42 protein-coding genes, 1 tRNA gene and 1 pseudogene are annotated in these 47,091 nt (G+C 65.2%); 23 read left to right on the forward strand and 21 right to left on the reverse strand.

Translation table 11 applies throughout. From position 1 onward, the window contains the following. The 11 genes from PMI42_RS29285 to PMI42_RS29335 form a co-directional block, all read left to right on the forward strand. Positions 1 to 1,291, forward strand: a 1,291-nt coding sequence (locus tag PMI42_RS29285; protein ID WP_008141177.1) for an AarF/UbiB family protein, incomplete at its 5' end; no start/stop codon positions are given. A 57-nt stretch (positions 1,292 to 1,348) separates the two neighbouring features. Then, positions 1,349 to 2,797, forward strand: coding sequence for a bifunctional phosphopantothenoylcysteine decarboxylase/phosphopantothenate--cysteine ligase CoaBC (coaBC, locus tag PMI42_RS29290; RefSeq protein WP_008141179.1), 1,449 nt, complete (start codon positions 1,349 to 1,351; stop codon positions 2,795 to 2,797). Continuing rightward, the gene (gene dut, locus PMI42_RS29295) at positions 2,794 to 3,252 is read left to right on the forward strand and encodes a dUTP diphosphatase (protein ID WP_008141180.1); all 459 of its coding nucleotides are present in this window, start codon (positions 2,794 to 2,796) and stop codon (positions 3,250 to 3,252) included. Before coaBC ends, dut begins: the two co-directional genes overlap by 4 nt. Before the next feature lie 371 nt (positions 3,253 to 3,623). Then, positions 3,624 to 6,128 (forward strand): sensor histidine kinase, encoded by a 2,505-nt coding sequence (locus tag PMI42_RS29300; protein ID WP_008141183.1) that lies wholly within the window; start codon positions 3,624 to 3,626, stop codon positions 6,126 to 6,128. Continuing rightward, on the forward strand, positions 6,125 to 7,651 hold the full coding sequence (locus PMI42_RS29305) for a bifunctional tRNA (adenosine(37)-N6)-threonylcarbamoyltransferase complex ATPase subunit type 1 TsaE/phosphotransferase (RefSeq protein ID WP_008141184.1): 1,527 nt from the start codon (positions 6,125 to 6,127) through the stop codon (positions 7,649 to 7,651). The genes PMI42_RS29300 and PMI42_RS29305 overlap by 4 nt, the downstream gene beginning before the upstream one ends. Before the next feature lie 77 nt (positions 7,652 to 7,728). Further along, positions 7,729 to 8,046, forward strand: a complete 318-nt coding sequence (locus tag PMI42_RS29310) for a PilZ domain-containing protein (RefSeq protein ID WP_008141186.1) — start codon at positions 7,729 to 7,731, stop codon at positions 8,044 to 8,046. A gap of 154 nt (positions 8,047 to 8,200) precedes the next feature. Further along, positions 8,201 to 8,923: a nucleotidyltransferase family protein gene (locus PMI42_RS29315; RefSeq protein ID WP_008141190.1), complete on the forward strand. Its 723-nt coding sequence runs from the start codon at positions 8,201 to 8,203 to the stop codon at positions 8,921 to 8,923. A 218-nt stretch (positions 8,924 to 9,141) separates the two neighbouring features. Continuing rightward, on the forward strand, positions 9,142 to 12,288 hold the full coding sequence (addB, locus tag PMI42_RS29320) for a double-strand break repair protein AddB (protein WP_008141192.1): 3,147 nt from the start codon (positions 9,142 to 9,144) through the stop codon (positions 12,286 to 12,288). Continuing rightward, positions 12,282 to 15,791 carry a double-strand break repair helicase AddA gene (addA, locus tag PMI42_RS29325; protein WP_008141195.1) on the forward strand — a complete coding sequence of 1,170 codons (3,510 nt, stop codon included), beginning with the start codon at positions 12,282 to 12,284 and terminating at the stop codon, positions 15,789 to 15,791. The genes addB and addA overlap by 7 nt, the downstream gene beginning before the upstream one ends. 67 nt (positions 15,792 to 15,858) lie before the next feature. Continuing rightward, positions 15,859 to 16,179, forward strand: coding sequence for a thioredoxin (gene trxA / locus PMI42_RS29330; RefSeq protein ID WP_007598398.1), 321 nt, complete (start codon positions 15,859 to 15,861; stop codon positions 16,177 to 16,179). Positions 16,180 to 16,323: 144 nt separating this feature from the next. Continuing rightward, positions 16,324 to 17,331 carry an ATP-dependent DNA ligase gene (locus PMI42_RS29335; RefSeq protein ID WP_008141203.1) on the forward strand — a complete coding sequence of 336 codons (1,008 nt, stop codon included), beginning with the start codon at positions 16,324 to 16,326 and terminating at the stop codon, positions 17,329 to 17,331. Positions 17,332 to 17,333: 2 nt separating this feature from the next. Here the strand turns inward: PMI42_RS29335 and PMI42_RS29340 are convergent, their stop codons facing one another. The 12 genes from PMI42_RS29340 to aroA all read right to left on the reverse strand — a co-directional run bounded on the left by PMI42_RS29340 (position 17,334) and on the right by aroA (position 29,557). Beyond that, a complete protein-coding gene (locus PMI42_RS29340) occupies positions 17,334 to 18,074 on the reverse strand; it encodes a metallophosphoesterase family protein (protein WP_008141204.1) in 741 nt (246 codons plus the stop codon). Between the two features lie 104 nt (positions 18,075 to 18,178). Beyond that, positions 18,179 to 19,522, reverse strand: a complete 1,344-nt coding sequence (locus PMI42_RS29345; RefSeq protein ID WP_008141205.1) for a bifunctional folylpolyglutamate synthase/dihydrofolate synthase — start codon at positions 19,520 to 19,522, stop codon at positions 18,179 to 18,181. Beyond that, positions 19,519 to 20,460: an acetyl-CoA carboxylase, carboxyltransferase subunit beta gene (gene accD, locus PMI42_RS29350; RefSeq protein ID WP_008141206.1), complete on the reverse strand. Its 942-nt coding sequence runs from the start codon at positions 20,458 to 20,460 to the stop codon at positions 19,519 to 19,521. Before accD ends, PMI42_RS29345 begins: the two co-directional genes overlap by 4 nt. A gap of 120 nt (positions 20,461 to 20,580) precedes the next feature. After that, entirely contained in the window at positions 20,581 to 21,417 is an 837-nt protein-coding gene (trpA, locus tag PMI42_RS29355) for a tryptophan synthase subunit alpha (RefSeq protein ID WP_008141207.1), read from the reverse strand. Further along, positions 21,414 to 22,631 (reverse strand): tryptophan synthase subunit beta, encoded by a 1,218-nt coding sequence (trpB, locus tag PMI42_RS29360; RefSeq protein ID WP_008141208.1) that lies wholly within the window; start codon positions 22,629 to 22,631, stop codon positions 21,414 to 21,416. Before trpB ends, trpA begins: the two co-directional genes overlap by 4 nt. Continuing rightward, positions 22,628 to 23,287 carry a phosphoribosylanthranilate isomerase gene (locus tag PMI42_RS29365; protein WP_008141209.1) on the reverse strand — a complete coding sequence of 220 codons (660 nt, stop codon included), beginning with the start codon at positions 23,285 to 23,287 and terminating at the stop codon, positions 22,628 to 22,630. The genes trpB and PMI42_RS29365 overlap by 4 nt, the downstream gene beginning before the upstream one ends. 66 nt (positions 23,288 to 23,353) lie before the next feature. Continuing rightward, positions 23,354 to 23,746 carry a lipopolysaccharide assembly protein LapA domain-containing protein gene (locus PMI42_RS29370; protein WP_008141210.1) on the reverse strand — a complete coding sequence of 131 codons (393 nt, stop codon included), beginning with the start codon at positions 23,744 to 23,746 and terminating at the stop codon, positions 23,354 to 23,356. A 71-nt stretch (positions 23,747 to 23,817) separates the two neighbouring features. Beyond that, a complete protein-coding gene (locus PMI42_RS29375) occupies positions 23,818 to 24,123 on the reverse strand; it encodes an integration host factor subunit beta (protein ID WP_007598410.1) in 306 nt (101 codons plus the stop codon). A 171-nt stretch (positions 24,124 to 24,294) separates the two neighbouring features. Then, entirely contained in the window at positions 24,295 to 25,275 is a 981-nt protein-coding gene (gene sppA, locus PMI42_RS29380; protein WP_008141211.1) for a signal peptide peptidase SppA, read from the reverse strand. Between the two features lie 277 nt (positions 25,276 to 25,552). Beyond that, positions 25,553 to 27,259, reverse strand: a complete 1,707-nt coding sequence (gene rpsA / locus PMI42_RS29385) for a 30S ribosomal protein S1 (RefSeq protein WP_008141213.1) — start codon at positions 27,257 to 27,259, stop codon at positions 25,553 to 25,555. Positions 27,260 to 27,524: 265 nt separating this feature from the next. Further along, positions 27,525 to 28,163, reverse strand: coding sequence for a (d)CMP kinase (gene cmk, locus PMI42_RS29390; RefSeq protein WP_008141215.1), 639 nt, complete (start codon positions 28,161 to 28,163; stop codon positions 27,525 to 27,527). Then, a complete protein-coding gene (gene aroA, locus PMI42_RS29395) occupies positions 28,160 to 29,557 on the reverse strand; it encodes a 3-phosphoshikimate 1-carboxyvinyltransferase (protein WP_008141218.1) in 1,398 nt (465 codons plus the stop codon). The genes cmk and aroA overlap by 4 nt, the downstream gene beginning before the upstream one ends. Positions 29,558 to 29,669: 112 nt before the next feature. On the opposite strand from aroA, the gene PMI42_RS29400 reads away from it, so the two are divergent. From PMI42_RS29400 to PMI42_RS29410, 3 genes are all read left to right on the forward strand, one after another. After that, entirely contained in the window at positions 29,670 to 30,077 is a 408-nt protein-coding gene (locus PMI42_RS29400; protein WP_008141220.1) for a TIGR02300 family protein, read from the forward strand. Between the two features lie 98 nt (positions 30,078 to 30,175). Next, positions 30,176 to 30,251: transfer RNA gene (locus PMI42_RS29405), tRNA-Ala, on the forward strand. Between the two features lie 138 nt (positions 30,252 to 30,389). Next, on the forward strand, positions 30,390 to 30,632 hold the full coding sequence (locus PMI42_RS29410) for a GIY-YIG nuclease family protein (RefSeq protein WP_008141222.1): 243 nt from the start codon (positions 30,390 to 30,392) through the stop codon (positions 30,630 to 30,632). Positions 30,633 to 30,637: 5 nt separating this feature from the next. Here PMI42_RS29410 and PMI42_RS29415 read toward each other — a convergent pair whose 3' ends face one another. After that, positions 30,638 to 31,096 carry a MarR family winged helix-turn-helix transcriptional regulator gene (locus PMI42_RS29415; RefSeq protein ID WP_008141223.1) on the reverse strand — a complete coding sequence of 153 codons (459 nt, stop codon included), beginning with the start codon at positions 31,094 to 31,096 and terminating at the stop codon, positions 30,638 to 30,640. Positions 31,097 to 31,252: 156 nt separating this feature from the next. Here PMI42_RS29415 and PMI42_RS29420 point away from each other — a divergent pair, with 156 nt between their 5' ends. The 9 genes from PMI42_RS29420 to PMI42_RS29460 all read left to right on the forward strand — a co-directional run bounded on the left by PMI42_RS29420 (position 31,253) and on the right by PMI42_RS29460 (position 39,280). After that, a complete protein-coding gene (locus PMI42_RS29420) occupies positions 31,253 to 31,678 on the forward strand; it encodes an organic hydroperoxide resistance protein (protein ID WP_008141224.1) in 426 nt (141 codons plus the stop codon). A 177-nt stretch (positions 31,679 to 31,855) separates the two neighbouring features. Continuing rightward, a complete protein-coding gene (locus PMI42_RS29425) occupies positions 31,856 to 33,058 on the forward strand; it encodes a CaiB/BaiF CoA transferase family protein (protein WP_008141226.1) in 1,203 nt (400 codons plus the stop codon). A gap of 274 nt (positions 33,059 to 33,332) precedes the next feature. After that, positions 33,333 to 34,649 (forward strand): sn-glycerol-3-phosphate ABC transporter substrate-binding protein UgpB, encoded by a 1,317-nt coding sequence (ugpB, locus tag PMI42_RS29430; RefSeq protein WP_008141229.1) that lies wholly within the window; start codon positions 33,333 to 33,335, stop codon positions 34,647 to 34,649. A gap of 45 nt (positions 34,650 to 34,694) precedes the next feature. Then, positions 34,695 to 35,576 (forward strand): sn-glycerol-3-phosphate ABC transporter permease UgpA, encoded by an 882-nt coding sequence (ugpA, locus tag PMI42_RS29435; RefSeq protein WP_008141231.1) that lies wholly within the window; start codon positions 34,695 to 34,697, stop codon positions 35,574 to 35,576. Then, the gene (ugpE, locus tag PMI42_RS29440; protein WP_008141232.1) at positions 35,576 to 36,424 is read left to right on the forward strand and encodes a sn-glycerol-3-phosphate ABC transporter permease UgpE; all 849 of its coding nucleotides are present in this window, start codon (positions 35,576 to 35,578) and stop codon (positions 36,422 to 36,424) included. Before ugpA ends, ugpE begins: the two co-directional genes overlap by 1 nt. Positions 36,425 to 36,436: 12 nt before the next feature. Then, a complete protein-coding gene (locus PMI42_RS29445; protein ID WP_008141235.1) occupies positions 36,437 to 37,522 on the forward strand; it encodes a sn-glycerol-3-phosphate import ATP-binding protein UgpC in 1,086 nt (361 codons plus the stop codon). Positions 37,523 to 37,758: 236 nt separating this feature from the next. Next, entirely contained in the window at positions 37,759 to 38,184 is a 426-nt protein-coding gene (locus tag PMI42_RS29450; protein WP_008141238.1) for an Hsp20 family protein, read from the forward strand. A gap of 51 nt (positions 38,185 to 38,235) precedes the next feature. Continuing rightward, positions 38,236 to 38,508, forward strand: coding sequence for a BQ00720 family protein (locus tag PMI42_RS29455; protein WP_008141241.1), 273 nt, complete (start codon positions 38,236 to 38,238; stop codon positions 38,506 to 38,508). Between the two features lie 145 nt (positions 38,509 to 38,653). Continuing rightward, complete coding sequence (locus PMI42_RS29460) at positions 38,654 to 39,280, forward strand: GNAT family N-acetyltransferase (protein ID WP_008141243.1); 627 nt, start codon at positions 38,654 to 38,656, stop codon at positions 39,278 to 39,280. Between the two features lie 33 nt (positions 39,281 to 39,313). Here the strand turns inward: PMI42_RS29460 and PMI42_RS29465 are convergent, their stop codons facing one another. From PMI42_RS29465 to PMI42_RS29500, 8 genes and pseudogenes are all read right to left on the reverse strand, one after another. Next, positions 39,314 to 40,144, reverse strand: a complete 831-nt coding sequence (locus tag PMI42_RS29465; RefSeq protein WP_008141245.1) for an outer membrane protein — start codon at positions 40,142 to 40,144, stop codon at positions 39,314 to 39,316. A 345-nt stretch (positions 40,145 to 40,489) separates the two neighbouring features. Then, a complete protein-coding gene (locus tag PMI42_RS29470; protein ID WP_008141247.1) occupies positions 40,490 to 41,596 on the reverse strand; it encodes a tetratricopeptide repeat protein in 1,107 nt (368 codons plus the stop codon). A 118-nt stretch (positions 41,597 to 41,714) separates the two neighbouring features. Then, positions 41,715 to 42,176: a PTS IIA-like nitrogen regulatory protein PtsN gene (gene ptsN, locus PMI42_RS29475; RefSeq protein ID WP_008141251.1), complete on the reverse strand. Its 462-nt coding sequence runs from the start codon at positions 42,174 to 42,176 to the stop codon at positions 41,715 to 41,717. A gap of 230 nt (positions 42,177 to 42,406) precedes the next feature. Then, positions 42,407 to 43,018 (reverse strand): ribosome hibernation-promoting factor, HPF/YfiA family, encoded by a 612-nt coding sequence (hpf, locus tag PMI42_RS29480; protein WP_008141253.1) that lies wholly within the window; start codon positions 43,016 to 43,018, stop codon positions 42,407 to 42,409. Between the two features lie 171 nt (positions 43,019 to 43,189). Then, positions 43,190 to 44,803 carry an RNA polymerase factor sigma-54 gene (rpoN, locus tag PMI42_RS29485; RefSeq protein ID WP_008141255.1) on the reverse strand — a complete coding sequence of 538 codons (1,614 nt, stop codon included), beginning with the start codon at positions 44,801 to 44,803 and terminating at the stop codon, positions 43,190 to 43,192. Positions 44,804 to 44,894: 91 nt separating this feature from the next. Continuing rightward, positions 44,895 to 45,905, reverse strand: a complete 1,011-nt coding sequence (gene lptB, locus PMI42_RS29490) for an LPS export ABC transporter ATP-binding protein (RefSeq protein ID WP_008141257.1) — start codon at positions 45,903 to 45,905, stop codon at positions 44,895 to 44,897. A gap of 260 nt (positions 45,906 to 46,165) precedes the next feature. Then, entirely contained in the window at positions 46,166 to 46,903 is a 738-nt protein-coding gene (locus PMI42_RS29495; RefSeq protein WP_008141260.1) for an LptA/OstA family protein, read from the reverse strand. Positions 46,904 to 46,908: 5 nt separating this feature from the next. Beyond that, positions 46,909 to 47,091 (reverse strand): annotated as a pseudogene (locus tag PMI42_RS29500) (LPS export ABC transporter periplasmic protein LptC); the annotation flags it as partial.

Raw genomic sequence — 47,091 nt, forward strand, 5'->3', positions numbered from 1 at the left:
CCGGCTGCCGCCGTTTTCGCAGGCCGAAGCCGAAGCCGCCATCGCGACGTCGCTGGAACGGCCGCTGAAGGACGTTTTCGCAGCTTTCGGCCCGGCGGTCGCCGCCGCCTCGATCGCACAGGTCCATCGCGCCGAGGTGATGCGCGACGGCGTCCGCAAGGCGGTCGCGGTCAAGGTGCTCAGGCCGAACGTGGCCTCGCGTTTCCGCCGCGACCTCTCGGATTTCTTCTTCGTCGCGCACAAGGCCGAGGCCTACTCGTCCGAAGCGCGGCGGCTGCGCCTGATCGAGGTCATCAACACCATGTCGCGCTCCGTCGCGATGGAGATGGACCTGCGGCTCGAAGCAGCAGCGCTGTCGGAGATGGCGGAGAACACGAGCGGCGATCCCGATTTCCGCGTGCCTGAAGTCGACTGGGACCGCACCACCCACAACGTGCTGACGATGGAGTGGATCGACGGCATCGCGCTGAACGACCACAAGCGTCTCGAGGAATCACAGGTCGATTTGCCCGATCTCGGGCGCAAGGTGATCCAGAGCTTTCTGCGCCACGCGCTGCGCGACGGTTTTTTCCACGCCGACATGCATCCCGGGAACCTGTTCCTGGATGACGCCGGCCGTCTCGTCGCGGTCGATTTCGGCATCATGGGCCGGCTCGGCATGAAGGAGCGGCGCTTCCTCGCCGAGATCCTGCTCGGCTTCATCACCCGCGACTATCGCCGCGTCGCGGAAGTGCATTTCGAGGCGGGCTACGTGCCCGCGCATCACTCGGTCGAGAATTTCGCGCAGGCCATCCGTGCCATCGGCGAGCCCATTCACAATCGCACCGCCGAGGAAATCTCGATGGCGCGGCTGCTGACATTGCTGCTCGAGGTCACCGGCCTGTTCGACATGACGACGCGGCCCGAGCTGATCCTGCTGCAGAAGACCATGGTGGTGGTCGAGGGCGTCGCGCGCGGCTTCGATCCCAAGCTCGACATCTGGAAGGTCGCCGACCCCGTGGTGCGCGAATGGATCGAGCGCAATCTCGGACCGATCGGCCGGGTGCAGGGCGCGCTTGCCGGCGGCGGCGACCTCGCCCGTGTGCTGATGCGCCTGCCCGATATCGCCCAGCGCTCCGTCGCGGTGCTTGAGCAGCTCGAAGCCATGACGCGGGACGGCATCCGGCTGTCGCCGGAGAGCATCGCGGCCATGGGCCGCAGCGAAGGCCGCAAGAACCGCTGGCGCACCGTGGCGCTCTGGATCATCGCCGCCACCTTCATCGGGATCCTGATCGCCGTCCGGAATTTGTGATTGCATTGCAATCATCGGATTGATAGCATCGCTATCATTCCGTGCTGGAGGGGCGTCATGGCGAGCCTGACCATCCGTAAGCTCGACGAACACGTCAAAACGTATTTGCGGCTGCGTTCAGCCAGGAACCACAGGTCGGTCGAAGAAGAGGTCCGGGTCATCCTGCGGGAGCTGATCGAGGGCCGCGAGGAGCCGCTGACGCCGTTTTCGGCGCCCCCGGCCCAGTCCACCGCCCCCACGCCGCAGCGTACCGGCGCGCTTCCTGAGGCCAGCGTCACCCTGATCATCGGCGGCGGGATCGCAGCCTTCAAGTCGCTCGACCTGATCCGAAGGCTGAAGGAGCGCCGCATCGAGGTCCGCTGCGTGCTGACCAAGGCGGCGGAGCAATTCGTCACACCGCTCTCGGTCAGCGCCCTCTCCCATGAGCGCGTCTATACCGACCTGTTCGATCCCCAGAGCGAATTCGACGCCGGCCATATCCGCCTGGCGCGCGATTGCGATCTGATCGTGGTGGCGCCTGCCACCGCCGATCTGATGGCGAAGATGGCGAATGGCCACGCTGACGATCTCGCCAGCGCCATCCTGCTCGCGACCAACCGGAAAATCCTGCTGGCGCCGGCGATGAACCCGCTGATGTGGAACAACGCGGCGACCCGGCGCAACGTGGCGCAGCTCCAGCGCGACGGCGTCTTGTTGATCGGACCGAATTCCGGCGAGATGGCCGAAGCGGGCGAAGCCGGTGTCGGCCGCATGTCCGAAGCGATCGAGATCGCCACCGCTGCCGAGCGCCTGCTGCGACCGCCGGTGCCGCGACCCCTCGCCGGCAAGCGCGTGCTGATCACCGCAGGTCCCACGCACGAGCCGATCGATCCGGTGCGCTATATTGCCAACCGTTCCTCCGGCAAGCAGGGTTTTGCCATTGCCGCCGCGGCGCAGGCCGCCGGTGCAGAGGTGATTCTGGTGAGCGGTCCGGTCGATCTCGACGATCCCGCCGGCGTCACCGTCAAGCACGTCGAATCCGCGCGGCAGATGCTGGAGCAGGTCCAGGCCGCGCTCCCCGCCGACATCGCGATCTTCGCCGCCGCGGTCGCCGACTGGCGCGTCGCCAGCGAGGGCGAGCAGAAGCTGAAGAAGACATCGGCCGGCATGCCGCCGCTTCAGCTGGTCGAAAACCCCGACATCCTCGCCACGATCTCGAAGCTGACCGACAAGCGCCCGCCGCTGGTGATCGGCTTCGCCGCCGAGACCGAGCACCTCATCGACAATGCCAAGTCCAAGCTGGCCCGCAAGGGCTGCGACTGGATCGTCGCCAACGACGTGTCACCCGCCACCGGCGTGATGGGCGGTGACCGCAACACCGTCCACCTCATCAGCAAGAATGCTGAGAAGAACGGCGAGATCATTGTTGATTCCTGGCCGGTGATGACCAAGGAACAGGTCGCCATCGAACTGGTCGCGCATGTCGCAAAGAGCGTGACCGACAAATCCCTGGAGTCCGCATCTTGAGCACGACAATCACGGTCGAATTGCAGCAACTGGGCCACGCCGAGGGCCTGCCGCTGCCGGCCTACCAGACCGCGGAGGCCGCCGGCCTCGATTTGATGGCTGCGGTGCCCGATGCCGAGCCGCTGACGCTCGCCGCCGGCCAATATGCGCTGGTGCCGACGGGCCTTGCGATCGCGCTGCCGCCCGGGCACGAGGCCCAGGTGCGGCCGCGCTCCGGGCTGGCCGCCAAGCACGGCGTCACCGTGCTGAATTCGCCGGGAACCATCGACGCGGATTACCGCGGCGAGATCAAGGTGATCCTGATCAACCACGGCGCGGCGCCGTTCGTGATCAAGCGCGGCGAGCGCATCGCGCAGATGGTGATCGCGCCCGTGCTGCAGGCCGCGCTGGTTCCCGTGACGACATTGTCCGCGACCGATCGCGGCGCCGGCGGTTTCGGCTCGACCGGGCGGTAGTTTTCTTGCCTCTCCCGCTTGCGGGAGAGGCCGTCGCGCTCGCAGAGCGCGGCGGGTGAGGGTTTCCTCCGGGGAGTGTCCCGTCGCGGAGATAGCCTCTCCTCAGCCCTCCCCCACAAGCGGGGGAGGGAGTGCACCTGCTGCGCGGGAACGACTCGCCCGATGTTCATCGCGCGCTAAAGCACGGCAACTCCAACCGAATCGCCCGCAGAACTACGTGAGGCGGGAACATCGCGCCCGGCATTTTTTTCGGGCGGCCTTTGCGTTCACGATCTGGACTCTTACCGGTGGAGTCGCGGTGAGGGTATTGTCCTTTGATTCGCGCGCGACGGGGGTCGCCGCGCGCAGATTCGTGCGGTCTTGGGGCAACTATGTCAGGCGTGATCGTGTCGATGCGTCGGACGCTGCTATCGTGCTCATCGCTCGTGCGCAACGGCCTGATCGGGAGCGCTCTCGCAGCGCTGCTGCCGGCTGCGCCGGCTGAGGCCGCCGACTTCGTCGACACACTCTCGATAATGCTGGACTTCAACCGGCAGGAACTCGCGGTGCTCGCCACCGCGCTGGCCCTGCTCGGCTTCTCGGTGGTGGCCGCGATCCTGTTGATGCGCACGCGCGTCGGCAGGGCGAAGACCGAGGCGCGGCTGCGCGCACGGATCGGGGAGCTGCAACTCCAGGCCGACCGCTTCGGCGCACTGCTGTTCGCCGAGCCGCAGATCCTGATCTCCTGGCCGGCCGGCGACAACCGCGCGCAAATCTCCGGCGACGTCTCGATGGTGCTGCCGCGCGACTCCTCGCCGCAGCGCGTGCTCGCCTTCGGGGCCTGGCTGCCGCCGGAGCCCGCGCTCCAGATGGACCATGCGGTCGACGCGCTGCGCGACCGCGGTGACGGGTTCCAGCTGACGCTGACCACCGCGCATGGCCACACGCTGGAGGCCATCGGCCGCGCCATCGGCGGCCAGGCCATTGTCAGGATTCGCGAACTCTCCGGTCTCAGGCGCGAGCTCGCCGAGACCAGCCTGCGCCACAAGGCGCTGCTCGACGAGACCGAGATGCTGCGCGGCTTTGCGGCCGCCGCACCGTGGCCGATCTGGGCCAAGGCCGAGAACGGCGCGCTGACTTTCGCCAATCCGGCCTATGTGCGCGCGACCGAAGCCAACAGCGTCAGCGACGCCCAGGAGCGCAAGCTCGAGCTGCTCGACAGCGCCGACCGCACCGCGATGGATCGGGGCCTGAAGGACGCCGCCCATTTCAACGCGCGGCTGCCGATCGTGGTCGGCGGCGAGCGGCGCATCTATGACGTGCGCGCCGTCAATGTCGGCAGCGGCAGTGTCGGCGTCGCCATCGATGCGAGCGAAGCGGATGGGCTGAGCTCGGCGCTGGTGCGGATGGCGGAAGCGCATCGCCGCACGCTCGACCAGCTTTCGTCCGGCGTTGCCGTGTTCGACGGCCAGCGCCGGCTTGCCTTCTACAATGATTCCTACCGCCGACTGTGGGACCTCGACCGCAGCTTCCTCGACGCCCATCCCGATGATTCCAGCGTGCTCGACCAGCTGCGCGCCGGGCGCAAATTGCAGGAGCAGCCGGATTTCCGCGCCTGGAAGGCCAAGCTGCACGAGGCCTATCGCGCGGTCGAGGCCGCCAAGGACACCTGGTACCTGCCCGACGGCCGCGCGCTGTCGGTCGTCACCACGCCGAACCCCGAGGGCGGCGTCACCTATCTGTTCGACGACGTCACCGAGAGCCTCGACCTCGCCCGCCGCTTCGACGGCATGATCCGCGTTCAACGCGAGACGCTGGACAGCCTTGCCGAGGGCGTCGCGGTGTTCGGCAGCAACGGCAAGGCGCAGCTGTTCAACCCGGCCTTCGTCCGGATGTGGAAGCTGTCGGCCGACGCCATGCGCGACGAGCCGCACATCCAGACCGTCGAAGGCTGGTGCCATCAGCTGTTCGACGACCCCGTGGTCTGGCGCCAGATCCGGGAGGCCGTCACCTCGATCGAGAGCCGCGCCGACGTTCCGCTCAAGCTGGAGCGCAAGGACGGCAGCGTGCTCGACGGCATGATCCGGCCGCTGCATGACGGCGCCACCATGCTGACATTCCAGGACATCACCGACACCGAGAATGTCGAGCGCGCACTGCGCGAGCGCAACGAGGCGCTGGAGACCGCCGACCAGATGAAGGTGGATTTCGTCCACCACGTCTCCTACGAGCTGCGCTCGCCGCTCACCACCATCATCGGCTTCGCGCATTTCCTCAGCGATCCCTCGACCGGGCCGCTGACGCCGAAACAGGCCGAATATCTCGACTACGTCACCAAATCGACCAACGCGCTGCTGGCGCTGACCAACAACATCCTCGATCTCGCCACCATCGACGCCGGCGCGATGAAGCTGGAACTCGGTCCCGTCGACGTCAGCAAGACCATCGAGCTCGCCGCTGAAGGCATCCAGGACCGGCTCGCCACCGACCGCATCCGCCTCAAGGTCGAGATCGCGCCCGATATCGGCAGCTTCACCGGCGACGAGAAGCGCGTGGTGCAGGTGCTCTATAACCTCCTCGCCAACGCCGTCGGGTTTTCTCCACAGGATTCCACCGTCGGCATCAGCGCGCGCCGCACCGAGCACAGTGTGGTCTTCACCGTGACAGATTCCGGGCCTGGAATACCCGCCGACATGAAGGACAAGGTGTTCAACTGGTTCGAAAGCCGTTCGCAGGGGTCGCGTCACCGCGGCGCCGGGCTCGGCCTGTCGCTGGTGCGCTCCTTTGTCGAGCTGCATGGCGGCAAGGTGCGGGTGGATTCGATCGTCGGCCGGGGCACGGTCGTGATCTGCGACTTCCCGACCGACCAGGCGGCGCGTCGCGACGCCGCCGAATGAGCGCGCCCGCCACATTCTCCGTCGCGCTTCACAGCGAGACGGCGACTGCGCAATTGATGGCCGACCTCGCCCTGCTGGTCGGGCCCGGCGATGTCATCACCCTCACCGGCGATCTCGGCGCCGGCAAGACCGCGGCGGCGCGCAGCCTGATCCGTTACCTCGCCGGCGACGACGAGCTGGAGGTTCCGAGCCCGACTTTCACCCTGGTGCAGGGCTACGAGCTGCCGCCCTTCCCGGTGATGCATGCCGATCTCTACCGCGTGGAAGACGAGAGCGAGCTCGAGGAGATCGGGCTGTCGCCGCTGCCGGACGCCACGCTCGTCCTGATCGAATGGCCGGAGCGCGCGCCGTCGGCGATGCCTGGGGATCGCATCGACATCGCGCTGACGCACCGGCCGGCGCTGGGCCCGAACGCCCGCGCCGCCGACATCACCGGCTACGGCAAGGCCGCCGCCACCGTCGCGCGGCTGAAGGCGCTGCGCGACTTCCTCGACCTGTCCGGCTACATGGATGCAACGCGCAAGCGCATGGCGGGCGATGCGTCGACCCGCTCCTATGCGCGGCTGCTGCGCGAGGACGGCGTCGTCATCCTCATGAACTCTCCGCAGCAGCCCGATGGCGCGGCGCTCTACGACGGAAAGTCCTACAGCGCCGCAGTGCATCTCGCCGAGAACGTCAGGCCGTTCGTCGCCATCGACGAGGGCCTGCGCGCGCAAGGCATCTCGGCGCCCGCCATCCACCATTTCGATCTCGACCACGGCTTCCTGATCAGCGAAGACTTTGGCAGCGAGGGCGTGATCGAAGGCGATCCGCCGCGACCGATTCCCGCCCGCTATGAGGCCGCGACCGATGTGCTGGCCCTGCTGCACGGCAAGACGCTGCCGGAGACGCTGCCGCTGGACGGGCAGACCTACGGCATCCCCGTCTTCGACATCGAGGCGATGCTGATCGAGATCGGGTTGATGCCGGAATGGTATCTGCCCGATCGCAACGCGCCGCTGAGCGACGAGAAGCGCGCCGAATTTTTCGCAATGTGGCGCGAGCTGCTGAAGAAGCCGCTGGCCGCGCCGAAGACGTGGATCATCCGCGACTATCACTCGCCGAACCTGATCTGGCTTGCGGACCGCGCCGGCATCGAACGGGTCGGCGTGATCGACTTCCAGGACACCGTGCTCGGGCCGAAATCCTACGACGTGGTGTCGTTGCTCCAGGACGCCCGCATCGACGTCCCCGAAAACATCGAGCTGACGCTGCTGTCGCGCTACATCAAGGCACGGCGCGCCGACGATGCGAGCTTCGACCCGGCCGGCTTCGCCGAGCTCTACGCCATCATGTCGGCGCAGCGGAACACCCGCCTGCTCGGCACCTTCGCCCGGCTCAACCGCCGCGACGGTAAGCCGCATTACCTGCGCCACCAGCCGCGGATCTGGACCTATCTCCAGCGCTCGCTGGCGCATCCGGCGCTGGCGCACTTACGCGACTGGTACCTTGCCAACGTCCCGCCGCCGCAAACCGGAAACTGATTTACCGGCTGTTAGCCATCACATCGGTATCATCGCCCGCAGGCAGCCGGACAAATACGGGGCTGGAGCAAGGGCAGATGGCGGTCAAGACGGACCAGCGCGGCAACAGCCGGGTTGTTTTCGAGCGCGGGATACCGGCCCAGATGATGGGCATCGACGGCACCTGGCGTCGCGAATGCACCATGGAGGACGTCTCCGAGAGCGGCGCCAAGCTGACCATCGACGGTTCGGTCGAAGGGCTGCATCTGAAGGAATTTTTTCTCCTGCTGTCGTCCACCGGCCTCGCGTACCGGCGCTGTGAGCTGGCCTGGGTCAATGGCGACCAGATCGGCGTCAATTTCCTGAAGGTCGGCGACAAGAAGAAAAAGGCGCGTTCCACCTCCGTTGGGGCGTGACGGCAACACCCGTCGTACAACCGTCACGGCGGGTGGTTAAGGCGGTTAAGTCGCGGTGTGGCCGACTCCGGTTCGTGCTAGGATTGCTGCGAACACGAAATCCAGAAGTTCTGAGTCCACCAGGCTGAGAAAGACGAATCCGAGAAGGCAAACGATGTCCGTCAAACCGACCAAAGCCATGGTGCTCGCCGCGGGATTCGGCCTGCGCATGCGTCCGCTGACGGACAAGATGCCGAAGCCGATGGTGCCGGTGGCCGGCCAGCCGCTGCTCGACCACGTGCTCGACAAGCTCGGTCAGGCCGGCGTCACGGATGCGGTCGTCAACGTGCACTATCTGCCGGACCAGATCATCGACCACACCGCATCGCGCCAGCATCCGCGCGTGACCATCTCGGACGAGCGCGACCAGGTGCTTGGCACCGGCGGCGGCGTGGTCAAGGCGCTGCCGCTGCTCGGCGACGCACCGTTCTTTCATGTCAATTCCGACACGCTGTGGATCGACGGCGTCCGCTCCAACCTGGCGCGGCTTGCCGAAAACTTCGACCCCGAGCGTATGGACATCCTGCTGCTGATGGCGCCGACCGCGACCAGCATCGGCTATAGCGGCCGCGGCGATTACGGCATGCTGCCCGACGGCGCCCTGCGCAAGCGCAAGGAAAAAGAGGTCGTCCCGTTCGTCTATGCCGGCGCCGCGATCCTGTCGCCCGCGATCTTCGCCGATGCCCCGGCCGGCGAGTTCTCGCTGACAAAGATGTTCGACCGCGCCAATGAGCAGGAGCGCCTGTTCGGCCTCCGCCTCGACGGCGTCTGGATGCATGTCGGCACGCCCGACGCGGTGCACGCCGCGGAAGAGGCGTTTCTGGAGAGCGTGGCGTAAGGCTAGCCTCGACGACGGTGCCGTAGGGTGGGCAAAGGCGCAACGCGCCGTGCCCACCATCTCTCTCGATTCGCCACAATGCGTGGGCACGCTTCGCTTTGCCCACCCTACGGCACCTCGCCTAGCCTCGCGAACAGCGGGGACTATCTCGCCTCCACCCATATCCATTTGAGTCCGCCTCCCTATATTGGCGCCTGATCCTTCGAATCAGGCAGCCCATGCGCGTCTTCAGCGTTCCCATCTCAGTTCCGTTCCTGCGCACGGTCGTCACGGCCCTGCTCGACGGACAGCTGGTCGATGGATTCGAGGCGCGCAGGGAGCCGGCGCGGCTGGCCGACGCCACGCTGTACCTGCCGACAAGGCGGGCCATGCGCGTCGTCCGAGAGATCTTTCTCGACGAGATGAAGGCGGACGCGGTGGTGCTGCCGCGCATCGTCGCGCTCGGCGACATCGACGAGGACGAGCTCGCCTTCGCCGACGAGGGGGAGCAGTTTTCCGGCGCAACGCCGCTCGACATTCCGCCGCGGCTCGGCGAGCTCGAACGGCGGCTGACGCTGGCGCAGCTCGTCGCGGCCTGGGCCAAGGGGCCGGTGCTGTCGCCGCTGGTGGTCGGCGGCCCCGCCTCGACGCTGGCGCTGGCCGGCGATCTGGCACGGCTGATCGACGACATGGTCACGCGCGGCGTCGACTGGAGCGCGCTCGACGGCCTCGTGCCCGACATGCTCGATCGCTACTGGCAGCACTCGCTCGAATTCCTGCGCATCGCCCGTATCGCCTGGCCCGGCCATCTCGCCGAGATCAACCGAATCGAGCCGGCGGCGCGCCGCGATCTGCTGATCGCGGCGGAAGCCAGACGCCTCACCGCGCATCCGCATGGCCCTGTGATCGCGGCCGGCTCGACCGGCTCGATGCCGGCCACCGCAAAATTCCTCCATGCGGTCGCCTCGCTGCCGCATGGCGCCGTGGTGCTGCCCGGGCTCGACACCGATCTCGACGACGATGCCTGGCGCAGCATCGGCGGCGTGCGCGATTCGCTCGGCAAGTTCGCGGAGCATCCGGCCTCGAACCATCCGCAATATGCCCTGCACGCGCTGCTGGCCCGCTTTGGCATCAAGCGCAGCGATGTCGAGCTGCTGCAGCCGGCCGCGAATGGCGGCCGCGACCTGCTCGCCTCCGAATCGATGCGGCCGTCGGCCAAGACGGAAGTCTGGCACGACCGTCTGAAGCAGCCGGATGTCGCCGCGAAGATATCAGGCGGCATGAACAACCTCGCGGTCGTCGAAGCCGCCAACCCCGAGATGGAAGCACTCGCCATCGCCATCGCCATGCGTGAGGCGCGGCATCTCGACAAGTCCGCGGCACTGGTGACGCCGGACCGCGCGCTGGCGCGCCGGGTGATGGCTGCGCTGACCCGATGGGACCTCGCCTTCGACGATTCCGGCGGCGACGTGCTGATGGAAACATCCGCCGGCGTTTTCGCACGCCTGGTGGCGGAAGCGGCGACCAGGGGATTGGAGCCGCCGACGCTGCTGGCGATGCTGAAGCATCCGCTGTGCCGGCTCGGCCGCGCGCCCAGCGCCTGGAAGACGGCAATCGAAGACCTCGAACTCGCGCTCTTGCGCGGCACGCGCCCGCCGGCGGGCACGGGCGGCCTGTTGCGCGAATTCAACCGTTTTCGCGAGGAGCTGGCCAAGCTGTGGCGCAGCGAGACCTCAGCGCTGCACAAGGCCGAGCCGCGCGCGCGTCTCAAGGCCGAGGATATCGACCGCATCCAGGCGCTGATCGATGCCTTGCAAAGAGCATTGGCGCCGATCGAGAGCCTGCCGCCCTTGAAGCCGTACGACTTCGCCGAACTCGCGCACCGGCATCGCGAGATCATGATCGAGCTGTCGCGCGACGAGCAGGGCATTCCGCTCGCCTTCGAGGAGCGCGAAGGCCTCGCACTCGCCGGCGCCTTCGACGATCTCCTGCGCGGCGGCACAACCAGCGGGTTGATGGTGACGCTGCCCGACTATGCCGATGTGTTCCAGACCGCGTTCAGCGACCGCGCCGTGCGGCGGCCGGACAAGCCGGGTGCACGACTGCAAATCTACGGCCCGCTGGAATCGCGCCTGATGCAGGCCGACCGGATCATCATCGGCGGACTGATCGAGGGTGTCTGGCCGCCGGCGCCGCGGATCGATCCCTGGCTCAGCCGGCCGATGCGGCACGAGCTCGGCCTCGATCTGCCGGAGCGACGCATCGGCCTCTCCGCGCACGATTTCGCGCAACTGCTCGGCGGTGACGAGGTGATCCTCACCCATTCCGCCAAGGCCGGCGGCGCGCCGGCGGTGGCCTCGCGCTTCCTGCACCGGCTCGAGGCGGTCGCGGGCGACGAGCTCTGGAAGGCGGCCGTTCGCGCCGGCGAGAAGTATGTGCAGTTCGCCGATACGCTGGACCAGCCCGCCGAAGTGGTGCCGATCAAGCAGCCCGAGCCGCGGCCGCCGCGCGCGACGCGGCCGCTGAAGATGTCGGTCACCGCAATCGAGGACTGGCTGCGCGATCCCTACACGATCTACGCAAAGCGCATTTTGCGGCTCGACGCGCTCGATCCCGTCGACATGCCACTGTCGGCCGCCGACCGCGGCTCGGCGATCCACGATGCGCTCGGCGAATTCACGGAGACCTATGCCGCGCGCCTGCCCGACGATCCCGCCCGCGTGCTGCGCGCGATCGGCGAGAAGTATTTTGCCCCGCTGATGGAGCGCCCCGAAGCGCGCGCGCTGTGGTGGCCGCGCTTCCAGCGCATCGCGCGCTGGTTCGGCGAATGGGAGACGGCGCGGCGCGACGTGATCGAGGCGATCGCAGCGGAAACGCATGGCGAGATTTCGATCAGGCTCGACCATGAGCGCAGCTTCATTCTTTCCGCGCGCGCCGACCGCATCGAGCGGCGCCGGGGCGGCGGCTACGCCATCCTCGACTACAAGACCGGCCAGCCGCCGACCGGCAAGCAGGTCCGCATGGGCCTGTCGCCCCAGCTCACGCTGGAAGCCGCGATTCTGCGCGAGGGTGGTTTTCCTGGCATCGACGCCGGCGCATCCGTCAGCCAGCTGGTCTATGTCCGCCTGAGCGGCAACAATCCGCCGGGCGAGGAGCGCATCCTCGAACTGAAGTACAAGCAGGGCGACGAGCCGCAGCCGCCGGATACAGCCGCCGCGGAAGCCCGGACAAAACTGGAGGCGCTGATCTGCGCCTTCGACGACGAGAACCAGCCCTACACCTCGCTGAACCTGCCGATGTGGACCAACCGCTACGGCACCTATGACGATCTCGCACGGATCAAGGAATGGTCTGCGGCCGGCGGTTTGGGGATCGAGGAATGGTGAAGCTGCCTCGCCCCATTCCCGAAGAGGTCCGCGCGCGGCAGGCGCGCGCGTCCGATCCGACTGCGTCGGCGTTCGTGTCGGCCAACGCCGGTTCGGGCAAGACGCACGTGCTGGTGCAGCGCGTGATCCGGCTGCTGCTGTCGGGCGTGCCGCCGGAAAAGATCCTCTGCATCACCTTCACCAAGGCCGCCGCCGCCAACATGGCCGAACGCGTGTTCACCACGCTCGGCCATTGGGTGACGCTGGATGATACCGGGCTCGATGCCGCGATCCGCGCCGTCGGCATTCCTCATCCGGACCGAAACCTGCGACGCGACGCGCGAAAACTGTTCGCCTGCGCGCTGGAGACGCCGGGCGGGCTGAAGGTGCAGACCATCCACGCGCTGTGCACGCGCCTGCTCCAGCAATTTCCGTTCGAGGCCAACGTGCCCGCGCGCTTTTCCGTCATCGACGAGCGCGACCAGACCGACATGATGGAGCGCGCCAACCTGAAGGTGTTGCTGGAGGCCGCGCGCGATCCGGACAGCGTCACCGGCCGTGCGCTGCTGACCGCGATGGCGAGCGCCGCCGACGTCACCTTCAAGGAGGTCGTGCGCGAAGCCTGTCTCAGCCGCGATCATTTCATGGCCTGGACCGACGAGGCCGGCAACGCCGGGGCGGCAGCCGAGCAGATGGGGGCCGTGCTGGGCGTCGAGGCGGGCGACCGCATCGAGGATGTCGAGACGGAAATTCTCGACGGCCCGTTCCTGCCGCGATCGCGCTGGGACGACATCGCCTTCGCGCTGGAGGACGGCAGCTCTTCCGACAAGAGCCAGGCAGGCCGCCTTCGCGAAGCAAAGGTGTTTTCCGGCGGCGCGCAGGTCGATGCCTATCTGTCCGTCTTCCTCACCGACGAGAAGCTGCCGCGCAAGGCGGTGCTGACCAAGAAGTTTGGCGAGCACAACCCGTCCCTCGCCCGCCTGTTCGAGAACGAGGCGGAGCGCCTCAGCGGATTGGTCGAGAAGCGCCGGGCGGTGACCATGCGTGACCGTACCGCCGCCCTGCTTCATATCGCGACTGCCGCTGCGGCAAACTACCGCCGCGAGAAGCAGGAGCGCGGCCTGCTCGACTACGACGACCTGATCGACAAGACGCTGGCGATGCTCGACCGCGTCTCGTCCGGCTGGGTGCATTACAAGCTCGACCGCGGCGTCGATCACGTCCTGATCGACGAAGCCCAGGACACCAGCCCGCGGCAATGGGACATCGTCGCGCATATCATTTCCGAGTTCACCGCCGGCGAAGGCGCGCGCGAGGGGCTGAACCGCACCATCTTCGCCGTCGGCGACGAGAAGCAATCGATCTTCTCGTTCCAGGGCGCGGCCCCGCACGAGTTCGACGCGCGCCGGCGCGAACTGCATCGCAGGTTCACCGCCGCCGGGCTGAAATTCGATCCGGTCGCCTTCACCTATTCGTTCCGCTCGGGTGCGACGATCCTGCACTCGGTGGACCACGTCTTCCGCGAACCCGCGATCTACAAGAGCATCCATTCGGTCGAGATCGGCCATCCCCTGCATAACGCGCTCGCCGATGCCGGCCCCAGCGTGATCGAGCTGTGGGATCTCGCGGAGGCTGACGACCGGCAGGAGATCGAGGGCTGGCGCGCACCGTTCGACGGCGTTGCCGCCACCAGCCCCGAGGTCAAGCTCGCCCGCCGCATCCAGACCGAGATCAAGCGGCTGGTCGAGAGCGGCACGCTGACCGGGCATGAAGGCGAGCGCCGGCCGCTGCGCTATGGCGACATGCTGATTCTGGTGCGCCGGCGCGGCAATGCGTTCGACGCCGTGATCCAGGCGCTGAAGCACGCCGGCGTGCCCGTCGCCGGCGCCGACCGGCTGAAGCTCACCGAGCATATCGGCATCATCGACCTGATGAACCTTGCGGATGCGCTGCTGCTGCCGCAGGACGATCTCGCGCTCGCGGTGGCGCTGAAGAGCCCGCTGTTCGGGCTCGACGACGACGATCTGTTTCAGCTGGCCCATGACCGCAAGGGATCGCTGCGCCGCGCGCTCGGCGAGCATGCGGGGACAAGCGAGAAGTTCGCCATGGCGCTCCGGCGCCTGGAAGCCTGCGAATCGCGCGCGCGTGAGGAGACGCCGTTCGCTTTCTACGCCTGGCTGCTCGGCGGCGACGGCGGACGCGCGCGCATCCTGCGCCGGCTCGGCTTTGAAGCCAACGACGCGCTCGACGAATTCCTGGAGCTGGCGCTGAACTACGAGCGCAAGGCACCGGCCTCGCTGCAGGGTTTCATGGCCTGGCTGCGCTCGGCGGACACCGAGGTGAAGCGCGACATGGAGATCTCGCGCGACGAGGTGCGGGTGATGACCGTGCACGGCGCCAAGGGGCTGGAAGCTTCGGTCGTGTTCATGGTCGACACCACGTCATCGCCCGCGGACTCGCAGCGGGTCCGGCTGATCCCCGTGCCGCGCGGCAATGGCGGCGAGGTCGTGGTCTGGGCCGGGCGCAAGGCGGATGATCCCAAGCCCGTCGCCGACGCGCGCAAGGCGATGATTGAGGAGACCGAGGACGAATATCGCCGCCTGCTCTATGTCGCGATGACGCGCGCGGCCGACCGTCTGATCGTCGGCGGCTGCCTACCCGGCAACATGAGGACGGTGCGCAAGCTGAGCTGGTACGATTTGATCGACACCGGCCTCACCGGCTCGGGTCTGGACAAGGAGACGATCGAGACGCCGCTCGGCAAGGTGACCCGATTCGCCCGGCCGGAAGATGTTACGGCGCTGGGCACGCCCGCGACGTCGGTGGACCGGAAGGTCGCGCTGCCGGACTGGCTGCGGACGCCGGCGCCACGCGAGACCGTCGACGATGATCCGGTGCGTCCCTCAGGCCAGTCGGCCGAGGACGGCCGCAGCGTACGGTCCGGCGAATCGGTGCAATCTCGCGCGCTGGCGCTGCAACGCGGCACGCTGGTGCACCGGCTGCTCCAGTCGCTCCCCGACATTGCCACCGAGCGCCGGCGCGAGGCCGCGCTCGGCTTCATGGCCCGCAATGCCGCGGACTGGATCGAGGCCGACCGCATCGCGCTGGCCGACAAGGTGCTCGCGCTGATCGCCGAGCCGCGCTTTGCGCCGGTGTTTGCCGCCGGCAGCCGGGCGGAGGTCGCCATCGCCGGCCGGCTGGAGCGGCCGGGCGGGCCGCCGGCGCTGGTGTCGGGGCAGATCGACCGGCTGGTCGTTCGTCCGGATGAGGTTTTGATCGTCGATTTCAAGACCAACCAGGCAGCGCCCAAGAGCGCGGCGGAGGCGCCCGCCGCCTATATCCGGCAGCTTGCGCTGTACCGGGCGGTGCTGGCGCGGCTTTATCCCCAAAAGCCGATCCGTGCGGTCCTGCTTTGGACCGAGGCCCTTGAATATATGGAGATTTCAGCCCCCGCGCTGGACGCGGCGCTGGCATCCCTTCATCTCGGTGTGAGCGTCCTTGACCCGGCAAGGGGCCGTTCATAGGTTGACGGCATGATCCCGGGCGCGATTCCCATGCGCGCCGATTCTTTCAACCGAACGAGGTACTCCCATGGCCGTTGGCAAGGTTTCTGACACCGATTTCGAAGCCGAAGTGCTCAAGGCAAACGGCCCCGTCGTCGTCGATTTCTGGGCCGAATGGTGCGGCCCCTGCCGCATGATCGCTCCCGCCCTCGACGAGATCGCCGGCGCGATGGGCGACAAGGTCAAGATCGTCAAGCTCAACGTCGACGAGAGCCCGAAGACCGCGTCGAAATATGGTGTGATGTCGATCCCGACCCTGATGATCTTCAAGGGCGGCGAGATGGCCTCCCGCCAGGTCGGCGCGGCGCCGAAGGCGAAGCTGCAGCAGTGGATCACGTCCGCGGTCTGATCGCGGCGTGAACGGTTATTTTTCGACAACGGCCGGCGAAATGCCGGCCGTTTGCGTTGATGGGACATGTCCAGCGTACGACGAGTCCCGCCCTTGCCTCCCCGGCCGGCAAAACGTGCACGAAAATCCAGCTCGCTCTCCGCCATGGAGGCGCGGTCGGTCGATGCGATCCCGCGCGGCAAGGTCTGGCAGTACGAGCCGAAATGGGACGGCTTTCGTTGCCTGCTCTCGCGCAACGGCAAAACCGTCGATCTGCGCTCGAAGTCGGGCGAGGACCTGACACGCTATTTCCCTGAGATCGTCGTTGCCGCGCTGGGGCTGAAGGCATCCTGCTTTACCCTCGACGGCGAGATCGTCGTCCCGCAGGGCAAGGGCTTCTCCTTCGACGCGCTCTTGCAACGCATTCATCCCGCCGCAAGCCGGGTGAAGACGCTCTCGCTGGACACTCCCGCGCTCTATCTCGTGTTCGACCTGCTCGCGTCCGCCCGGGACAAGCATTTAGCCGGGAAGCCGCTGAGTGAACGACGGCCGGCGCTGGAAGCCTTCGCACAAGCGAGTTTGAAGGGCAGCAGCTTTCGCCTCTCGCCAGCGACGATGAGCTACGTCACCGCGAAAAAGTGGCTGGCGCAATCCGGCGGCGGATCGGACGGCGTGATCGCCAAGCGCGTCGACCTGCCCTATCAGGCAGGCAATCGCGACGGCATGCAGAAGATCAAGAAATTCCGCAGCGCCGATTGCGTGATCGGCGGCTTCCGCTATGCGACGAACAAGCTGGCGGGCCGAAAAGTAGTCGGCTCGATGCTGCTCGGGCTCTACGACCGTGAAGGCCTGCTGCACCACGTCGGCTTCACATCCGCGATCAAGGCGGGAGAAAAGCCGGCGTTGACCGAAAAGCTGGAAGCTCTCATCGGCGAGCCCGGCTTCACCGGCAATGCGCCGGGCGGCCCCAGCCGCTGGTCGACCGAGCGCTCGGCCAAATGGTGCCCGCTCAAGCCCAAGCTGGTGATCGAGGTCTGCTACGACCATTTCAGCGGCGACCGCTTCCGCCACGGCACCTCGATCCTCCGCTGGCGCTCCGACAAGGCGCCGCAGCAATGCACCTTCGAGCAGTTGAAGCAGAAGGTCGCCGATCCCATGAAGCTTCTTGGATAACGCTATGCGATCCAGCCCGTCGCCAGTGCGTTGGCCAGCTCCGGCTGATTGTTGCGACGCGCCAGCGCGGCCATCGCCTCGTGATCGTAGACGATTTGACGGAACGCCACCTGCCACGCGCCATCGACGAGTTCAAGGATGGCGTAGCGCGCGTGCGGCGTGCCGGCTTCGACGACATGCGGGAACGGATGCTTGTCGCGATAGCCGGGGCTGCCGACGCTGCCGGGATTGACGATCATCCGGCCGTCGCGAAGCCGCACCGCGCGGGCCAGATGGGTGTGGGCGCAGAGGATCAGCGATTGCGTGATGCCTTGCGCGAACTGCTCGATGCGGTCGAGCGGCGACAGCGCGACGGTGCCGTCGGGATGCACGGTGTCGAGCCAATAGACTTCGTCGTTCTCGGGCGTGGCGTGGCAGAGGAAGACCTGATCGCGAAACATCCGCGTCATCGGCTGCGCGCGCAGCCAGTCGAGTTGCGCGGCATTCAGCGATTCGTAGGCGGGACGGTCCCACGAGCCCATCTTCTCCGGCGGACGATCGAGCAGATAGCGGTCGTGATTGCCGAGCACGTGCACGACGTCGAGATTCATCAGGATCTCGATGGTCCTGACAGCATCGAGCGGCCCGCTCAGCATGTCCCCGAGATTGACGATGTCGGTGATGCCTTGCGCGCGGATGTCGGCGAGCACCGCTTCAAGTGCGAGATGGTTTCCGTGGACGTCGGCAATCGCGGCAAAACGCATTGTTGGTCACCGTAGCCCGGATGGAGCGAAGCGTAATCCGGGGCCTTCAGCGCTTGTGGCACGATCCCGGATTGCGCTTCGCTCCATCCGGGCTACGAGACCTTCTATGCAGGAGGCGTGCCGTTGAGGCCGAGCACGTGCCCGGCGAGATACAGCGAGCCGGTGATCAGGATGCGCGGCGGCACCTCGTAGGCGAGCTTCGCCAATGCGCGCAACGCGGGCTCGATGCCGGGCGCGATCTCGATGCGCATGCCGAGGCTGCGCGCGGCGTCCGCGAGGCGATCGACCGGCATCGCGGCCTCGGTGTCGGGGATCGGCACCGCGATGATGTGACGGGTGAGGCCGGCGAAATTGGCGAGAAAGGCTTTCGCGTCCTTGTTGGCCATCATGCCCGCGATCACGACCAGCGGCCGCGACACCCGCTCTTCGAGATCGCCGAGCGCGGCCGCCGCGACGCGGCCGCCTTCGGCATTGTGGCCGCCATCGAGCCAGATCTCCGAGCCTTGCGGTCCCCACGCGAGCAGTTCGCCCGACGTGATGCGCTGCATCCGCGCCGGCCATTCCGCGCCGAGGATGCCCGCCTCGAAGGCGGCCTGATTGATCTTGAACGTCGAGATCGCGCGCAACGTCGCGATGGCGAGACCTGCATTGTCGAACTGATGTCGGCCGAACAGGCGCGGCGCTGTGAGATCCATCAGGCCCCGCTCGTCGGAATAGACCAGGCGCCCGTGCTCGACATTGACGTGCCAGCTTTCATTGGCGGCAAACAGCGGCGCGCGCATGCGCCTGGCCTGCGCCTCGATCACGGCCATCGCTTCGCCGGACTGCTCGGCGCAGATCACGGGCACGCCGCGCTTGATGATCGCGGCCTTCTCGCCGGCGATCGATGTCAGCGTGTCGCCGAGGAAGTCCGTGTGGTCCATGCTGACAGGCGTGATCACGCAGGCCGCCGGCGTATCCACGACATTGGTCGAATCGAGCCGGCCGCCGAGGCCGACTTCGAGCAGCACCGCATCGGCCGGGTTCTGCGCGAACAGAAGAAAGGCCGCGGCCGTCTTCAACTCGAACACGGTCGCGGGCTCGCCGGCATTGACGCGCTCGACCTCTTCGAGCGCCGCGCGCAGTTCGTCGTCACCGACCAGCACGCCGCCGCCGACACGGCCGAGCCGAAAGCATTCGTTGATGCGGACCAGATAAGGCGAGGTGTAGGCATGGACGCGCAAGCCTGCGGCTTCCAGCGTCGCGCGCAGATAGGCAACCGTCGAGCCCTTGCCATTGGTGCCGGCGACGTGGATCACCGGCGGCAGCTTGCGCTCGGGATGGCCGAGCCGCTCGAGCAGACGGTGCATCCGCTCCAGCCCAAGATCGATGCGCTTCTGATGCAGGGCCGACAGCCGCCCGATCACTTCATCGAGCGACGGCTTTGCACTGTCAGGGGACGCATTCACGCGTGGGGCGCGGCCGGCGCGGTCTCGGCGGCCGAGACGATCTGCGCCGGGCTGACGACCGGCTGCACCGATTTCGATGCGCCCTCCTGGGCCGGCGCCTTGGTCAGCAGGCGGCAGAGCCGGGCGAGCGTCGGACGCAGCTCGTGGCGATGCACGACCATGTCGACCATGCCGTGCTCTTTCAAATACTCGGCACGCTGGAAACCTTCCGGCAGTTTTTCGCGAATGGTCTGCTCGATCACGCGCGCGCCGGCAAAGCCGATCAGCGCACCGGGCTCGGCGATCTGCACGTCGCCCAGCATCGCATAGGACGCTGTGACGCCGCCGGTGGTCGGGTTGGTCAGCACGACGATGTAGGGCTGCTTGGCTTCACGCAGCATCTGCACGCCGACCGTGGTGCGCGGCATCTGCATCAGCGAGAGGATGCCTTCCTGCATGCGCGCGCCGCCTGATGCGGCGAACACGATGAACGGCGACTTCTTCTCGACCGCGAGCTCCAGACCGCGCACGATCGCCTCGCCCGCGGCCATGCCGAGCGAGCCGCCCATGAAATCGAAATCCTGCACGGCAACGACGACGGCCGCGCCTTCGAGCTTGCCGTAACCGACCTTGATCGCGTCGTTGAGGTTGGTGCGCGCTCGCGCATCCTTGATGCGGTCGACGTATTTCTTCTCGTCGCGGAACTTGAGCGGGTCGGGCGTGACATCGGGCAGCGCGACGTCGTACCAGGTCTCGTTGTCGAAGATCGACTTCAACCGCGCCACCGCGTTCATGCGCATGTGGTAGTTCGAGCCGGGGATGACGAACTGGTTGGCCTCGACGTCCTTGTAGAACACGAGCTGTCCGGAATCCGGGCACTTGATCCAGAGATTCTCCGGCGTCTCCCGCCGCAGCATGTTGCGGATCTTCGGCCGGACCACATTGGTAAGCCAGTTCATGGTTTGCTCCGATGTGCGAGCCCGCATAGGGCCGCCTGAAAGGATATATGGCGGCCGGGCTCCTGCCCGGCAAGCCGCCGTGTCGTCCGCTGTCATCCGCCTTGGCAGCGGAATTATGGCCTATTTGGCCGCTTGTTTCGCAGCCCTGACGCCCTGGGCCAGCGCCGCGGTCAGCTCGGCCACGGCGTTAACGGTTTTGGCGGTCGCGCGGCCCTCGGCATCGAGGCTGCCCTTGAGCGCATCGACCAAAGCGGTGCCGACCACCGAACCATCGGCCTTCTCTGCAATGGCGCGCGCCGCCTCCGGCGTGCGGATGCCGAAACCAACGCAGATCGGCAGCCCGGTATGCCGCTTGATGCGCGCGACGGCGTCACCGACGACATTCGCGTCCGCCGCCGCTGCACCGGTGATGCCGGCGATGGAGACGTAATAAACAAAGCCCGACGTGTTCGCGAGCACCGCGGGCAGGCGCTTGTCGTCGGTGGTCGGGGTCGCCAGGCGAATGAAGTTCAGGCCTGCCTTCAGCGCGGGAATGCAGAGTTCGTCGTCTTCCTCCGGCGGCAAATCGACGATGATCAGGCCGTCAACGCCTGATGTCTTTGCATCGGCCAGGAACTTGTCGACGCCGTAAATGTAGATCGGATTGTAATAGCCCATCAGCACCAGCGGCGTGACGTTGTCGTCCTTGCGGAAGTCGCGCACGAGATCGAGCGTCTTCTTCAGCGTCATGCCGACCTTGAGCGCGCGGAGCCCGGCGGCCTGGATCGAGGGACCATCGGCCATCGGATCGGTGAAGGGAATGCCGAGCTCGATGACGTCGGAGCCTGATTTCGAGAGCGCCTTGACGATCTCGAGCGACGTCGCCGGATCGGGATCGCCGGCCATCACATAGGTGACGAAGGCCGCGCGGCCCTGCTTCTTCAGCTCGGCGAAACGGGTGTCGATACGCGTGGTCACTTGGTCTTGCCCCTCAGGATGTCGCCGACCTGCGGGACGTCCTTGTCGCCGCGGCCGGAGAGATTGACGACCATCAGGTGGTCCTTCGGCCGCTTCGGCGCGAGCTCCATCACCTTGGCGATGGCATGCGCGGGTTCGAGCGCGGGGATGATGCCTTCGAGCTTCGACAGCAGCTGGAATGCCGCGAGCGCCTCGTCGTCGGTCGCGGAGAGATAATTGACGCGGCCGATCTCGTGCAGCCAGGAATGCTCGGGGCCGATGCCGGGATAATCGAGACCGGCCGAGATCGAATGCGCGTCCTGGATCTGGCCGTCGGCATCCATCAGCAGATAAGTGCGGTTGCCGTGCAGAACGCCGGGCCGGCCGCCGGCGATCGACGCGGCATGCAGCTGCGTCAACCCGTGGCCCGCGGCTTCGACGCCGAAAATCTCGACGGTGGAATCGTCGAGGAAGGGATGAAACAGGCCCATCGCGTTGGAGCCGCCGCCGATGCAGGCGACCAGCGAATCCGGCAGGCGGCCTTCGATCTCCTGCATCTGCGCCTTGGTCTCGTTGCCGATGATCGACTGGAAGTCGCGCACCAGCGTCGGATAGGGATGCGGACCCGCCACCGTGCCGATGCAGTAGAACGTGTTGTGCACGTTGGTGACCCAGTCGCGCAGCGCCTCGTTCATGGCGTCCTTCAGCGTCCGCGTGCCCGACTGCACCGGCACCACCGTTGCACCCAGCATCTCCATGCGGATGACGTTGGGCTGCTGCCGCTCGACGTCGACCGCGCCCATATAGACGATGCATTCGAGGCCGAAGCGCGCGCACAGCGTCGCGGTGGCGACGCCATGCTGGCCGGCGCCGGTCTCGGCGATGATGCGCTTCTTGCCCATGCGCCGCGCCAGCATGATCTGGCCGAGCACGTTGTTCACCTTGTGCGAGCCGGTGTGGTTGAGCTCTTCGCGCTTCAGGTAGATCTTGGCGCCGCCCAGATGCTCGGTGAGACGCTCGGCGAAATAGAGCGGCGAGGGCCGGCCGACATAGTTCTTGAGATAGCCGTCCATCTCGGCCTGGAAGGCCGGATCGGCCTTGGCTTCTGTGTAAGCCTTCTCGAGGTCGAGGATCAGCGGCATCAGCGTCTCGGCGACGAAGCGGCCGCCGAAGATGCCGAAATGGCCGCGCTCGTCGGGGCCGCTGCGGTAGGAATTTGGTTTGGCGATGTTCATCGGACGCTCAACTCTTGAGTGGCGCGCGCGGCGCGAATGAAGGCCTTGATCATCTCGGGATCTTTCACGCCGGGGGCGCTTTCGATGCCGGAGGACACGTCGACGCCACCGGCGCGGGTGACGCGAACGGCTTCCCCAACATTGTCGGCGTGAAGCCCGCCCGAGACCATGTAGGGCAGTGTCAGATCGAGATTTTCCAGCAGGTGCCAGTCGAACGGCGCGCCGAGGCCGCCGGGGCGGGTCGCGTCCTTCGGAGCGCGCGCATCGAACAGGATGCGGTCGGCGACCGCGGCGTAACCAGGGAGCACGGCGAGATCGGCTGCATTTGCCACCGGCACCGCCTTCATCACCGGGCGACCATATTTCTGCTTGATGTCGCGCAGCCGTGCCACGCTCTCCTTGCCGTGGAGCTGGAAGATGTCCGGCGACAGGGCGTCCATGATGTTGTCGAGCGTGGCGTCGTCGGCGTCGACCGTGAGCGCGACCTTGAGCGCGCGCCGCTTCACCAGCCGGCCGAGATCGCGCCCGATCTCCAGCGAGACGTGCCGGGGCGACGGCGGAAAGAACACGAACCCGACCATGTCGGCGCCCGCGTCGAGCGCCGTTTCGAGCGTCTCGCGCGTGGACAGGCCGCAGATCTTGACGAGCAGGGACATGGGCTCAAAGCGAATGGAGGCCGCGGGTCCGCGGCCGGAAAACAGGGTTTTCGGTCGGGGCCGCTTCTACAACGTCGCGCGCTGCTTGTCTCGCCCGATGGGCCCGTAAAGGCCGGCCCCGGAGGGGACGGGGAGGCGCTGGGGCTCGGGCCTGGCGGCAGCCGCCTGGACCCGCAGATCGGCCAGTTCCCCTCTCGCGGCGCGGGCATCCGCCTCGTGCCGGCGCGCGGCGCGGCGCCAATGCCGCTGGCCGAACCAGACGGCGCAGCCGCCCGCCACCACGCCCATCGCAGCCACCAGAAGCAGGAGCACGAACAGAGGCAGTGTGACCGACAATGCCGGATCGTTGGCCATGAAGGGATCGAGGGAGACCGTGACGAAATGCCGGTTGGCGACGGCAAAGGTCACCAGGACCAGGCCCAGCGGAATCACGATCAGTGCGGTCAGGAACTTTCGCATCGCGATCGCTCGTCTTGAATCAGGCTTGCCGCCGCATCATGCGGCCATCAGGTTAAACCCGGACGACGGCGTTAGTCCGGCGCACCGGGATCCGGATGGTCGCGGTTGAGCCGCTCGCGCATTTCCTTGCCGGTCTTGAAGAACGGAACGCTCTTCTGGTCGACGGGCACATGGGCGCCAGTGCGTGGATTGCGCCCGGCGCGTGCAGGGCGATGCTTGACCGAGAAGGCACCGAAGCCGCGCAACTCGACGCGATCACCGCGTGCGAGTGCCGCTACGATCTCTTCGAGAATCGCATTCACAATGTTCTCGACATCCCGCTGGTACAGATGCGGGTTGTGCTCGGCGATACGCTGAACAAGTTCGGATTTGATCATCGAGAGATAGGACCCGGAAGCGTGCGGATGACCATTTCCGTGAAAATACCGTGATCTGTCAAGACGCTAAATGAAGGTTGAGCGTCGCGAAAATACGTGACAAATGCCGAAAAAGCGGGCTGCCCCTCTACCCGTCAGACGGGAAAATCCTCTGGGCCTCGCTTGGTTCCGTCAATTTGACGCGGCGGGCTGCCACAAGGCGAGCATTCCATCCATTCCGAGCCGATCGACGGCCTGCGCGACACCGGTTTGCCCGATCTGATGCGCAATCGAGCCTAAACCAAGCGCTTCCAGCGTGACGACAGCAGCTGTCTTGAGGAACGGCAGATCGCCAAAGCGCGGCTCAAGCTTGTAATCGCGCACGGTGAGACCCTTCTTGACGCCCTTCTGCTCCTCGAGCCACGTCACGGCCGTCTTCTCGTCGCCGAGCTGATCGATCAGCTTGAGATCGATCGCCTGACGGCCGGTGAAGACACGGCCATCGGCGACTTTTTCGAGCTGCGTGTCATCCATGCCACGGCGCTGCTTCACCAGATCCTTGAACCAGGCGTAGGAATCCTTCACGAGCGCATCGAGCGCGGCGCGCGCTTCCGGGCTGGTCGGTTCAAAGCCGTTGGGCGCGGCCTTCAACGGCGACGACTTCACTTCCTCGACCTTGACGCCGACGGTCTTCAGCAGCTCCGAGACGTTGGGAAACTGGAACAGCACGCCGATCGAGCCGACCAGCGAGCTCTGCTGGGCGATGATGTGGTCGCTCGCGATCGCCGTGATGTAGCCGCCGGAGGCGGCAAGGCCCTCGACCACGACGACGAGCGGCTTCTTGGCCTTGAGCCGGACAAGCGAGTCGTAGAGCTGCTCGGAGCCGGCGGTGGTGCCGCCCGGCGAGTTGATGTGAACGATCACGGCGGCCGCCTGCGAATTCTCCAGCCGCTCCAGCGCCTGCGTGCGATCGGAATCGCTGCGGATCAAGCCCTCGATCTGGACCCGCGCGATCGAGCCGGCGGCGGCGAACGTGCCGCGCGCACCTGGCGTCGCCACCAGCGCGAAGCCCGCGATCGCCGCGATCGCGATCAGCGCGGCCATCACGCGCCAGAAGGTCAGCTTGCGGCGGATCCTGCGGCGATCGACGATGATGTCCGAATCGAGCGACATCGGAATGTCTCCAAATGAAAGGCCGCGGGCGTTGTGCCGTCACAACGTGACCAATGGCTTGTCTGAATACATCAATTGCGGCGCAATTTGAAGAAAACAAGGCCGGCGTCTTGCGTGAGCGCGTAGCCCGGATGGAGCGCAGCGTAATCCGGGATTCGGGCCACATTGGCAGCGGCCCCGGATTACGCTGCGCTCCATCCGGGCTACGGGCGCAACAAGCAACAAAAAAGCCCCGGCTCGCGCCGGGGCTCTGATGTCAGCAAAACGAATGTTTCGCTTACTTGCTGTCGCGGTTCTTGAGCGCGGTGCCGAGGATGTCGCCCAGCGTCGCTCCCGAATCGGAGGAGCCGTACTGCGCGATGGCTTCCTTCTCTTCGGCGACTTCGAGCGCCTTGATCGACACCTGGACCTTGCGGGCCTTCTTGTCGAACTGGATCACGCGGGCATCGACCTTCTCGCCGACGGCGAAGCGTTCGGCACGCTGGTCGTTGCGGTCACGCGCGAGCTCCGAGCGCTTGACGAAGGTGGTGAAGTCGGTCCCGGCGATCTTCACCTCGATACCGCTTTCCTTCACTTCGAGCACTTCGCAGGTCACGACCGCGCCCTTCTTGACATCGCCCGGCTCGGCGAAGGGGTCGCCTTCGAGCTGCTTGATGCCGAGCGAGATACGCTCCTTCTCGACGTCCACATCGAGCACCACGGCCTTCACCATGTCGCCCTTCTTGTAGTTGTCGATCACCTGCTCGCCCGGAAGCTTCCAGTCGAGGTCGGAGAGATGGACCATGCCGTCGACGTCGCCTTCGAGGCCCAGGAACAGACCGAACTCGGTCTTGTTCTTGACTTCGCCCTCGACCACCGAACCGGTCGGGTGACCTTCGACGAAGACCTCCCAGGGGTTGCGCATGGTCTGCTTGAGGCCGAGCGAGATGCGCCGCTTGACGGAATCGACTTCGAGCACCTGCACTTCGACTTCCTGCGAGGTCGAAACGATCTTGCCGGGGTGCATGTTCTTCTTGGTCCACGACATCTCGGAGACGTGGATCAGGCCTTCGATGCCCGGCTCGAGCTCGACGAACGCACCGTAGTCGGTGATGTTAGTGACGCGGCCGGAGAAGCGGGCACCCAGCGGGTACTTGGCTTCGATGCCCTGCCACGGATCGTCCAGCAGCTGCTTCATGCCCAGCGAGATGCGGTGCGTCTCGTGGTTGATCTTGATGATCTTGACCTTCACGGTCTGGCCGATCGAGAGCACCTCGGTCGGGTGGTTGACGCGGCGCCACGCGATGTCGGTGACGTGCAGCAGGCCGTCGATGCCGCCGAGGTCAACGAACGCACCGTAATCGGTGATGTTCTTGACCACGCCGTCGATGACCTGACCCTCTTCGAGGTTCTGCACCAGCTCCTGGCGCTGCTCGGCGCGGGTCTCTTCGAGAACCGTGCGGCGGGACACCACGATGTTGCCGCGGCGGCGGTCCATCTTGAGGATCTGGAACGGCTGCGAGTTGTTCATCAGCGGCGCAACGTCGCGGATCGGACGGATGTCGACCTGCGAGCGCGGCAGGAAGGCCACGGCACCGTCGAGGTCGACGGTGAAGCCGCCCTTGACCTGGTTGAAGATGACGCCGTTGACCTTCTCGTTGTTCTGGAAGGCCTTCTCGAGCTTGCCCCAGCTCTCCTCGCGGCGCGCCTTGTCGCGCGACAGCACGGCTTCGCCGAGCGCGTTCTCGATCCGGTCGAGGAACACTTCCACCTCGTCGCCGACCTTGATCTCGCTCTCACGGCCGGGGCCGGAAAATTCGCGCAGGGCAACGCGGCCCTCGGTCTTCAGGCCGACGTCGATGACGGCCATGTCCTTTTCAATTGCAACAACCTTGCCCTTGACGACGGAGCTTTCCTGCAGGTTGCCACCTGCGAAGGACTCGTCGAGCATCGCGGCGAAATCGTCACGCGACGGGCTATAGGTATCAGCAGAAGTCGAAGCCATTTGTTCTCCAGTTGCGGATGTCTTGCCGGCCGTTGGGTTTTTGGGCGTATCGGGCGTGCAGTGTCGGAAGGTCCACAAAACCTTCGAGCGACCGCTCGTTGCCCCGGTTTGCAACCAGAACAGCGGAAGCGGGCCGGCTGGGCCCGCACGTTCGATACGTGGAAATCTCTTGTCCGGAGCCTGGATCGCGTCGGCCCCAAGCAGGGACCGAGAGTATCGACCTCAAAGAGCGGGAGCGGGCGCTTCCTCCAATGACGGCAGCGGCTTAACCCCGCGACCGGCCCGCTCGGACGGCCTCGATAATGTCGATGGCGGCCCGGACGCCGCCTTCTATATCCAGTTGGGAGTTATCTAGCAAGTAAGCATCCGCGGCCGGCTTCAAGGGCGCAATCGGCCGGTTCTTGTCGCGCTCGTCGCGCCGGATGATGTCGGCGAGCACCGCCGCCTCATTCGCCTCCTCGCCCCTTGCCCTCGCCTCCATGGTGCGGCGGTGGGCGCGAACCCTGGGGTCGGCCACGACGAAGATCTTCACGTCGGCATGGGGGCAGATCACGGTTCCAATATCCCGGCCGTCCAGCACCGCCCCCGGCGGATCGGCGGCGAACTGGCGCTGGAAATTGAGCAGGACCTCGCGAACCCTGGGGATCGCCGAGACGATCGAGGCGCCCTCGCCGGCCTCCTGGGTCTTCAGGGCCGGATTGCCGAACTTGTCGGGATCGAGTTCCAGCGCAGCCTGCACCGCAGCCGCCTCATCCCGAAGATCATGGCCCGACTGCATCAGGGCATAGGCGACCGCACGATAGATCACGCCGGTATCGAGATGACGGTAGCCGTAATGATGCGCAAGGCGCTTGCCCAGCGTCCCTTTGCCCGAGGCCGCGGGCCCGTCGATAGCGATGATCATGAAAACTCGGCCCCAAGCGAACGCATCATCGGAATGAAGTCCGGAAAACTGGTGGCGATGAAGGCGGTGTCGTCGACGGTCACCGGTTGGTCCGACGCACAGCCCATCACCAGCGCGGACATCGCGATGCGATGGTCCATATGGGTGGCGACGGTGCCGCCGCCGGGGACGTGGCCGCGGCCTTCGACGATCAGATCGTCGCCGGAGACCTCGACCTTCACGCCGTTGACGCGGAGCATGGCAGCGGTGGCCTCCAGACGGTCGGATTCCTTGACGCGCAGCTCCTGCAGGCCGCGCATGATGGTCGTGCCTTCGGCGAAGGAGGCCGCCACGGCCAGCACCAGATATTCGTCGATCATAGAGGGCGCGCGCTCCGGCGGCACCTCGACGCCGCGCAGCTTCGAGGCGCGCACGCGCAATTGCGCCATCGGCTCGCCGGCGTCGCCGCGGACTTCGCTTTCCTCGATGGACCCGCCCATTTCACGCAGCGTGGTAAACAGGCCGGTCCGCAGCGGATTGGTCATGACATCGGACAGAACGACATCGGAACCTTCGACGATCAGCGCGGCGACGATGGGGAACGCTGCCGAGGAGGGATCGGCGGGCACCACGACATTGGCGCCATGCAGCTCGGGCTCGCCCACCAGCGTGATACGGCGGCCGTGCTGACCTTCCTGCGTGGAGGTGATGTCGGCACCAAAATGCTTGAGCATCAGCTCGGTATGGTCGCGGCTGGCCTCGCTCTCGATCACGGTCGTCGTGCCCGGCGCGGCCAGGCCCGCCAGCAGCACCGCCGACTTGATCTGGGCCGAGGCGACCGGGGTCTTGTAGGTGATCGGCAGCGGGTCGCGCGCGCCCTGGACGGTCAGCGGCAGCCGGCCACCCTCGGCGGCGGAAACGACCCTGGCACCCATCTTTTCGAGCGGGTCCAGGATCCGGCGCATCGGGCGGGTGCGCAGCGAGGCGTCGCCATCGAAAACCGCCGAGATCGGGCAGCCGGCGACGGCGCCCATGACCAGCCGGCAGCCGGTGCCGGAATTGCCGAAATCCAGCGCCGCCTTCGGCTCGGCGAACCCGCCGACGCCGACGCCGTTCACCTTCCAGGCAAAATCCCCGGTGCGCTCGACCCTGGCGCCGAGCGCCTGCATGGATTTGGCCGTGTTGAGGACGTCTTCGCCCTCCAGGAGGCCCGAAATCCTGGTCTCGCCGACCGCGAGCGCGCCCAGGATCAGGGCGCGGTGAGAAATCGACTTGTCCCCGGGCACCCGTACTTTCCCGGTCAGGGGACCGCTGGCGCGCGACTGGAGCGGCCTCGGCTTGTCGGAATCGGTCACGATTATGTCCTTGGATAGGCCCGAAATATCCCTGCGGGACTCGCGGGGCAGGTACCACATGGTCCGCGCCGCGTCACGGGCATGTCGTTCTCCCGTAATGCGCTATTGACAGCGGGCCGCCAACTAGCCAAGTGAAACACCGCTTTTCAGACATTCCCAGGATTCCTCTGCCGTGGCCAAGTCCGAACTCGGAACCAAACGTATTTGCCCGACCACGGGCAAGAAGTTCTATGACCTCAACAAGAATCCGGTGATCTCGCCCTATACCGGCGAAGTCGTGCCGATCGCGCCTGTGGCGCCGGCCCGCGTGCCCCGTGGCGCCGAAGCCCGCCACGCAGCCGCCGCCGACACCACGCCGGAACCGGCCGAGGTCGAGGAGGTCTCGCTTGAGGAGGCCGATGCCGAGGAGAACACCGGCAAGGTCAAGGCCGTCGTGCCCGAATCCGAGGACGATATCGAGGTCGATGAGACCCTCGATGACGACGATGACGATGATTCGACCTTCATTGCCGACGAAGAAGAGGGCGATGAGGACGTGACCGACATCATTGGTGACGTCGGCGGTGATGAAGAGACTTGAGATCAGCCCTGATCTGTGAAAAAGGGTGCACCGCGCGAGTCGCTTAGGTAGCTCGCCGGCCGGGACGGATCCCCCAGGATCCTCCCATCTGGACTTAAGGGGCCATAGCTCAGCTGGGAGAGCGCTTGCATGGCATGCAAGAGGTCGGCGGTTCGATCCCGCCTGGCTCCACCACGCTTCGCCCTTCGGGCTATGCGTGGCGCAGCCACGACGGAGCCTGAAGGGCAAAGCGTGGTGTCCGGCGTAGCCCGAAGGGCGAAGACGGACTGGTGATGAGAGCCCTTCTCGGGACGACCCAGGCGATAAACGTCAATGTGGTACGTCTACATCATCCGCAGCATCGAATTCCCCGACCAAGAATACATCGGCGCCACGGAAGATCTGAAGCGGCGGCTGCCGGAGCACAACGCCGGCAAGTCCGCTCACACGGCAAAGTTCAAGCCATGGAAGCTGGTTTGGTACTGCGCTTTCCCTGACAAGATGAAAGCCTTGGCGTTCGAGGCGTACCTGAAGTCGCACTCGGGTCGCGCATTCTCGAAAAAGCGGCTCTGCTAGCCCCCCTACTCCCCGATCACCGCATTCAGCCGATCGCGCAGCGCGACGATCTCGTCCTTCATCGCGACCAGCTCCGAGACCGAGCAATCGGATGCTGCCAGGATCGACTGCGGCACGGCACGCGCCTTCTCCTTGAGCGCGTGGCCCTGCGGGGTCAGCGAGATCAGCACCTGCCGCTCGTCCTCGCTCGAGCGGGTGCGCCTGACCAGATGGGCGGCCTCGAGCCGCTTCAGCAGCGGCGTCAGCGTGCCCGAATCCAAAAACAGCTTTTCGCCGATGTCCTTGACCGGGACGTCGTCCCGCTCCCACAGAACCAGCATCACCAGATATTGCGGATAGGTCAGGCCGAGCCGGTCCAGCAGCGGCTTGTAGACGCGGTTGAAGGCATGCGCGGCGGAATAGACCGCGAAGCAGATCTGGTTGTCGAGGCGCTGTGGGTCCAGCGCCGATAGTTTCCGGGGCATCGAGAATCTCACGCGGTTTCCTTCATTCTGGGGCCGGCGGGCGCCGCATTCAATTGCGAACAATTAAATGTGAGGCATGCAAATTTCAATTGCGCACAATCTAATTGCCTGCGATATGCGTGCCACCCCAACCCGAAGACCCCAAGGGAGACGACGATGTCAGTGAACGTCCTCTACAAGACCAGTGCAAAAGCCACCGGCGGCCGCGACGGCCATGCCGCGACCCTCGACGGCGCGCTCGACGTCAAGCTCACCACGCCGAAGGAGCTCGGCGGTGGCGGCGGTGCCGGCAACAATCCCGAGCAGCTGTTTGCGGCCGGCTATGCGGCCTGCTTCATCGGCGCGATGAAGTTCGTGGCCTCGCAGGGCGGCCCCAAGGTTCCCGCGGACGCCTCCGTCACCTCGACCGTCGGCATCGGCCCGCGCTCAGCCGGCGGCTTCGGTCTCGACATCGACCTCGCCGTCTCGCTGCCGGGCCTCGCCCGCACTGAGGCCGAAGCGCTGGTCGAGAAGGCCCACCAGGTGTGCCCCTATTCCAATGCCACGCGCGGCAATGTCGACGTTCGCCTGACGGTCGTCTGATCTGACGTGCGGATTGGCTGGCCCGGGATCCCCCTCGGGCCGACCGCTCCCGCTTGATTTGCCACGTTGCGGCATTGTGCAGCGGCGGCGCATGCGACCCTACGCAGCAAGCCATTGCTGGCGCAAAAAAACCTCGCTAGGCCTGTGGTCAAATTTCGACACAGGGGAAGCGAAGGCATGACTGAAGCCGTTTTGGGCGCAATGAGCGGACTGCGCGTCATCGATCTCACGCGCGTGCTCGGCGGTCCCTATTGCACCCAGATCCTCGCCGACCATGGCGCCGACGTGATCAAGGTCGAGCCGCCCGCCGGCGACGAGGTGCGCGACTGGGGCCCTCCCTTCCACGAGGAGGACGCGGCCTATTTCATCGGCATCAACCGCAACAAGCGCTCGATCGGCCTCGACCTCGCTTCCGAGGGCGGCCGCATCGTGCTGCTGAAGATGCTGGAGACCGCCGACGTCCTGATCGAGAATTTCAAGCCGGGCACGCTGGAGAAATGGGGCATCGGCAACGACGTGCTCAGCAAGAAATTCCCGCGCCTCGTGCATTGCCGGATCTGCGGCTTCGGCGCCGACGGTCCGCGCGGCGGCAATCCCGGCTATGACGCCATCATCCAGGCCATGACCGGCATGATCGCGGCGACCGGCTCGCCCGAGAGCGGGCCGATGCGGATCGGCGTGCCGCTGGTCGATATCGGCACCGGCCTCTATGCGGCGATCGGCATTTTGATGGCGCTGTCGGAGCGGCAGCGCTCCGGCAAGGGCCAGTTCCTGGAGACGACGCTGTACGAGACCGGCCTTGCCATCATGCATCCGCACACCGCGAACTACTTCATGCATGGCAAGCCGCCGTCGCTGACCGGCAACGAGCATCCCAATCTCGTGCCTTACGCGATCTTCCCGACCAAGACCGACAACATCTTCATCGGCGTCGGCAATGACGGCACCTTCCGCAAGCTCGCCAAGGAGATCGGCAAGCCCGAGCTCGGCACCGATCCGCGCTTTGCCCGCAACAAGGACCGCATCGCCAATCGCGAGGCGCTGCGCGCCGAGCTTGCCGCGGTGTTCAGCCAGCACGAGGCCGAGCCGCTGTGCAATCGCCTGCTCGCGGCGGGCCTGCCAGCAGGTCCCGTGCAGAAGATCGACCAGGCGCTGACCAACCCGCACACCATCGCCCGCGGCGATATCATCGAGAAGGACTGGTACAAGGGCGTGGCCTCGCCGATCCGGCTCGACCGCAGCAAGCCGAGCCTGCGCCGGCTGCCGCCGAAATTCAGCCAGCACTCCCAGGAGGTGCTCGCCGAGTTCGGCTACTCCAAGTCGGAAATCGACGCGATGGTGGCGCAGGGCACGGTCTGCGGCCCGGAGCGCAAGCGCTAAAATGTCTCCCTCTCCCGCTTGCGGGAGAGGTTTGGAGCCTGCGGCCTGATCTTCAGCCTCACACAAATAATGCCGCACTGCGGCGCATGCGCTCATGTGCAGTGCGAACGGAGGAGGCTGCGTGCGCCGTCTCCGCCTATTTGATGGCTTCCCATTTGGCAGCGCTTGCCGCTTTCGTTTCTCCCGCTTACACAGTCATGTGAACGTCATATGGCGCTGCTAGCGCAAGCGCTTCTTTTTGACGGCCAAGAGACGGCCAAGGGAGGTTTACTTGATGGCTCTTCGACACTTTGGGGCGGCTGCCGCATTTGCACTCACGGTTGGCATGTCGGCTTCGCCAGCGCTGGCCGTGACCGAGATCCAGTGGTGGCACGCGATGACCGGCGCCAACAACGACGTCATCGTCAAGCTCGCCACCGACTTCAACGCGTCGCAGACCGACTACAAGGTGATCCCGACCTACAAGGGCAACTACCCCGACACGATGAACGCCGGCATCGCCGCGTTCCGCGCCGGCAACGCGCCGCACATCATGCAGGTGTTCGAAGTCGGCACCGCGACCATGATGGCCGCGACCGGCGCCGTGAAGCCCGTCTACAAGCTGATGGCCGAAGCGGGCGAGAAGTTCGATCCCAAGATCTACCTGCCCGCCATCACCGGCTACTATTCGACGTCGAAGGGCGAGATGCTGTCGTTCCCCTTCAACTCGTCCTCGACCGTGATGTGGGTCAACCTCGACGAGCTGAAGAAGGCCAATGTCGAGATCCCCAAGACCTGGCCCGAAACGTTCGAGGCCGCCAAGAAGCTGAAGGCTGCGGGTCACGACACCTGCGGCTTCTCCGGCTCCTGGGTCACCTGGGTCAATCTCGAGCAGCTCTCCGCCTGGCACAACGTGCCGCTCGCCAGCAAGGCCAACGGCCTCGACGGCTTCGACACCGTGCTCGAGTTCAACGGACCGCTCCAGGTCAAGCATCTGGAAACCCTGGTCGAGCTCCAGAAGACCAAGACGTATGATTATGCCGGCCGCACCAACACCGGCGAAGGCCGCTTCACCTCGGGCGAATGCCCGATCTACCTGACCTCGTCGGCGTTCTTCGGTAACGTCAAGGCGCAGGCCAAGTTCAACTTCACCGCGGTGCCGATGCCCTATTACCCCGACGTCCAGGGCGCACCGCAGAACTCGATCATCGGCGGCGCCTCGCTCTGGGTCATGGGCGGCAAGTCGGCCGATGAATACAAGGGCGTGGCGAAATTCCTGACCTTCCTCTCGGACACCGATCGCCAGGTCTACATCCACAAGGCCTCCGGCTATCTGCCGATCACCAAGGCGGCCTACGCCAAGGCGAAGGAAGAGGGCTTCTACAAGGATCAGCCCTATCTCGAGACCCCGCTGATCGAGCTGACCAACAAGGAGCCGACCGACAATTCGCGCGGCCTGCGCCTCGGCAACATGGTTCAGCTGCGTGACGTCTGGTCGGAAGAGATCGAGCAGGCGCTGGCCGGCAAGAAGACCGCCAAGCAGGCGCTTGACGACGCCGTCGCGCGCGGCAACACGATGCTGCGCCAGTTCGAAAAGACCGCCGTAAAATAAGGTGAAGGCGCCGGCAGGCCACGCGGCCTGCCGGTGCCGTCCATCATGCAAAAGCAAGCCATTTTCCAATCCAAGCTATTGCCTTACGCGCTGGTTGCGCCGCAGCTCGCGATCGTGCTGATTTTCTTTTATTGGCCGGCCCTGCAGGCGGTGATCCAGTCGTTCCTGCTGCAGGACGCCTTCGGTCTGTCGACCACCTTCGTCTGGTTCGAAAATTACATCGAGCTCTTCAAGGATCCCGCCTATTTCGCGTCGATCCTGCGGACCTTCTTCTTCTCGTTCGCGATCGCGGTCTCTTCGCTGTCCTTCGCGCTGCTGCTCGCCGTGATGGCGGACAAACCGCTGCGCGGCTCGATGCTCTACCGCACGCTGCTGATCTGGCCCTATGCGGTGGCGCCGCCCGTGGTGGGCGTGCTCTGGATCTTCATGCTGCATCCCTCGCTCGGCGTGCTCGCACGTTACCTTCGCGCGATGGGCGTCGACTGGAATCCGCTGCTCGACGGCGACCAGGCCGCCGCGCTGATCATCCTCGCCGCCGCCTGGAAGCAGATCTCCTATAATTTCCTGTTCTTCCTCGCCGGCCTGCAGGCGATCCCGAAGAGCGTGTTCGAGGCTGCCGCGATCGACGGCGCGCGCCCGATGCGGCGGTTCTGGACCGTAACCTTCCCGCTGCTGTCGCCGACCATCTTCTTCCTGCTGGTCGTCAACATCGTCTATGCCTTCTTCGACACCTTCGGCATCATCGACACCATGACCCGCGGCGGCCCCGGCACGTCGACGGTGACGCTGGTCTACAAGGTCTATTCCGACGGCCTGCTCGGCGGCAATCTCGGCAGCTCGGCGGCGCAGTCGGTGATCCTGATGATCATGGTCATCGTGCTCACCGGAATCCAGTTCCGCTTCGTCGAACGCAAGGTGACCTACTGATGGTCGAGGACGAAGGCATCAGGCGCTACGTCGCCCACGCCATTCTCTGGATCGGGATCGCGATCGTCGCGTTCCCGGTCTACATCGCGATCGTTGCCTCGACCCAGGACAACGCGCTGATCGCCAACGGGCAGATGTCGCTGCTGCCGGGCGGTCATTTCTTCGAGGTCTACTACCAGACCATCTTCGTCGGCACGAGCGGCTCGACCCGCGAACCGGTCGGCAACATGATGCTGAACTCGCTGGTGATGGCGCTGTTGATCGCGGTGGGCAAGATCGCGATCTCGATCATCTCGGCCTATGCGATCGTGTATTTCCGCTTTCCGTTCCGGATGCCGATCTTCTGGATCATCTTCATCACGCTGATGCTGCCGGTCGAGGTCCGCATCTATCCGACCTACAAGATCGTCGCCGACCTGCACATGCTCGACAGCTATGCGGGCCTGGCGCTGCCGCTGATCGCCTCCGCCACAGCGACGCTGCTGTTCCGCCAGTTCTTCATGACCGTGCCGGACGAGCTGCTAGAGGCCTCGCGCATCGACGGCGCCGGTCCCCTGCGCTTCTTCTGGGATACGCTGCTGCCGCTGTCGCGCACCAACATGGCGGCGCTGTTCGTGATCCTGTTCATCCTCGGCTGGAATCAATATCTCTGGCCGCTGCTCATCACCACCCGCGACGACATGCAGACCATCCAGGTCGGTATCCGCAAGATGATCACCACCACCGACGCGCTGACCGAATGGCCGATCGTGATGGCGACCGCCGTGCTGGCCATGCTGCCGCCGGTGTTCGTCGTCGTCGTCATGCAGAAATTGTTCGTGCGCGGCCTGGTCGAGACGGAAAAGTAGAAGCGAGTTTTCATGGCCAACGTCACCCTGCGCAACGTCCGCAAGACCTATCCCGGCGGCTTCGAGGCTATCAAGGGCGTCAATGTCGACGTCGCCGACGGCCAGTTCTGCGTGCTGGTCGGTCCCTCCGGCTGCGGCAAGTCCACGCTGCTGCGCATGGTCGCAGGCCTCGAGACCGTCACCGGCGGCGAGATCGACATCGGCGGCCGCATCGTCAACCAGATCGAGCCCGCCGATCGCGACATTGCGATGGTGTTCCAGAACTACGCGCTCTATCCGCATATGAGCGTCTTCAACAACATGGCCTACGGCCTGCGCAACCGCGGCATGAAGGAGGCCGAGGTCAAGACCCGCGTCGACGAAGCCGCGCGCGTGCTCGAGCTCACCGCCATGCTGGAGCGCAAGCCGCGCCAGCTCTCCGGCGGCCAGCGCCAGCGCGTCGCGATGGGCCGCGCCATCGTGCGCCAGCCAAAAGTATTCCTGTTCGACGAGCCGCTCTCCAACCTCGACGCAAAACTGCGCATCGCGATGCGCGTCGAGATCCGCAAATTGCAGCGCCGGCTGAGCACGACGTCGATCTACGTCACCCACGACCAGCTCGAGGCGATGACGCTCGCCGACATCCTCGTCGTGATGAATGGCGGCCGGGTCGAGCAGGTCGGCAATCCCCTGGCGATCTACGAGAAGCCGGCGACGACCTTCGTTGCCTCCTTCATCGGGGCACCGCCGATGAACCTGATGTCGATTCGATCGGACGAGATCAAGTCGCAGCTCAGTGGCAGCGCGAGCGAAGCCGGCATCCTCGGCATCCGCCCGGAAGACTTCGTCATCACCGACCAGACGCCGGCCGGGGGCGTCGCGTTGCCGCTCACGGTGGAAGCGATCGAGCGCGTCGGCGCCGAAACCTTCGTCTACGGCTCGCGGGCCCAGGACGAGCAACGTATCGCCGCCACCCCGGGCGAGCTGCCGCCCGGCGAGGTCATCGTCCGCATTCCCGGAACCGAGTCCCCCGCCATCGGCGCGAAAATCCGGGTCGCGGTGGTGCGGAACAAGCTGCATTTGTTCAGCGGCGACGGTCGGACCCGAATCGAAGCCTGATGGGGTCCACAGGGCCCCTCGATCAAAACCGCAAAAACAACCCCATGCACAGTAGAAGGGGGGTTGTTTTCATTGGGATAAATCGTCCGCGGATTTGCGGCGCCCCGGCATGGCCCATCCACAGGGCGCCCGCTACGTCCTTGAACCCACACGGGGATATGCCCATATTGCTGACCAAGGGGTGCCGCTTCCGGGCCCTGAGGTACCAAAGTCGCTTCGAGAGGACTTTGTAAACTATGTCTCGTGTTCCCACGCTTTCCAGTCCGTTCCTTCTGGGCTTCGACGAGATCGAGCGCGTGCTCGACCGCGTCGTCAAAGGCGCCGACGGTTACCCTCCCTACAATATCGAGAGGTGCGGCCAGGCGGACGGCCAGCCCGAGCGCCTGCGAATCACGCTGGCGGTCGCCGGATTCACCCGCGACCAACTCGATGTAACCATTGAGGAAAACCAGCTCGTCATCCGCGGGCGGCAGCAGGACGACAAGACCCGGCAATACATCCATCGCGGCATCGCCGCGCGCCACTTCCAGCGCACCTTCGTGCTGGCGGAGGGGATGCTGGTGCTGGGTGCGGATCTGAAGAACGGGCTGTTGTCGATCGATCTTGCCCGGCCTGAACCGGAGAGGATCGTTAAGACAATCGCTATCAATGAGCACGAATAATGGAACGAGTAGCGGACTCGACCGCTTAGTTTCGAGAGAGGAGTCGAGACCATGAGTGAAGGTCACGTTGTATTCGAATACGAAGCCAAGAACGTCTCTCCGGAGACGCTGGCGAACCTCGGCGAAGGTCACATCGCCTATGTGAAGCAGATCCGCTCCGAAGACGTTCCGGGCCTGTTTCCCGAAGCGCCGAAAATCGCGCCGGGCCTCAAGCTCTTCGCCCTCCATGCCGCCGACGGCACGCCGATCATGCTGACCGACAGCCGCGAAGCCGCGGTCGCCAACGCCTGGAGCAACGAGCTGCAAGCGGTGAGCGTGCACTGAGCGCACGCGCGTCGCGGGATTAGGAATTCAAGCGGGCATGCCTTCGGACGAAGGCGTGCCCGTTTTAGGTGATGAGGCCGTTGCGCGCGCCGTTTGGTGCTGCCGTCGAAATTGATCACCGGACTCTAAACTGCTTAGATGGGGCATGTCGCTCAACGCGAAACGTCTCCCCAAGCAACAGTTGTGGTTTCCGGCGGGACCTTATTTCCTCCGCACCGTCAAACGCGAAGATGCCTCGCAACGCTGGGCAGACTGGTTGTCCGATCCCTGGACAGTGCACGTGCTCAACACGTCGCCGCGCGCGATGACCAAGCTGGACATCGCCGACTACATCAAATCATTCGATCAGCGCGAACGGCTGCTGCTGGGAATCTTCGAGAAGGGTAGTCGCTCGCATGTCGGCTTCATCCGTCTGGACATCAACGCTGCAGCCAGCGAGGGGCTCGTCAGCGCCGTAATCGGCGAAAAAGATCACCGAAACGCGGGGGCCACGGTGAACACGTTCATTCCCCTGCTACGATTCGTGTTCGACGATCTCAAGCTCGGTCGTATTCGCGCGTTCGTGCTGGAGCGAAACCAGACGACCATTCAATATCTCTCGAAGCTCGGATGGATGCTGGATCCTGAACCCGAAAAGCCGGTGCAATCGCACACGGATGGATCGCTGCTGGTGCTGCGCCGGATGAGCTGGGATCGACCTGGTTTTCAGGCCTGGCTGAAAAGCCCGATCGGACAGCGGATCGTGAAACGCATGGAAGCGGCGCAGGGCTGATCCCGGCCGCTTCCTGTGTCAGCTTGATTTCGATCAGTACTTGGCAACGATCGCCGACCCACCGAACCGATAGTTGATGCCGACCTTCACGATGTCGATGTCCTGCTTGATGTCGATCAACGCAGTGCTTCCGGCTGGGTTCACGAAGGCGACCCGCTTGCTGTCGAAGCCATAGTGATTGTATTCGACCAGCGCCGACCAGTTGGGCGCGAAAGCCCATTCGAAACCCGCGCCGGCGACCCAACCAACGCGGTCGGTGCTTGCCGACGCGTTACAAGGGCCAAATGCGAAAACACCGGTCGGGCAGATAGCACCGCCTATATCAACGAAATTGTTCAAGCTGTAGCGGTCGTGAGCAAAACCTACACCGCCCTTGCCGTACACCAGGAAGCGATCCCAAGTATAGCCGACGCGTCCCGTGACACTTGCAACCCAATCCGTACGGCTCGAGAGCGTGGCCGGGTTACCGCTCTTGCCAGCGAAGAACGGATCGTTTGCGACGCCATGGAGGTCGGTACCGGAGAAGTCGCCGGCGAGGCCGATCACCCAATTGTTCGAAAACTGGTAGTCGCAGCCCACCTGCACGCCGCCGACGACGCCAACGTCACCATTCACGGCGATCCGGTCGCCGGGCAGCAACCCGATGGTCGTCACCGGTGCTGGATTCGCCGAAGCAATGGCCGGATCCGTGAAGCCCGTCCGGCTCGCGCCGCCGCCAATGTGGCCACCGACGTAGCAGCCGGTCCAGCTGAAGGGCACGGCTGCCGCGACCGGGGCCTTCGTGTACGGACGGGCGCCCAAATCCGCAGCCTGAGCGGAGCTTGCAATAATCAGAGCCGATGTCGCCAGAAGCAGTTTTTTCATTGTTATTCCCAACCAATCAGCAAATCGAAATCTTGCGTAGGGTACATTGGCCGGCGCAGGCGTGCTGTACCGACTCAGCAACACTCCGATACTTTAGGAAACGCTGCTCTGTTCAGAAGTGTACGCAAGGCGCACTTGCGACGCCTCAAGCTTGAAGACGGCGCTTCAATCCCAGCTCGGATGACTGTGCTTCTTTTGGCGCGATAGTTCCGCATCGTCCTTGCGCGAGCGCTTGCTACGACGCAATTCAGAGTCTTTTCGCGGAGAGTTCCAGGGATTGCTTCGCTGCGCTCGCAATGACGGAGGCAGGCTACGGCGTGCTTAGCTCGCGCCCATCCCAAGCTGCTACTTCAAAAACCCAAGCCCTTCGCGCGCCGTGTCCACGGCCCATTTGTCGTTCGGCGGCAGCGCGAGCACGCTGTTGAAATCCGCGCGCGCGTGTTTGGTATCGGACATCATCATGTAGAGCAGAGCCCTGTTGACCAAGGCATCCTGGTCTCTGGGATCGATTCGAAGCGCTTCGTTGTAATCGGCGAGCGCGCGAGCGTGCTGTCCCAATTCGCGCAACGCCATGGCCCGATTTTTATATCCCGTCGCATTTCCCGGCTGCAGCCTGATCGCCTCATCGAAATCGGCAACGGCGCGTTTATCGTCGCCCTTCTTGTGCCAGGCGAGCGCGCGAGCGGAATAGGCCCTCATGAAAGTCGGGTCGAGCCTTGTGACCTCGTCAAACTCCTGGATGGCACCATCGGCGTCGTCCCACTTCAGGAGAACGACGGCCCGGCAAAAGTGGCCCCCGGCGCTCCCTGGCTCCAGACGAACCGAATTGTTGCAGTCGTCGAGAGCCGCATCGAATTCGCCCTTGTTGACACGGACGTTGCTTCGCAGCTCGTAAGGCGATGCGGCGGCCGGATTCAGTCGCATCGCTTCGGTGTAATCGGCGACCGCGCGATCGGTATCGCCCTTCGCCGCATAGGCCTGCCCTCTCATGAGGGTCGCAAAGTAGATGTGCTTCGGATTGTGTTCGATCGCCTCGGTGAACCCGGCGATGGCGAGATCGAGCTCGCCCTTGTTGAAATATCCCTCCGCCCGCGATGTGTAGGACGGTCCGTAGTTCGGATCGAGGCGAATTGCCTCGTTGTAGTCAGCCATGGCGTGATCGCGATCGCCCCTGGCGGAATAAGCGCGGCCGCGGCAATTATAGGCCCGTCCGAAATTCGGATCGATCCGGATCGCGGCGCTGCAATCGTCGAAAGCGCGGTCCCTGTCCCGCTTCATGTAATACGCTTCGCCGCGCAGCTCGTAAGCCACCGCATTGGTCGGATCGGCTGCGATGATCGCGGTCTTCTCCGCGATGACGCGATCGTTCGACGCGTCGTCGGCATGGGCCGTGGCGGCGATGGTGACGGAGCAAAGCAGACCGAAGACTCGCCCGATCGAACCGCAAATCATGTCGCAAAATCCCCGCACCGAAACCGCGCCGGTCGCAAGTGGACATCGTGGCAAAATATCGCAGTGCCCGGCTGCCAATAAGTCGCAGACGGCGCTACGCGGGTTCGAACTGAGGGGTTTAAGCCGCGGTTGCCGGCGGCAGGGCCAGCACCGAATAGATCGCCTGGGCGTCGCGCGAGGCGCGGAGCTTCTTGGCGATGTCCTGGTCGCGGAGCAGGCGGGCGATACGGGCGAGCGCCTTGAGGTGATCGGCGCCGGCACCTTCGGGGGCGAGCAGCAGGAAGACGAGATCGACCGGCTGGCCGTCCATCGCCTCGAAATCGATCGGGCGATCAAGCCGCGCGAACAGGCCGAAGATCTTTTCCAGCTTGGGCAGCTTGCCGTGGGGAATGGCGACGCCGTAGCCGACCGCGGTGGTGCCGAGCTTCTCGCGCTGGAGCAGCACCTCGAACACCGAGCGCTCGTTCTGCCCGGTCAGCTCGGCGGCCTTGGCCGCGAGCTCCTGGAGCGCCTGCTTCTTGCTGTTGACCTTCAATGCCGGGAGAATCGCCTCGGGCGCGACCAGATCGGTAATCGGCATGGATGGTTTCCGAGGTGAATTAAACCGTCAGGTTCCGAATTGGCCTGCTCGGTCAAACCGAGCCCGGCCGGCGTCAAGAAGGTGAAGCAGGAGGGGGACTTAGCTCAAGTCCCGTTAGGTCCTGATGTGGGGCGCTTCTACTCCAACGCAATCCCGGTGCCAACTGCCGCGTGCGGCTTTGCCCCGGTCATTGTTAAGAGCTGTGGTTGCTACGGGGCCCGGTTCCAGCCCTATCCGCCCGCCTTGCCGTCCGGTTTGGTGCCCGGCGGGTCGATCCAGCCCACATTGCCGTCGGCCCGGCGGTAAATGATGTTCACCCGGCCGCTGGAGCCATGCTGGAATACCAGGCAGGGTGCCCCGCTGAGGTCCAGCTCCATGACGGCCTCGCTAACCGAGAGCTGCTTCAACGAGGTGGTGGCCTCGGCGATGATGACGGGGCTGTAGCCGGTGACCTCGTCCTCGTCCTCACCCTCGCCCGGCGCTTCCAGCACGTAAGCCGTGGCGTCCATCGCAGCGAGCGCGGCGGAGGCGACATGGGCCTTGCGGGCCGAGCGGTCCTTGAGCCGGCTCTTGTAGCGCTTGAGCCGCTTCTCGATCATGATCAGGGCCTGGTCGGCGCTGGCATAGGCGTCCGGCGCGTTCGAATCGGCCTCCAACGTAATGCCGGAATCCAGATGCAGCGCACAGTCGGTGCGGAAGCCGAAGCCGTCCTTGCTCAGCGTGATGTGGCCGGAATAATTGCCGTCGAAATATTTGCGCAGGACCTCTTCGGTCCGGTCGCTCACGCGGCCGCGCAGGGCCTCGCCGACGCTGACGCTCTTGCCCGAAATCCGAAGAGTCATGTGATGCCTCGCTTGGTTTGCGCCCGGCCAGGATGACGCGTCATTTCAGCCGGGGTTATTCCCTGCGCATGATCTTCCCGGAAAACCGCGATGCACTCTTCCGGATCATGCGCGTGCTTGGATCGGTCGCGAACAGGGGGATGAGAGTAGCGCGATTTGGCGCCAGCGCAATCAGGCCGGCTCGGTGTTGCGGGAGCGATCGGACATTGCAGTGGAGAGAACGTTGCCAAGAGCGCTCTGCTTGTCACGGCGGCGTTGCACCGAGGAGGGAATGCGCATGGCTTCGCGGTACTTCGCGACCGTGCGGCGGGCAATATCAATGCCCGAGGCGCGTAACCGTTCCACGATGGTGTCATCCGACAGGATCGCGGCGGGCGCTTCCGAATCGATCAGCTGCTTGATGTGGTGGCGAACGGCTTCGGCCGAATGCGCCTCGCCGCCGTCGGCCGAGGCGATCGAGGCCGTGAAGAAATATTTCAACTCGAATGTGCCGCGATTTGTCGCCATGTACTTGTTGGCGGTGACACGCGACACCGTGGATTCATGCATCTGGATGGCGTCGGCGACGGCCTTCAGGTTCAGGGGGCGCAGATGCGCCACGCCATGGGTGAAGAAGCCGTCCTGCTGGCGCACGATCTCGGTCGCGACCTTCAGGATGGTGCGGGCGCGCTGGTCGAGCGCGCGCACCAGCCAGGTCGCGTTCTGGAGCGCGTCGGTGAAGTAGGACTTGTCGCCGTCCTTGCCGATCTTCTTCGACAGCTCGGAATAATAGGTCTGGTTGACCAGCACGCGCGGCAAGGTGTCGCTGTTGAGCTCGACATGCCAGCCGCCGTCGGGACCCGGGCGGACATAGACGTCGGGCACCATGGTCTGGAGCCGCGCCGAGCCGAACTTCATGCCGGGCTTGGGATTGAGCCTTCGGATCTCGCCGATCATGTCGGCGATGTCCTCGTCGTCGACGCCGCAGAGCTTGCGCAAGGCAGCGATATCGCGCTTGGCGAGGAGATCGAGATGCTCGACCAGCGCCTGCATCGCGGGATCGTAGCGGTCGAGCTCGCGGAGCTGGATCGCCAGGCACTCGCTCAAATTGCGCGCGCAGACGCCGGGCGGATCGAATTTTTGCAGCACGGCAAGGACGTCCTCGACGTCCTTTTGCGTTGCGCCAAGGCGCTCGGCGGCCTGGCCGAGATCGGCAGGCAGATAACCGGCCTCGTCGACGAGGTCGATCAGATACTGGCCGATCATGCGCTGTGCCGGGCCGGTGAAGGCGACCGAGAGCTGCTCGGCGAGATGGTCGCCGAGCGTGGTCTCCGCGGCGACGAAAGCTTCGAGATTGTAGTCCTCGTCGCCGGAGGCGCCGCCGCCCCATTCGGTGTAGGTGGTCGGAGCGACATCCTGGGCGTTACGGGCAGCGGCCTCGGCCGGCTCCTCGGAGAAGACGTTGTCCAGGCCCGTATCCAGGGTCTGCTCGATCTCGGCGCGGGTGCCGAGATCCTTGCTCATCCATTCTTCCTGGCCGGGCTCAAATGCCTCGCCCGGGCCGCCGCCGGGCTCGTCATTGTGGCCGCCGTCGGAGTCGCTGAACTGGCCGGCCTCGGCCGGGGCGTCGCCGCCGGGGGCCTCATCATTGGCCCGCTCCAGCAGGGGGTTCCGCTCGAGCTCCTCCTCCACGAAGGTCGTGAGATCGAGATTGGACAATTGCAGCAGCTTGATCGCCTGCATCAGCTGCGGCGTCATGACCAGCGACTGCGATTGCCGGAACTCTAATCTCTGCGTGAGCGCCATGAAGCAAGAACCGATCCCAAAAAGTTGGTCCGATTTTTGCTTATCCTAGTCTTGGGACGATGTACACGCCTTGACGAAATCGAAAAAAGGGCTAGAGGCGGAATTCCTCGCCAAGGTAAAGACGGCGAACGTCCGGATCAGCGACGATCTCATCCGGGCTGCCCTCGGTCAAGATTTCACCGGCATAGACGATATAGGCACGATCGGTGAGGCCGAGCGTCTCGCGCACATTGTGGTCGGTGATGAGCACGCCGATGCCGCGATTGGTGAGATGGCGGACGAGGTCCTGAATGTCGCCGACCGCGATCGGATCGATGCCGGCAAAGGGCTCGTCGAGCAGCATGTAGTTCGGACGCGTCGCCAGCGCGCGCGCGATCTCGACGCGGCGGCGCTCACCGCCCGATAGCGCAATCGACGGCGATTTACGCAGCCGCGTGATGTTGAATTCGTCGAGCAGCGAGTCGAGCTGCTGCTCGCGCTTCTTGCGCGAGGGCTCGACCACTTCGAGCACGGCGCGGATGTTCTGCTCGACGGTGAGGCCGCGGAAGATCGAGGCTTCCTGCGGCAGATAGCCGATGCCGAGCCGCGCGCGCTGATACATCGGCAGCTTGGTGACGTCGTGGCCGTCGAGCTCGATCGCGCCGCGATCGGCCTTGATCAGGCCGGTGATCATGTAGAACACGGTGGTCTTGCCGGCGCCGTTCGGACCGAGCAGGCCGACCGCTTCGCCGCGGCGCACATAGATGCTGACGCCGCGCACCACCTGGCGGCTGCCAAAGCTCTTTTCCACGCTATGCACAGCCAGGAAGCCCGGCCGCTTCAGGAGCTGCGGCCCGCCGGCACCGTTGGGCCTGCTGGCGGCCCTGACGGGGTGGACGGCCTGCGCACGCGGCGGCTCGGGCTGATAGTCATCTTGATAGTCACCCTGGAACTGGTCGGGCGCACGCATCGGCTGGTCCCGGGCGATGGCCGGCGCGTCCCTGACCGGACTCGCCACGAGACCGCCGACGCTGTCACCGAGCGCGGTGATGTCCTGACGCGCAAATCCTGGCCGGCCACGCTTGGCGGGGCGCCGACGGAACATGCTGAAGAGATCGACCATCCCCGCCTTCTAGCCTTTCACGCTTATCTCGCACGTTCATCCTGCACGATGATCCGCGCGTGATCCCGCGATCTACCGCGCCGGCCTTGCGACTCGCCGACGCAGCATGAGTGAAGGGATGTCTCATGCCCAGTGAAACACGCCCGAAAAGCGGCGGACCCCGCTTCGAAAGCCCTGCGCGCTAGATACAGTCTCGCCGGGCAAGCTTCAACCTCGGATCGGTCATATCCGGCTCAAGCCGTTGAACCAGCTTTTGAAATTCACTTTTTGCCGGCGCCGGGCAGCTGCAGGGGCGAGGCCGCGCCGGGTTTCGCCGGAGCGCCGGGGGTCCCCGATCCGCAATCATTGCCGGCGCCCTGCGGCATCAGCACCTGGACGCCCCGGCCACTATCGGACTCGACGCGGGACACGCCCGTGGTCATGTCCACGGTCAGCCGGTCGCCACGCATCACATTCTTGCACTGCGTCATGACGACCTGCCCCGCGCTGCCGCCAAGCATGGTGATGAGGTTGGTCTTGGTGTCGAACACGGCGGTCTCGCCGGTCACGACCTGATCCTTCTGGGTGACGACGACGTTGCCGCGCGCCTCCAGCCGCTTGATCGACGAGCTGCCGCCCGGCCCCGGCTGTGCCGACTGCATCGGCGCGCTCTTCGTTGCCTTCGCCGCCGGTTGCGGCGCGGCCGGCTTGCTGTCGCCGCCGGAGTCGTAAAACACCACCAGCGTCTTCGAGGTCATGGTGGTGTCGCCCTGGATGACCTTCACATTGCCGGAGAAGGTTGCTTCCTTTTTCTTGTCGCGCATCTCGAGCGAGGCGGCTTCGATCTGGATCGGCTGGTCGCGGTTCTGCGAGAAGCCCTGCATCGCGTTGGGTACGCCTTGCGCCGAGCTCTGCGCAGACGCAGCACCGGTTGCGGCAAGCGTGACGATGGCAACGAGCGCGGCTGCGTTGATGACGACGCTGCGCTTGCTGACGTTGCGCGAAAAAGACCTGATCATGAAAATCACTTTGAATTGGCGGATTTGTTACGCGTCTTTACCGGCGGCGGCGCGGGCTCGGGCGGCGCAGGCTGAGCGGCGGGGTCGTCCAGCTTGTCCAGGTGCATCACCACATTGCCTTCGAAACGAATGACGTCACCGCCTTCGGTGATGCGCAGCCGATCGGCGGGCAGCGTGCCGTTGGTCCG

It is taken from the genome of Bradyrhizobium sp. YR681, assembly GCF_000282615.1.
Lineage (GTDB): Bacteria > Pseudomonadota > Alphaproteobacteria > Rhizobiales > Xanthobacteraceae > Bradyrhizobium.

Coding starts and splice junctions, on each gene's coding strand:
- coaBC (WP_008141179.1), top strand. CDS start 1,349: ATGGCGAGCCTGACCATCCGTAAGCTCGACGAACACGTCAAAACGTAT.
- PMI42_RS29300 (WP_008141183.1), top strand. CDS start 3,624: ATGTCAGGCGTGATCGTGTCGATGCGTCGGACGCTGCTATCGTGCTCA.
- PMI42_RS29305 (WP_008141184.1), top strand. CDS start 6,125: ATGAGCGCGCCCGCCACATTCTCCGTCGCGCTTCACAGCGAGACGGCG.
- PMI42_RS29310 (WP_008141186.1), top strand. CDS start 7,729: ATGGCGGTCAAGACGGACCAGCGCGGCAACAGCCGGGTTGTTTTCGAG.
- PMI42_RS29315 (WP_008141190.1), top strand. CDS start 8,201: ATGTCCGTCAAACCGACCAAAGCCATGGTGCTCGCCGCGGGATTCGGC.
- addB (WP_008141192.1), top strand. CDS start 9,142: ATGCGCGTCTTCAGCGTTCCCATCTCAGTTCCGTTCCTGCGCACGGTC.
- addA (WP_008141195.1), top strand. CDS start 12,282: ATGGTGAAGCTGCCTCGCCCCATTCCCGAAGAGGTCCGCGCGCGGCAG.
- trxA (WP_007598398.1), top strand. CDS start 15,859: ATGGCCGTTGGCAAGGTTTCTGACACCGATTTCGAAGCCGAAGTGCTC.
- PMI42_RS29335 (WP_008141203.1), top strand. CDS start 16,324: ATGGAGGCGCGGTCGGTCGATGCGATCCCGCGCGGCAAGGTCTGGCAG.
- PMI42_RS29340 (WP_008141204.1), bottom strand. CDS start 18,074: ATGCGTTTTGCCGCGATTGCCGACGTCCACGGAAACCATCTCGCACTT.
- accD (WP_008141206.1), bottom strand. CDS start 20,460: ATGAACTGGCTTACCAATGTGGTCCGGCCGAAGATCCGCAACATGCTG.
- trpB (WP_008141208.1), bottom strand. CDS start 22,631: ATGAACATCGCCAAACCAAATTCCTACCGCAGCGGCCCCGACGAGCGC.
- PMI42_RS29365 (WP_008141209.1), bottom strand. CDS start 23,287: ATGTCCCTGCTCGTCAAGATCTGCGGCCTGTCCACGCGCGAGACGCTC.
- PMI42_RS29370 (WP_008141210.1), bottom strand. CDS start 23,746: ATGCGAAAGTTCCTGACCGCACTGATCGTGATTCCGCTGGGCCTGGTC.
- PMI42_RS29375 (WP_007598410.1), bottom strand. CDS start 24,123: ATGATCAAATCCGAACTTGTTCAGCGTATCGCCGAGCACAACCCGCAT.
- sppA (WP_008141211.1), bottom strand. CDS start 25,275: ATGTCGCTCGATTCGGACATCATCGTCGATCGCCGCAGGATCCGCCGC.
- rpsA (WP_008141213.1), bottom strand. CDS start 27,259: ATGGCTTCGACTTCTGCTGATACCTATAGCCCGTCGCGTGACGATTTC.
- cmk (WP_008141215.1), bottom strand. CDS start 28,163: ATGATCATCGCTATCGACGGGCCCGCGGCCTCGGGCAAAGGGACGCTG.
- aroA (WP_008141218.1), bottom strand. CDS start 29,557: ATGTGGTACCTGCCCCGCGAGTCCCGCAGGGATATTTCGGGCCTATCC.
- PMI42_RS29410 (WP_008141222.1), top strand. CDS start 30,390: ATGTGGTACGTCTACATCATCCGCAGCATCGAATTCCCCGACCAAGAA.
- PMI42_RS29415 (WP_008141223.1), bottom strand. CDS start 31,096: ATGCCCCGGAAACTATCGGCGCTGGACCCACAGCGCCTCGACAACCAG.
- PMI42_RS29420 (WP_008141224.1), top strand. CDS start 31,253: ATGTCAGTGAACGTCCTCTACAAGACCAGTGCAAAAGCCACCGGCGGC.
- PMI42_RS29425 (WP_008141226.1), top strand. CDS start 31,856: ATGACTGAAGCCGTTTTGGGCGCAATGAGCGGACTGCGCGTCATCGAT.
- ugpB (WP_008141229.1), top strand. CDS start 33,333: ATGGCTCTTCGACACTTTGGGGCGGCTGCCGCATTTGCACTCACGGTT.
- ugpA (WP_008141231.1), top strand. CDS start 34,695: ATGCAAAAGCAAGCCATTTTCCAATCCAAGCTATTGCCTTACGCGCTG.
- ugpE (WP_008141232.1), top strand. CDS start 35,576: ATGGTCGAGGACGAAGGCATCAGGCGCTACGTCGCCCACGCCATTCTC.
- PMI42_RS29445 (WP_008141235.1), top strand. CDS start 36,437: ATGGCCAACGTCACCCTGCGCAACGTCCGCAAGACCTATCCCGGCGGC.
- PMI42_RS29450 (WP_008141238.1), top strand. CDS start 37,759: ATGTCTCGTGTTCCCACGCTTTCCAGTCCGTTCCTTCTGGGCTTCGAC.
- PMI42_RS29455 (WP_008141241.1), top strand. CDS start 38,236: ATGAGTGAAGGTCACGTTGTATTCGAATACGAAGCCAAGAACGTCTCT.
- PMI42_RS29460 (WP_008141243.1), top strand. CDS start 38,654: ATGTCGCTCAACGCGAAACGTCTCCCCAAGCAACAGTTGTGGTTTCCG.
- PMI42_RS29465 (WP_008141245.1), bottom strand. CDS start 40,144: ATGAAAAAACTGCTTCTGGCGACATCGGCTCTGATTATTGCAAGCTCC.
- PMI42_RS29470 (WP_008141247.1), bottom strand. CDS start 41,596: ATGATTTGCGGTTCGATCGGGCGAGTCTTCGGTCTGCTTTGCTCCGTC.
- ptsN (WP_008141251.1), bottom strand. CDS start 42,176: ATGCCGATTACCGATCTGGTCGCGCCCGAGGCGATTCTCCCGGCATTG.
- hpf (WP_008141253.1), bottom strand. CDS start 43,018: ATGACTCTTCGGATTTCGGGCAAGAGCGTCAGCGTCGGCGAGGCCCTG.
- rpoN (WP_008141255.1), bottom strand. CDS start 44,803: ATGGCGCTCACGCAGAGATTAGAGTTCCGGCAATCGCAGTCGCTGGTC.
- lptB (WP_008141257.1), bottom strand. CDS start 45,905: ATGGTCGATCTCTTCAGCATGTTCCGTCGGCGCCCCGCCAAGCGTGGC.
- PMI42_RS29495 (WP_008141260.1), bottom strand. CDS start 46,903: ATGATCAGGTCTTTTTCGCGCAACGTCAGCAAGCGCAGCGTCGTCATC.